Source organism: Nostoc sp. CALU 546, from assembly GCF_048836525.1.
Genome location: NZ_JAWJTF010000072.1, coordinates 1 through 49,320 on the forward strand (window position 1 = coordinate 1; position 49,320 = coordinate 49,320).

A 49,320-nucleotide genomic window follows, 5' to 3' on the forward strand; every position below is an offset into this window, starting at 1 on the left:
GGATTTACAATCCCTGGCTGGCGGGTGAACAACACCCAATCAGTACGCTATTTTTGGCTTAAGTTGACACCAGTGAGCACTGCTAAACCCTTACCCACGTATTTGTATCATTACTAAAGTGAAATGGTATTACTTCAATTTTATATTTACCAGAGCGATGCCCAATAGCCCGTCGTAGATATCGCTCTTTTTCAACTTAGTACAACTTTGCATTAATTCGTAGCGAATGGGCTAAAACAAACTTTGCGCTCCCATAACACCGAAAATCGGCTTAAACGGTGACTCTTGTACCGTCAAATTTGGTGAAGGTGAAACCATTGAATATTTCGTTGTAACCCAGTCTCTCATCCCTGAGCAGACTAATAGCAACCTTTTCTCCTAAAGCCAAAGAAGCTGAACCATCGGAACGCCAATGGATACCGCCGTGACCGCGACCAATCGCATAATTAGTTGCCAGTTTATTCAACTCTCCACCTACAGTTAGTGGTGACCCACTGTAAGGAATTACTTTTGTCGGGTCTTTGGGATCGGGCACTACTGGCGAGGGGATAACAAAGTTTTCATCAAAGAATGCTTTCAACAGTGTGATATTGACGCCAGCAGTAGCAGCCGCACCACCTGTATAAGAGGAATGGATTGGCGCTGCTTCTGGATATGCTTGGGGCAATAGATAGGTGCCGAAGGTGCTAAAGGTCTGAGCCAAAGCTTTGGAATTCAAGACCTCAGAATTAATTGGATACTGAGTTTTATTCACAATGTTGTTGTAGATTAGCCCACCATAAGCTTCTGGGCGGAGAATGCGATGTACATAATACTTCTGCCAGTATGACGCTCTAATGGCACGCGAAGTACCCAAGTTAAGCAAGGCTTGTAAATGTCCCACTGCAAAGGTTGCAGCTGAACCACTTTGAGTTCTCGATCTGACGTAGGGATTGCCTGGATTCAAAGGAGTACCGATGCTACCAAGAATCAACGAGGCTCCCACGTATGTAGGGCCGCCAATATGGGCATACTCACCTAAATCCCGAACCGTGACTATATAACGGTTTTTGGGGTCGTATTGAATGGTCTTCCCGGAACTACCTCCATTTTGAACAGTCAACCATTCCTGGAAATTGATTAGAAAGTCATTACCAGGAAGAGCAGTACGAATCAATGGCGAAACAGACTGAGTTCCCCAAGGAATAGTTAGCAACAAAAATTGTGATAGATAGGGCCCATTTAGCACCCCTGGTGGAGTCACATATCTTGTACTTGAACCGGAACCGACGTAGTTGACACTACCACGAAATAAAGTTTGAGGCGTGACACGACCATTTTGTTTTGGCCCTCGAAACACCGAAAGCCTGTTGAGGTCTTCGACGGCTGCCAAAACTTTTGGGTTATCAGTATTGTTTTGGAGCTTGGAAAGAGGTACATCTCGGAGTAAAGCTTGCCAGTAGAGTTCAACTGCTTCAGCAGCGCGATCTGCACTAGCCAGAGCTGGTGGGGGTGGCACAGCTATTTGCGCTGCATTGATCCCTTCTAGACTAATTGCTAGGGGCCCTTGAGGATTGACCAGCTTTCTGGTGCCGCCCAAGATGATATTTTCATAATCATTTGGGTTTTGTGTTGTCAGTGCTTTGGTCAAAGAGTTGTAAGCTTCTAGCTTGACTTCGCCTAGCTGGTTATGCGGTAGTCCCCTGCTGTCAGAGCCGATTTTGTTGGGATAACGCTCGTCATCGCCGTTGGTCGGATGGGGCGGAATCGGAATATTTCGTTCAAGTGCCGCTGCTTCAAGACGTACTCGATAGGCTTTATCAACAAACCTCCTGTAGTCGAACGGTCGATTATACCGCCTGTTAATATCTGTGGCTTGTACAATATCTCCTCCCTTCTTTAAGGAGAAAGGTGAACCTAAAACTCCTGCAACAACGCTAGCGGCACTAAACAAACCAGCACGGCCGAGAAATGAGCGTCTGCTGGCGTGACTACCAAAAAAACGTTTGTTAGCTATAGGGGTTTGTTTCAGTTTATCTTCACTACTAGCCTGAGTATCTTGCTCGGAACCTTTATGAGAATTAGGATCTACTTGCATGAGATGTTCTCCACTGGTAAAAAATAAGACAATAGTTTAGTCATGAGTGAATTCATGAGCATTGCAAAGCTAAAACAACTAGCCACGCACAAAATACCTGTCTCCAGAAAAACAAGTTAATATCGCCGGATTTAAGATGAAATCTGGGATTACTTTACTGGAAGGTAACTTGCACAGAAGGTGATTTTCCTGAAAGTCATGTAGTTATTCAGTGCTGATATGATGCTTCCATCACACGGCTGTTATAAATTTGTGGTTGTAATCAGTCTGATAGGATGTTGCCGGGTTAAACCACAGCTATAACTACCACCTAATTCTGGTCAATCCATAAAATACTGTAAGTCTATCGACTTAACGTATTTTGTAGATATTAAATCAGACTGTCTCACAATCGGTGATGAAAATCAAGAGGTTTTTACAATAAATTTAGCAGGAGCGTCAAAACCGAAGCTACAAGGATAAATAAAAGACTATGCAAGTATCAAATACTGAGCTAAAAAATCTTTGAACAGAACAATAGACATAGTAAAACTAGTGGTCTATCGCATTAATTTTGCGGGGCTGCTAGATGCCGGACTTCTTGAAGAAGTAAGGGATCTGAACACCACTAACCTCTCAAAACTTTTATTTATTTAGTTACACTAATAATTAGGTATACATATTTTCATAAAGACTGTATAATATTTTAAATACGCTAAATCGACCGACAAACTGTAATATATCATCTAACTGACGTAGATACCTGCCAGTCAATTATTTAACTGCACTAATCAACACATCTCGCTTTTGTCTTATTGCAATAGTAAGAGTTGTGCAATCTCAAATAGTCTGCATGTCACGATAATTACAAGGAAAAGATTTTATGAGCAACATACAACTGTACTTCGCCAAAGCCTCTACCTTCTCTCAACGGACTCGTGTAGTCTTACTGGAAAAAGGTATTGACTTCACCCCGATAGAAATTGACTTACAGAAAAAACCAGATGGGTACACGCAGATTTCCCGCTATGGCAAAGTTCCGGCTATCAAACATGGGGATGTTGAAATTTACGAGTCCGCTATTATCAATGAATATCTAGATGAGGTTTTTCCCGAACCACCATTGTTACCCCGCGATCCCGCAGCTAAAGCGATCGCTCGGATTTGGATAGACTACGCCAATACTCGCCTTGTCCCAGCTTTTAACAAATTTCTGCGCGGTAAAGATAGCCAGGAACAGGAACAAGGACGAAAAGAGTTCACAGAAGTACTTCTATATATTGAACAAGAAGGATTAGGCAAAGGTGATTACTTGTTAGGAGATCAATTTAGCCTAGTTGATATCAGCTTCTATCCTTGGTTTGAACGTTTACCACTCTTAGAACACTTCCGCAAATTCACACTACCAACAGAAACACCTCGTTTGCAGACATGGTGGAATCTGGTAAGCGATCGCTCCTCAATTCAAGCAGTTGCAAATCCTGCGGACTTCTATTTGCAAAGATTCGCCAAAGTTCTCGGTGAACCTCTTCCTGTTGGTGCAGTTCAAAAATAGAACACAGGGATTGACAGAAATTAACCAAAATCCAAAATGGGATAACCTATGAGCTTAAATAACCAAGTTCTAGACAAACCAGTTTCCGCAGAACTGCCATACGTAAAGGCTAACCTCAGTTACCTGGTTCCAATGGCAGAAAAACCTGTTAACTATACTTACGAACCACCGCCAGGGATTCCCCGCACGAATGCAACTTATCAGACGCACAAACTGCCAATTTACAATGCTCGTTCTATCTCAGAGAATATCTCGTTAGATAGAGAAGGTTTTGCGTTTACTCGACATAATACTAATGTCCGCAACTTTTATGACGAGGACGAAGTACGCCGCGTCTACTATCCAGAAGCCGAGCAATTGTTAAAAGAAGTGACAGGTGCAACGAAGGTAGTAATATTCGATCACACCCTGCGTAACGCCAGTCAGTCCAAGCCAGGTGAGAATAATATTAAAGAACCTGCCAAGCGCGTACACAATGACTTCACCGCCAAATCTGGCTATACTCGCGCCCGTTTGGAACTAGCAGCGCAAGGCATAGATGACATTGATGCGCTACTAAAACAACGATTTGCCATCATCAATGTTTGGCGGGCAATCGCACAACCAATCCAAGAGTCACCATTAGCACTGTGTGACGCGCAAAGTATCGCACCCACAGACATTGTGGCTGGTGATTTAGTGTACCGCGATCGCGTCGGGGAAACTGATGGAATCACGTATAACTCCAAACATAAATGGTTCTACTTCCCGCAAATGCACAGAGACGAAGCACTATTTATCAAATGCTTCGACTCCGCAGAAGACGGACGCGCCCGTTTTGCCGGTCATACAGCCTTTGAAGACCCCACCAGCCCAGCCAACGCTCCCCCACGAGAAAGCATTGAATTACGAACATTCGTTTTTTACCCTGCATAGATAGTTAGAGAGACGCGATAAATCGCCGTCTCTACAGGGAATCTATCCGTCAATCAGTTCTTGACAGGCTACTACTCTCTGCATAAAACAAATTATCCTTGGAGACACAAATATCATGACTTCCCAACACTTTGACATCAAACCAATCGCCGGATGTATCGGTGCAAAAATCATTGGTGTGGACTTGAGCAATAACCTCAGCAATGAAATCATTAGCGATATCCGTAAAGCTTTAGTTAAACACAAAGTCATCTTCTTCCGAGATCAGAACCTTGACGCTCAAGGACAAGTAGCCTTCGCCCGACGCTTTGGGGAAGTCACCACAGCCCATCCCACCGTTCCCTCATTGCCAGAAAACCCAGAAGTTCTTGATCTCAATTACGGTAAGACTGTGAGCCGTGCCAACAATTGGCACACTGATGTGACATTTGTAGATCGTCCCCCTCTTGGTTCTATTTTGCGGGCCCTTGTCATCCCGCCATCAGGAGGTGATACGATTTGGGCAAACTCCGTGACTGCCTACGAAGATTTACCAACTCTCCTACGTAATCTTGCTGACCAACTCTGGGCAGTACACAGCAATGCCTACGATTATGCAGCAGCTACAATTGACTTACCAGAAGAGGTCTTAAAGCATCGGGCTGTTTTCACCTCGACTGTATACGAAACCCTGCATCCAGTTGTCCGCATCCATCCTGAATCTGGTGAACGTGGGTTATTTATTGGTGGGTTCGTGCGCCGTCTGCGTGGTTTATCACAGAATGAATCTGATGAAATCGTGAAATTGTTACAAGCTTACATCACACGTCCTGAGAACACAGTCCGGTGGCGTTGGAGAGTAGGCGATGTGGCTTTCTGGGATAATCGCGCTACTCAACATTATGCGATCGCAGACTACGGCAATCAACCTCGCCATGTTCAACGAGTCACACTTGTGGGTGATATTCCTGTTGGTATTGATGGTAAGCAGAGTGAGGCTATTAAGGGAGATTCTTCTGCATATAACCGACGTGAACCCGCTTTAGTTTAGAAAAGATCAATACCTTTTTTATCTTTGTACAGGCAGTCCGTTCAATTAAAGACTGGGCTGCTTTATCATATTGCTGTCCTCGTCTTTGTGGTTCAAGATTTTTTACTCCTAAGACATAAAGATAGTAAGTATTTGCTAAATAGCAGAAAAATCAGCACCAAACAAAACAGTGGTTTTAGCAATACAATCGGGTTGTCCTTTAGAAAACTTTTAGCAAATTGGGCATTCTGACGGTTCTTCTATCCGCTTTCGTTTTATCGTTTCACAATGTTACTGTGCGAGTTTTGTTTTCAGAACATCTCGTACTGGGTTTATTTCTACTGGGTGGATACGTTAAACCGGATTTGCAGAACTCATTATTGCTGATGTTCATGCGAATGCTACTAGTGGTTCCACTTATGGCATCTCTAGCATTCAAGTTGTATCCATCTGCTCTTAAAGAATTCCGAGACTTATTCAGGCGGGAACGCACTGATGTTTTGCTCCAAGCATTGGGCTGCGGAGTATTGATGTTTGTGTATATTGCATTACTCTACATGGCTATTGGCTTAATTCCTACTGGAATTGCCATGACCCTATTTTTTACTTATCCCGTGTTTACAGCGCTGCTTGCTTGGAGGTTTTTTGGCGAACGTCCTACACTTTTCCGTTGGCTAGTAATAGTAATTATTCTAGGGGGCAGCGTACTCACAATTCCTCAATCTTCTGCTGCTTACAGCAGTGACACCATTACTACTGGCATTTTCGCCAGCGTTGGTTCTGGAGTTGTTTATGCGTTTTATAAAGTCCTAGCCCAAAAATGTTTAGAAAAATTCCATCCAGTTCCCTTCACCTGGATTAGTTTTACCTGTACCCTACTGTTTTCTGCTGTAAGCTTACTTTTCTGGCCACTTCCCAGCACCCAACTTGATTGGACACCCCTGTGGATTGGCAGCATTTTTTCTGGTTTAGTTAGTTTCATCGGACATACTTTCAATAATGTGGGAATTCGCATGATTGGCGCAACTAAGGCTTCTATCATCGGCGCAAGCAGTCCAGCGTTAACAGCATTAGTCGCATGGGCAACAATTAGCGAAACTTTAAACCTAATTCAAAGCTTAGGGATTGGTATTGTCACATTAGGAATTGCACTGTTGAGTGGAGAAAGCTTTGTACATAGACGTAGCCCATAAAATTGCTCAAAAATAAGAGTTAATTAGTGATTAATTTGTAAAGTATTTAATTTTTGATTTCATGCAGAGGAAGACACTGAGGAAGAATTAAAAACTCATGGTGCCGATTTAATTGCCCATTGTCCAGATATATTCCCAAATTGCTTGTTCACAATTATGTTACATCCCAAAATTAGAAAAGCAAAAGAATCAGATGCACAAGTAATTTTTAAAATTATTAGAGAATTAGGTTGGTTTGCATGGGTAAATTCAACCTCCGACGAAAAAATTCTCACCCAAATTCAGCAGCACATTACTCAGTGTGAGCAAAATGATAGTCACTCTATTTATGTGGCTGAAAATGCTGAAAATAATATCATCGGATATATTACTGTTCATTGGCTACCTTGTCCATTTCTTCCCAAACTCCAAGGTTATATTTCTGAGTTATTCGTCCAAAAAGCTGCTCGTGGTCAAGGTATCGGCAAAACTTTGTTAGCAACCGTTGTATCAGAGGCAAAAATCCGAGAATGTTCAGTACTCATGTTGCTGAACCACAAAGAGCGAGAATCTTATCAACGGGAATTTTACCGTAAACAAGGTTGGATCGAACGTGAAACAGTTGCCAATTTTATCTATCCATTAAATGCGCGATCGCATTTTCACTAAAAAAATAGGATTCAGGACAGTGGATTCATTTAAAAGGTTGGCAAGTTAAAATTTAATTAATAACTGGTAATTATATTTGCTAATCCAACTATCCGAAAAGAAGAGAAATATGGCTGTTACAGCTTTATGCCATTGTATGTTGAGGAGGTAGAGTGACAAGATGCCAGATAAATGGAATCCAGAATTATATGAACAGTTTGAATCTCAAAGAAGTCGCCCATTCTATGATTTGGTAGACATGGTACATCGACAAGAAAACTTACGAGTTCTAGATTTAGGATCTGGAACGGGAAAGTTAACGAAATATCTGCATGATACACTAGCAGCACAAGAAACTCTGGGAATAGATGCTTCTGAAAATATGCTGCAAAAAGCACGTCAATATGAAGGTAACGGACTACGCTTTGAGCAAGGAAAAATAGAGGATAGCCCAGGAGAAGGAGAGTTTGATTTAGTCTTTTCTAATGCCGCTTTGCAATGGTTAATAGGACACGAAGCTTTATTTGAAAAATTACGCCACAAGTTACGTCCAGGTGGACAACTAGCTGTACAAATCCCGACGATGGACGATGAACTAGTACATAAGTTAGCACTTGAAACAGCCAAGGATTTTGGTCAAGAATTAGGGGGATATGTGCGGCGTTTGGAAGTACTTACTCCAGTAAATTATGCCAAACTACTGTATAATCTGGGGTTTATTAAACAGGAAGTAAAACTTCAGATTTATGGTCATGTTCTACCGTCACGAGAATCCGTAGTGGAATGGTATCGTGGTACGCTACTAACGGCATACGAGTCGCGGTTAGATACCCAGACTTATGAACGATTTGTAGAACGGTATAAGGAAAAGTTATTTGAAAAGTTGGAAGATGAGCAACCTTTCTTTTTCCCTTACAAACGCATTTTAATGTGGGGACGCATTTAATTAACTCGTAATTACGCTCTCTACGAGACGCTCTTGCTAGCTTGCTTAAGAAGAACATTATTAGCCGCCGCCCTAGCAGGAAAACTCACACTACAAACTCAAATTACCTCATCAAAAGTTATTGCCACAGTGATTGGTGGATTGCTCATGGGTTATGGTGCATTTACTGCCTTTGGGTGTAATGTCAGTGCTTTTTTCAGTGCTATAGCTTCCACTAGCCTACATGGTTGGGTTTGGATTATTTGCGCTTTGTTTGGAACCGCTGTTGGTATTAAACTGCGCCCTCTGTTCCATCTGCCAAGTTAAGAGACTTCTAAGAATACCTTCCAATACGGTTCGGTTAAGGCAAGAGACGCGATAAATCGCCGTCTCTACAAAGGACTGATTCTTGTAAAGACGGCGATTTATCGCGTCTTTGGATCTAGGGCGTGTCATCAAAAGACCTTATCCGAACCGTATTGCGCGTAGACGGACTTTCCTGCGAGACGCTATACGAACCTTTGTGTGCAAGATGAACCGCGATTTCTAAGAGACTGGTATATTTGCAAAGATGAGATGCTCCTCAGAAGGATAACTCAGCAGATGGGGACTTGACCCAGGAATGTTAATATACTAAAAGCCGATAGACTTATGACTGTTTATCAAAATATTTTTACTACAGTAATTCTTTATGTCTGAAAAATATCGCTTTGAAACATTGCAAGTCCATGCGGGACAAGAACCAGCTGTAGGAACTAATGCCCGCGCTGTACCGATTTATCAAACAACGTCATACGTTTTCGACGATGCGGATCATGGGGCGCGGTTGTTTGCTCTGCAAGAGTTTGGCAACATTTACACGCGGATCATGAATCCGACAACGGATGTATTTGAAAAGCGAATTGCTGCTTTAGAGGGGGGTGTAGCAGCGTTAGCTACCTCTAGCGGTCAGGCGGCGCAGTTCTTGGCTTTAAGTACGATCGCACAAGCTGGGGATAATATTGTTTCCACCAGTTTTTTATATGGGGGAACCTATAACCAATTTAAAGTTGCTTTACCACGTTTAGGGATAAATGTCAAATTTGTCGAAGGAGACGAGGTAGAAAAATTTCGTCAGGCGATCGACGATCGCACAAAAGCATTGTACGTGGAAACCATCGGCAATCCCCAATTCAATATTCCTGACTTTGCTGCCTTAGCCCAAATTGCTCATGAAAATGGGATTCCCCTGATTGTCGATAATACCTTTGGGGCTGGCGGATATCTGGCTCGACCAATTGAACACGGTGCAGATATCGTAGTCGAATCTGCAACTAAGTGGATTGGTGGTCACGGCACTTCTATCGGTGGCGTAATTGTCGATTCTGGTAAATTTGACTGGGGTAATGGCAAATTTCCCGTCTTTACTGAACCATCCCCCGGTTATCATGGGCTGATTTTTCAAGAAGTATTTGGTGTAGGTAGTCAATTTGGTAATATTGCCTTCATTATCCGTGCCAGAGTAGAAGGGTTAAGGGATTTTGGCCCCTCATTGAGTCCATTTAACGCCTTTCTGTTATTACAGGGATTAGAAACTTTGTCTTTACGTGTAGACCGCCATGTGAGCAACGCTTTAGAATTAGCCCAGTGGTTAGAAAAGCAACCACAAGTAGCATGGGTCAATTATCCAGGACTTCCCCATCACCCTTATCATGAACGAGCCAAAAAATATCTCAGACACGGATTTGGCGGTGTCTTAAATTTTGGTATCAAGGGCGGATTAGAAGCGGGTAAAACCTTTATTAATCATGTCAAATTAGCAAGTCATTTAGCAAACGTAGGCGATGCTAAAACCCTCGTGATTCATCCTGCTTCCACAACCCATCAACAGCTAAGTGATACGGAACAAATTTCCGCCGGTGTGACACCTGATTTGGTGCGTGTATCAGTGGGTATTGAACACATCGACGATATCAAAGAAGATTTTGAGCAAGCATTTCAATTCATTAGTCATTAGTCATTAGTCATTGGTCATTAGTCATTGGTCATTGGTCATTATTCTCTTATGCCTCGTCAGTTCCCCTATTCCCTATTCCCTATTCCCTATTCCCTATTCCCTATTCCCTGTTCTAGATGAATTATCAGCACTTCATTTCACCACAAACTCAGTATTATCATTTGCCGATGCCATTTGAGTTAGAAGGAGGTGAAGTTTTAACTGGGGTTCAGGTCGCTTATCGGACTTGGGGAAAGTTAAACTTAGCAGGCGATAATGGAGTGCTAATTTGTCATGCTTTAACTGGTTCGGCTGATGCAGATGACTGGTGGGAAGGTTTGTTAGGTTCAAAAAAAGCACTGGATAGCGATCGCAATTTTATTGTATGCAGCAATATTTTGGGAAGTTGTTATGGCACTACCGGAGCAACTAGCATCAATCCCCAAACAGGAATCCTTTACGGTGTATCATTTCCAGCGATTACGATTCGGGATATGGTTCACTTACAAGCTGCACTGATTAAATATTTGGGAATTAAATCTTTACAGCTAGTCATTGGCGGGTCACTCGGTGGGATGCAGGTATTAGAATGGGCGTTGTTATATCCAGAAATCGTGGAAGCGATCGCACCTATCGCTACTTCCGGTAGACATTCAGCTTGGTGTATTGGGTTAAGTGAAGCTCAAAGACAGGCTATCTATGCCGATCCCAATTGGCTTGGGGGTGACTACACACCAGAACAGCCACCAAACCAAGGATTAGCTGTAGCGCGGATGATGGCGATGAGTGCTTATCGTTCTTGGCAGACCTTTACAGATCGTTTTGGACGACAGTATGATGCTTCTGCTGACCAATTTGCGATCGCTAGCTACTTACAACATCATGGTCAAAAGCTAGTAGAGAGATTTGATCCCAATACTTACATCACTCTCACCCAAGCGATGGATAGTCATGATATCGCTCAAGGTCAAGACTATAAATCTGTTTTGCAAAGCATTAAACAACCTGCTTTAGTTGTTGCTATTGATTCTGACATTCTTTATCCACCAATAGAACAACAAGAATTAGCAGATTTAATTCCTAACGCTCAACTAGGTTTGCTGAAATCAATTTATGGTCACGATGCTTTTTTAATTGATATAGAAGCCCTGATTGAGCTATTAATTAACTTTCGATAAGCTTTAATACCCCTACACCAGAAGTGGTCAAAACCAGAATTTGTCACCAGATCAGTAGTAGCGCGTCTAGTCTAATTTGTTGGCTTAAATAATCAATGATCATAATTGAATTTTATTTTTCCCTCTGATGAACTCAACATTTTAAGACAGTCGCTACTAGCTATGGCGATTTCGAAAAAAACCAGGTAGTTCAGGATCAATATAAGCCCAAGGCACTGCGGAATCAGTCCAGATTTGATGCATCGGCTTAACCAACTGGGGATTGTCCAGACTTCCTGCTTTCAGCCAGACGAATTGGGGCTTTGCTGGCGCTCTCGTAAACAGGGGTGAACCGCATTCTGGGCAGAATTCACGAGTGATGCTGTTACCACTGTCTCCATTTTTCGTATAACTCTTAACTTGACCTGTTACTATATGCAGCGCGGCTGATTGTAGGCGAACTCCAATATTGAAAGCACTACCAGTGGTCTTTCTACAATCTCGACAATGGCAATAGTTCGCGGCTCCTAGTTCTCCCTGATACTCATATCGGACATAGCCGCAAAGACACCCTCCTGTGACGAGTTCAGTCATGGTTTTTTCTTTGTAGTACATCTGAAGTTAATGGGAAATATTTGGGTTAACTTCCAAAGGCATGATGAAAGGAGAAACACTTTCATAAGCTTTCGCTGCTTGCAATACTAGTAAATCTTGATATTTTGCAGCAACAATTTGTATACCTACAGGCAAACCATTTTTGGTGAAGCCACAAGGTACAGATGCAGCAGGTTGTTGTGTGAGATTAAAAGGATAAGAAAAAGGCGACCAATCTCGTTGCGGATTGTCAATATATGACAGGGGTCGATTTTGTCCAACAGGAAAAGCAACTACAGGTAAGGTGGGAGTAATCAGTAAATCATAGTTTTGGTGAAATCTTTGCATTTGCCTTGCCAATGCTTCACGAGCATCTTGGGCGCTGAGATATTCTGCTAAAGTGAGGCGATCGCCTATTTGAGCAATACTCCGCAAACCTTCTTCAATTACAGCTTGTTGTTCTGGACTAAAGCCACGTAATAACTTAGCTGCGCCAGCTTGCCAAAAAGTTTGAAAAATCGGGCGAGGATTTACAAAACCTGGATCGACTTCTTCAACAATCGCACCGAGGTTGGAAAAAACATCTACTGCGGCTTTAACTAAACCAGCTACCTCTGAATCAACTTCAGCGTAGCCAAAGTTAGGACTGTAAGCAATTCTCAATCTGGCTACACCTTTATCTAAATCAGAAGTATAGTCTTGTCGATCATCTGGTAAAGCATACCAATCACGCACATCAGGATGGGCAATAACATTTAATGCGACGGCTGCATCAGTGACAGTGCGAACCAAAACGCCAACATGAAACAAATTTCCTGTATGGGCTGATGGATAGCCAGCCACACGTCCAAAAGTCGGTTTGAAACCAAACACAGCTGTTAACGCCGCCGGTGTTCTGGATGATCCGCCGCCATCTGTACCGAGATGCAGTGTTCCCATTCCCAATGCAGCAGCGACAGCAGCCCCACCACTACTTCCTCCAGGAGTCAAGTTTAAATTCCAGGGATTGCGAGTGATACCAGTTGCTTGACTTTCGGTGACACCCTTCCAACCAAATTCAGAGGTTGTGGTTTTTCCTAATAAAACTGCTCCCTGTTCCCGTAAACGGGCTACCGCAGGTGCATCTTCTTCCCAAGGTTGATTGACGTTAATTGCTTTACTTCCTCGGCGCGTTGGCAAACCCTTGGTTAACAGTAAATCTTTAGCAGTAAAGGGTATTCCATCCACCAAGCCAAGGGGATTTCCATTTAGCCAACGCACTTCTGAGGCTTGGGCTTCAGCCAGCGCGGTTTTTTCATCTACGATCGCAAAGGCGTTAACTGAGTTATTGTAAGTATTGATTCGTTCTAGGGCTGCTTTGGTGACTGCAACTGGTGACAATTGGCGATCGCGATATAGCGATAACAGTTGAGAAGCAGAAAAATCAGCAATGTCTGACATATTTCGGTTTGAATAGATTTATTGAAACTACGGCTTAGTTAAGGAGTTTGGAGAAGGTTGCTAATTGTCAGATGTCACAAGTGCGATCGCAAAACCGTCATACCCTTTGTTGCCTACAGTCTGAATGGCTGTTGCACTCACACGCGGTTCAGATGCGAGTAATTCATTAAAACGACGTACTCCTTGAACACTAGGATCATCGCTGTTCGCCTCAATTACAGATCCATTGCGTACAACGTTATCAGCAATTATCAGGCTACCCTGGTGGGAAAGCTTTAACGCCCACGCAAAATATTCTGGGTTGCTGGGCTTGTCTGCGTCAATAAAAATCAAATCAAATGGATTGTATTTCTCGTTATCCAGTTGCGGCAGTGTATCTACTGCCCGGCCAACACGCACCTCGACAAGATGAGCTAGATTAGCGCGGGCAATATTCTCGCGGGCAATTTCGGCGTGCTTGGGATTTGACTCTAGGGTGATCAAATGACCGTCAGCAGGCAATGCTCTGGCTAACCAAATTGTACTGTAGCCGCCTAACGTACCAATCTCTAAAATAGTGCGTGCTTTATGGATTAAAGCTAATAGCATGAGCAGCTTACCTTGGTTCGGCGAAACATTATGTGGTGGTAAACCAGCCGCATCACTAGCCTGAAGCGCCTCATCCAATACGGGATCGGCAGGCACAAGCAAATCAGTGATGTAACGATCAACTTCTGTCCATAAATTTTGAGTCATAACTCTTTTTTCGGTAACAGTAACAACAGCACTTTTTATATGACCTAAATATTAATTAGGAAAATCACTCCGCTTGAGCAGAGAAAGCAGTGTAATCCCTTCTGCTAAGAGTTTATCAATAGCACCTTCCTCGCGGTCGATCACGCAGAGTACATAATCAATTTGAGCGCCAAGTTGACGCAGTTGATTGGCTGAGATAACGATTTGACCACCAGAAGTTACTACATCTTCTACAATCAGTACCTTCCGATTATTAATCTGTACACCTTCAGCTAATCGAGAAGTTCCATATTTTTTCGCCTCTTTTCTCACGAATACAGCAGGTAAACCGGAGTAATGTGATAAGAGTGTCACTATCGAAATGCCACCCAGTTCAAGACCTGCAAGTACTTCGATATCGCTTGGAATAAGAGTAAGCATCTGCTTAATAATAGCATTAAGTAAAATTGGATCTGCCTCGAATTGATACTTATCAAAGTATTCGTTTGATATTCGTCCAGAGCGAAGTTGAAACGACCCAACTAGATGTGAAACTGCATAAATTTGCTTTGCTATTTCGCTTCTAACTATTTCGGTTTCAGAGCGGTTTAGAAAATTTCCCATTAATTTAACCTTGCTAAAAAAAATTGCTTTATCCAATTCAATAACGTGATATTTAACGTTTTAAAAGCTGTATCAGTTAAACTTGCAGCAGCAAAAGTCCAGTTGTTAAAGCTTCATCCCATAAAGGCGATTTCTGTATTTCGGACACAGAAAGAGGTGGATTTATAGATTCGCCATCAGTCAAGAAAGATTGCTCTGATTGGAGAGATAATTGCCAATATCCTACATCGTGCCACCGACTAAATTTATACCCAACTCGACATAGTACACCTACAGTTGCAAACCCAACAGCTTCATGTACAGCTAAACTTGGTTGATTGGGTAGAGCGATGCCTACGGCGGGCTACGCCAACGCGGCCACAACGTTATAAAATCCTTGGAGTCGCAGCAATTTAAACAAAGAAGTATATAAGGCTTTAGCAATTCCTTTTCTGCGATAATTCGCACTGACGTACACAGAAGTTTCGACAGACCATTGATAAGCCGCACGGGTACGATAAGGACTAGCATAAGCGTAGCCGACAACCTCACCATTAATTTCGCAAACAAGCCAAGGCATCTGCTGTTGATAGCTGTTGATCCGCTTTTGAAACTCCGTTTCACTGGGCAGTTCTAGCTCAAAGGAAATTGTAGTTTCGCGGACAATTGGTGCATAAATTGCCAGCATTTGTGATGCGTCGTTTACAGTAGCTAGTCTGATTGTCGCTTTCACTGCAATACTTGTCTTCTAGCAAACCAACTGAACAATAAAGCTGTTCCTAGTCCCCAAGCACCGTTGACTAATAAAGCTGTAATCATCGCTGGTAGCTTCCAACCTCCGGCTATGGGTAAACCCTTCAATGGTGCAACTACAAACCAAGCCACCAATGTGGGTGCAACAGCGCCAAAAAGCAGCGCAGTTAACCAATAATTTCTATTAACTTGCCAGCGCAGTGTAATAGTAGCCCAAATTAAACCCCAAATTCCTCCCCAGAAAGCACCTGATAGAAATTGCGGTATACCAAAAGGCGGTGTTGGTGTGGTTTGATAAGGCGCACGGGGTGCAAAGTTAATTGCATGAAGCAACGCCAGCAAGCCTTGGTGAAATACCAGCACAGCCACAAATCCAGCAACGAAAGCTAGGACAAATCGAAATACATCTGCTTTTTGAGTCATCAGGTAGCTTGCTTCCTTGGAATGATTTGTGATAAGTTGCTATTTAGATAAGTACGATAACTCTATCAATTTACTGTACTTTTGGATAACTCAATCACCAAAATCAGCGTATTTAGTTAAAAGCTTCATACAGATAACAATCAAGCTTTCCATGCAAATCCAAACAGTTGGTATTTTAAGTCCAGGTGACATGGGGCAGGCGATCGCATCCATTCTCAATCAAAATGGATTGAAGACCATTGCGGCCCTAGACGATCGCAGTCCTAGAACTCGGCAATTAGCAGCCGCAGCTAATATCCAAGATGTGGGTTCCCTCACACAACTGGTAATTGAATCTGATCTGGTGTTATCAGTTTTAGTCCCCGCCGCCGCCGCAGAGGTGGCAAAGCAGGTAGCTGAGGTGATAAATAATGTGGGGAAACAGATTCTTTATGTTGATGGTAATGCGATGTCTGACGACAAGCCGCAAAGCGTCTACGCACCCCAAAAAGTAAAACGTATTGCCCAACTGATTGAATCATCTGGGGCAACTTTTGTAGATGCTTCCATCATTGGCCCACCTCCCAGAGTTCCCGGTCGCACGCGCATCTATGCGTCAGGAAAACACGCCAATGAATTGCAACAATTGCAGAATTATGGATTGGATATCCGAGTGATTGGCGATGAAGTTGGTCAAGCTTCTGGATTGAAAATGTCTTACGCCGCCCTCACCAAAGGACTGACAGCGATTAGTACAGAATTATTAATTGCTGCCCATCGTTTAGGTTTGGATGAGCAACTATGGAACGAAGTATCTAGTAGCCAACCAGAACTTGCTGCTATTCTCACCCGTTCTATTCCATCCATGACACCAAAAGCACATCGTTGGATAGGGGAAATGGAAGAGATTGCTGAAACCTTTCAAGAGTTAGGTCTGACTGAGCGGATTTTTTACGGCGCAGCTGATGTTTACCGCTTAGTGAAAGATACCTCTTTGGGCAAGGAGACACCAGAAGAACGTAACCGCGATCGCTCATTGAGCGAAATCATTACTATTCTTTCCGACGAAACTGCATCAAACTAAAGCTTGTAAATTAATCCGTGCTGTTGTTGACTTTGAATTTTTAGTAAATTCATGAACAAATTTAATTTAGTTATTTTTGATTGTGATGGTGTTTTGATAGATAGTGAGCGAATCGCAAATACTATTTTGTTGGAAATGCTCAAGGAAATAGGACTATTTTTAACTTTAGATGATGTGTTCGATATTTTTGTTGGCGCATCAATGACCCACTGTTTAGAAATAGTTAGAAATTTGCTTGGCAAATCTCTACCAGAGAATTTTGCTACTGAATTTGAGCAACGAACCATGCAAGCTTTCATGACTGATTTGCATCCAGTCCAGGGAATACATGATGTTTTGAGTAAGCTCAATCTTCCTTGTTGTGTTGCTTCAAATAGTAGCCCTAAGTGGATACAGAAAGCTTTATTTGTAACAGATTTGCTTCCTTACTTTTCAGATAAAATATTTAGTGCTTCAGAAGTTTCACGTAGTAAACCATATCCTGATGTATTTTTATATGCAGCCGATAAAATGGGATTTTCCCCAAAGGATTGTGTCGTTATTGAAGATACACCTACAGGTGTCACAGCTGGAGTTGATGCAGGTATGACAGTATTTGGTTATGCAGAACTGATTAACCCAGAAAAACTAAGAGCAGTTGGTGCATCTGTCGTATTTAATGACATGAAATTATTACCAAAACTGCTAGAGCAGCAAAATCAACCTTTTCTTAACAGTGGAAAGTAAAAGCACGATATCTAATCGTTATTGATGTTTTATTCGCACTATGAAAAGGAGTCAGAAGTCAGAATTCAGGAGTCAGAATACCCCATGTCTGAAGTCAGGGGTTTCAAGCAAGGAATACTTTTTTCTCCTCCACGACTGAAGTCGGGGGCTATCTTACCATGATTCATCCACCAGTCGCACAGAATTCAATTCTGAATTCTGGCTCCTGACTCCTGAATTCTTCTTCGGTAATGACAGACAGCAATGAATTCTGGCACAAACTAGATCGGCTAGTAGCCACTAGCAATCTTAAAATTGAGCGTCCAAGAGGAACCCCACACCCCAGATATCCATCCTTGATTTACCCTTTGGACTATGGATATTTGCAAGATACTCAAGCTGGAGATAGGTCTAATATTGATGTTTGGATCGGAAGTTTATCTGGTAAAAAAATAACTGCCATTATTTGTAGTGTGGATTTAGAAAAGCGTGATACAGAAATCAAGATACTTTTAGACTGCACATCTGGTGAGAGTCAAGGCATCTTGAATATCCACAATACAGGCTCTCAGTCAGCAATATTATTAATTCGCGCTGAGTCTAATTTGATTTGAGTCTGAAATTCAAACAATTAATATTTTCAACACAGGTAAATCATTATGAGCTTAGACCTACAACTATCAGGTAAAACAGCAATTGTTACAGGTGGAAGTGCAGGTATTGGATTAGCCACGGCTAAAGCTCTCTACACTGAAGGTGTGAATGTAGTGATTGCTGCTCGTAATCAAGAAAAGCTAGAGAAAGCAGTAGCCGATATCCAATCCTTACCGACTCCAGGCGCTAAAGTGATTTCTGTCAGTGCCGACCTCACTCAAGCAGAAAGTATTGATCAGGTTGTCTCTACAACCCTGGCACAATTTGGTCAGATTGATATCCTAATTAACAATGCTGGTTCAGCGCGTGCAGGATCTTTCTTAGAGTTGGGTGATGATGCTTTTTTAGATGCTTGGAATCTGAAATTGTTGGGCTACATCCGATTAGTTAGAGCCGTTGTCCCACATCAAAAAAATCGGCATGATGGGCGAATTGTCAACATTATTGGTGGTGCAGGACGCACACCTCGTCCGTCCTTCCTCCCAGGCGGTACAACCAATGCTGCCTTATTGAATTTCACGCGAGGAATTTCTAAAGAGTTAGCCCAACATAATATTCGCATTAACGCTATTTCACCCGGTCTAACTGGTACAGAGCGTGCCGAACGTTTAGCAGAGCAAAATGCTCAAATCCGTGGTGTGAGTGTAGAAGAAATCAAGGCAGAATCATTAAAAGCAATACCTCTAGGGAAAATCGTTAAGCCAGAAGAGATTGCTGCACTGGCTTTATTTTTAGTTTCTGATCTTGCCTCTTCCATTACTGGGGCGGAGATTCTGGTTGATGGCGGCAATACTCCTGGTGTTTAACTGATCGAGCCGTTCTAAATCATTTGTGAAAAACAAGATACCCGAATTCTTTAAGAAGTCGGGTATCTGAGCCGTAATTTACATCTTGCACCAGGCAATTCTCACGCCTGGTGCTTTTTATTTTTTATTCAATAACTTCATTTTATCATTTTAACAAAAAAGAGTATTTGCTCTTATTCTAGCCAGCCCATAATATGAAGTTCATAAGCTACTAAGCTTACCCGTTGAAGGACAAAATCACATCTGTAATTAATTGCGATCGCTTCAACCATCTTCTAAAAGAATTTTGTTAAATCGTTGCGGAGAAAAAATATGGCTTGGCTAATTGGTACATTATTTATTGGAATATCTGCGGCTTTTGCAACGACATTTGATGATAATTTATATTTGACAGCTTTCTTTGGCAAAGTGAATCATAATTTTCGTCCCAAGCATATTATTATTGGCGAATTTGTAGGATTTACTGCACTAGTGTTTGCTAGTCTTCCTGGTTTCTTTGGTGGTTTAGTTCTTCCAGAAGCATGGATTGGATTGCTAGGAATTCTCCCAATTATAATTGGTATTAGTCATCTAATGAGTAGAGGAGAGGAAGAAGAGACTTTACAAGCTGTATCAGTTAATTTTACTAATTCAGCCAAAACAAAACGCCAGAAAAAATCATTAGTAGCAACGCTAAAAGATCGTCAAACCTATCGGGTTTCTGCTGTTACCATTGCTAATGGTGGAAATAATATCGGTATCTATGTTCCGCTATTTGCTAGCAGTAACGTTCCTAGTCTGGCAGTCATTTTATGTGTTTGCTATTTAGCGATTGGAATGTGGTGCTTTGTCTCTTACAACCTAACCCGGAATCCTGTCATGGCTTCTGTTATGACTCGCTATGGTCGGAAAGTCTTTCCATTTGTATTAATATACTTAGGATTATCCATCATGTTTAAAAGTGGAACTTATCAACTTGTACCTAATCTAGCAATGCTTTTTAGATAGAAGCTTAAATCAAACACATGAAAATTCTCAAAATAGCTTTAATGACTTTAATTCTTTTAATTAACTTAGCAATTGCTACTCCCTCTTGGGCAGATGTAACATCACATTTAAGCGCAAATTCTGACTATTTCGTAGGGCAAAAAGTTATCTGGCTTTATAAAGCTCGTGCTGACTCAGAAAAAACCCAGAAAATTCCTGGCGAAGTTGTCAAATTAGGCTCTAAGCAAGTGCAAGTAAAAGTGCAGAAAAATAAAAATGAGTTCGTTAATCGTTGGGTAAATCGAGACAGACTAGAAGTTGATAAAAGTGACCATTTTTTCAAATAAAATAAATATATAATTTATTCCAAAACTAATTTTGAGCGCATATTTATAGTTTGCATGACTAACCTAAAACTAATCATCATTTTTATTTATGTTTATGCAAAATAATAGCATTTGATTTTGAAGATTAATTAGTATTAAATTAGAATCAACATTAAACAAAACAAAACCCGATACTAAATTCAAGGAAAGTAAACCAATGAAAAAAACAAACTCGAAAAAAGTAACTTCTTGGCTTTTAACTGCTGTATTTATGGCATTTATGACGGTATTTTCTCTTTTTGATCAGCCTTATGCTTTAGCTCAATCAGAAATACCACCAGTAACTACAGAATCCACGTCAACTCCAATAGTGTCTCCCTCTCCTGTCATACCTCCAACAATATTGCCAGTAAACACTGTAGCTGCAAATGTTCAACGTCTATTAACAACCAATGAATGTGTTGGATGCAACTTAGTAGAAGCGCAATTAGACAATGCAAATCTGCAAGCTGCTAACTTAGCGGGTGCAAATTTACAAGAAGCCGAATTAGAAAAGGCGAATCTGCAAGGAACAAACTTAACATCAGCTAATTTACAGGGAGTAGATTTAAGCAAAGCAAACCTAGCTGGAGCAAATTTGCAAGGTGCAAACTTATTTGATGCAGATTTAGAAGCAGCAAACTTGTTAGGGGCTGATTTGCAAGGAGCAAACTTACAAAAGGCAGATTTACAAAAAACAAATCTCACAAATGCCAACATCCAAGGTGCAAACTTACTAGGGGCTGATTTGGAAGATGCACTGATACCACCAGGATTGAATGGCACTAAGTTAAGCTGAAGGGTATGCAGCGTAAGGATTGCAGAGGAGCAGGGGCGCAGGGGGGAGTTTCTAAATATCCGAACGCAATGCTTAAAACTTCTTCTTTCTCCCCTGCACCTCCGCTCCTCTGCACCCTTGCTGCCTCAACGATTTTCCCTTTTCTTAGTGCCATTCCCACCAGGATTCACGAATCAGTATCAGTAATTTAAATTCGATTTGCAAATATTAAAAGCCTCAGATCCGAATGGCACTAAGAAAAGCCCAAAAGCTTGTGTCGTCTCGTTCCCAGCCTGGAGGCTGGGAATGTATTTAAAAGAGGCTCTGCCTCAATTCAAGCTACTGGAGGCGGAGCCTCCCAGAATGGATTCCCAGCCTGGAGGCTTGTTCCAGTCAGAACAAGGGCTGTATCTTTTCTTAGTGCCATTCGCCTCAGATCCCCGATTTTTTCAAAAAATCGGGGATATTTTTGTCCCATTTAAAATAAAATACGGTAAATCTATCAAGTTGCAGTATAATAATTTTGACTACGATCGCATCCTTCGAGATATTGCTGGTATTCGATTGCAACACGAAGGAAGTGAACGAGTGCAAACACAGCTATATATTGGGTACAACCCTGGAGATTTATATGAGCAACAAGCATATTGAAGTCAAACCGGTAGCTGGTTTCATCGGTGCAGAAATCAGTGGTGTAGACTTGTCGCGTCCTCTGCATGATGAAGCGGTTGCCGAAATTCGGGAAGCATGGTTGAAGTGGAAAGTTATCTTCTTTCGCGGTCAGAACATCGATCATGCTGCACAGATTGCGTTCACATCTCGTTTCGGCGAAGTGACTTATGCACATCCCCACGAGGATGAGCCAATCGAAGGCTTCTCACAAATACTGCCGATTGATCGCAGTCGCTACGAACGTCGCAATGGACTGCGCCGTTCCAGCTACGAAAGCCGTTGGCATACCGATGTGACAGCAGTTGTTAACCCACCAGCAGGGTCTATTTTACGTGCGGTGAATGTCCCCAACATTGGCGGTGATACACAGTGGACTAATCTAGTTGCAGCCTACGAGGGTCTATCAGAACCTCTAAGGAAGTTGGCAGATGGATTAAAAGCAGAACATCGGTTCAATGCTCGGTTACGGATACCAAGCAATAGCAAACTCGCCCAGCGCATTGCAGCTAATCCACTGGTTTCTGTTCACCCAGTCGTGCGGGTTCATCCAGAGACAGGCGAACGTGCATTGTTCGTCAATCCTGGCTTCACTTCCCACATTCTGGATGTGTCACCACAAGAAAGCGAATTATTACTTGAGTTGTTCTTCAACCAAATCACCAAACCTGCTTACACCACCCGCTTCCGTTGGAACAATGGTGATATCGCATTCTGGGACAACCGCGCCACTTCGCATTTAGCCCCACAAGATTTGGATCATATAGAAGTTGAGCGCGTACTCTATCGCACTACCATCACAGGTGATGTTCCAGTTGGGCCAGATGGTTTCCGTTCACAAGTGGTTGAAGGTGAGCCGTTAACCAGTGAATTACCGACTGTCCTCAAGCAGAAAGCTGAGAAACTAGAAGCCCAACCAGTGCTGGCGTAAGCTAGATAGTTTTAAACTAGGCTGTGAAATATCTACGCAGCCTGGTTTTTAAAAGTTGCATTAAGTGATATTGCAATTTTTCTAAAAACCTCACTGGCTGGAGAAGCTTGTTCACTAATTGCGATCGGATTTCCAGTATCTCCACCGCTACAAATGCGGGGATCAATGGGAATTTGTCCCAACAGAGGCGCAAGTAATTCTGCGGCCAGTTGTTCGCCGCCACCACTACCAAAAATCGGTGTGCGTGAACCACAATCACCGCAAATTAAATAACTCATATTTTCAATGATGCCAAGCACAGGAACACCCACTTGGCGAAACATATATATATTACGTCGTACATCTGCAACAGCCACTTGTTGAGGAGTTGTCACTAAAATGACTCCGCAAATTGGGCTTTCTTGGATAATTGTAATTTGAGCATCACCTGTACCGGGAGGTAAATCTATCAATAAATAATCTAATTCCCCCCATTCCACATCTTGCAGAAATTGCGTGATAATTTTGTGTAATACAGGCCCCCGCCATGCCAAAGGACGATTTGCTTCTGCAAGTAAACCCACTGACATTAGTTTGATTCCTTGAGCTTCTAGAGGTAAAAACTTATCACCTGTGGGAGTATTAATTACTTGAATATCAGCTTGTCCTAAACCTAACATTTGGGGAATATTGGGGCCATAAACATCAGCATCTAATAGTCCTACTTTTGCACCTTGTAATTTTAAAGCTGCGGCGATATTAACGGCAGTTGTGGATTTCCCCACACCACCTTTACCACTAGAAATGCCTAGAGTTGTTTTAACACCGGGAATTGTACAAATTTGAATATAAGTTTTTTTACACCAAGATAGAGATGACAATTTAGATTCAATCTCTGGCTGTAATTGGTGCTGATGATAACCAACATATAAACGCAAGTAAATATAGTCATCAACTATGCGTAAGTTTCGTACCATTCCCAAACTAACGATGTCATTTTTTAAAATAGGTTCAATAACCTGTTTGAGTAGTTGGACGACTTCTTGCTGATATAAATTAGTGTCTGGTTTTGCGTGATCTTCTGGATGCTGAAAGGGCGATTGGTGGTTAGACATGGTTAAGAGAAGCTTAGGGATTAGAAATTTGCTAGTTGCAATATAGTAAAAGCGATCGCTCTGATTTAGATCCTCTGCAAAACTTCTCTCACCCAAGCTTCTTCTTCGGGCGATTGCGCTATCTTTAAAGGTTGTGAATAATCAATTGCCAAGTCAAATCTAGCACGTTCGTAAACTTCATTTAATAAGCTTTGCAAGTCAACTATAGGTTCAGGTTCTCCCTCAGGCAAAGGTACAGGAAAAACAGGAATTGGGTTTTTTAAATCAAAAGTATATAAATCTGCATCAGGCCTGTTGTAGCTGCGACTAACCAAGATACTATAATCTGTGGCTGTTGCTCCTAAAACAGGCATTGACTCTCCTTGTCTTAAGAGATCAATTTCTACCAAATTGGTTGCAGAAGCTAAAATTTTTTGTCGTTTGTTTTCGTAAGCGGCTCTACCTTCTTTGGAGCGTTTATTTTTAGGGGAAAGTATTTCTATCACCGCAACTACTTCTTTACTTTGAGTTGCTCGCACCTCTAAAAATCTTTCAGTTACTTGTTCCGGTATGGGAACTTTCACTTTACTGGGTTCGGTAAGTTTTGCAGCCGTCAAAGTTGTGCTGGTATCTGTAGTGTTACGATTGGCAACGGCTACATCAGCAATTCCCACAAGTAAGATATCATCTACACTAGTGTAAACTCGCTCCTCTATGGAAACTCGATATTTAGGCACGATTTGAGGAGTTAGGTCATCAGCGATCGCTACAATCAAACGATTGTGAACTTGATGCCAAAGTTCAGGCTGTTCCAAATACGGGTTCATTCCAGGAAATGGATTTCCCATTGCGTTTTACCTTAGTTATTTACTGCTCCCTTGAGACTATTTTAGCTGTTTGAATCTTATGAATTGCCTGTTGCGCTTGGATGGACACTTCTTTGTCAGGATCATCTAAGGCTTGTTGCAGAGGGTTAATAATATCAGGGTGAGCTAAATTACCAAGTGCGATCGCAGCTTCTTTGCGGACATCTGCATATTCATCTGTTAATGCTTGAATTAATCTCGGTATAACTTGAATATCTGGAATTTTTTGCAAAGCTTGTGCTGCTGATTTCCGCACTTGCCAATGTTCATCATTTAAAGCTATTTCTAATGCTGAAATCGCTTGATTATTTGCATGAATCGCCAGAGATTTGGCTGCATTCCGGCGAACTTGCCAGTCACTATCATTTGTGAGTGCTTGACAAAGTATTGTAATCACTTCTGTATCTTGTAAATGTTCTAAAGTTAAAGCAGCAGCGCGACGTACACTTGCTTCCTCATCAAAGATTAAATTTAAAGCTTGCGGACATTTTTCTAGTTGATTGATATATCGCAGTGTCGTAACGGCTGCTTCTCTTAACTCAGGATTTTTTGATTCTAAAAAGGGTAAAATGTCGGGTAAAGATTGAATATCATGTATCTTCCGCAAAAGCACTAAAATATTTAATTGAAGATTTATATCATTACTTTGGAGTTTATCTAGTAAAAGTAACAATTCATCTTGTGTAACTAACTCGTTTAATGCTGATGCAGCTTCAGTGCGAATATCTGTATCTGCTGAACCGAGGCTTTCAATTAAGGCAGGGATGGCAACGGGATTAGCAATTTCCCAAAGAGCAGCGATCGCTATTTTTTGGACAGCAATATTTTCATCTTTCAAAGCGATAATTAAAGCGTCTATTGTTTCTTCATCGCCTAAATGTTGTAACGTTTTGACAGCTACTAAGCGATCATTTACATCAGGCGATCGCAGCATTTCTAGCCAATCTTTGAGGTCATCATTCATTATTTTTACCACAGAAGCACAGAGTTACAGAGAATCTTTAACGTAATAAAAAGGGAATTTGTACTGTAATTGCATTAGTAGGACATTCTTTTTCACAAGGTAGACAAAACCAGCACTCATCATATTTCATGTAAGCTTTGCCTGTCTCTGGATTCTTCGCCAACACATCTAAAGGACAAACCTCAATACAAGCTGTACATTTTTCTAAACATTTTGATTCATCAACGATGACAGGAACATCTATTCTTTGTGTAATTAAAGCCATACATTTATTACTCCCTAATTCAATTAATAAACTTTAAACTAAAAATTATAATCCTTCCGACGGATTAACTCCAGTAATCATTTTTTAAGTTATTTACTCTTGAGACTGTAATTTTTTATAAAATGTCACTGACTGCTTGATATTCGTATAACCAATTTTTTCATAAAACAAGTGAGCCTCTTTACGTTTAAAATTAGAACGGAGTATGACTCCTTCACAGCCAACCATATTAGCCCACTGTTCAACTTGTTGCATTAAAAGCCTTCCAATTCTATTATGTCGATAATTTTTATCTACCACTAAACCGAAAATGATTGCTTGAGTAGGAATAATTATTAATTCTGAAATATGAGCGTGTGCCCAACCAATTACATATTCATCTTCTAGAATGGCAACATACACAATATGAGCATCGTTATTTTTAATTTTAGTAAGGCGCTGTTCTATTTGTTGATTTGTCACAGAATACTCAAGTTGTTCGCAAAGACTAGCAATTCTCTCTACATCTTTAATCTCAGCTTGTCTAATTTTAATTGTCTGACCTATAGTCATTTGAATTGCCATAAGTTTAAATCACATTTATTCAGTTATTCAACGTTGTGCGGATAAAACGATAACCCAAATCAATTTCCATTAAATTACGAACATCACCATATTTATTTACCCATTCACCACTACTTAAATCTGCTGCCAATAACTGTAATCCTTTATTTATTAAATCTTGATTTCCTAACGCAAAAGATGATATTCCAGCACGTACTTCTGGTTGAAGATATAACTCTGGTCGTCTCCAGGCTGCTGCTGCGAATAAATCAGATAAATCGTATGGTAATAAAAGAGGTATGACTTCAACATGCTTTTGAGTATTACTCTGAATTAAGTTTATCTGTTCGTTAAGTGGTAAAAATCGTAAAGCATCTTCCCACAAAAACGGGAAATAATCATAAAGCCATATTTTCTCAGCAAACCTAATATCAAAACTGAGCAAAACTATTGTCCCATCTCTAATAACTCGTTGCATTTCTTGAAAGGCTTTTTCAAGATGAGTAAAGTGATGAATTGCTAGGATACTTATAACGCCATCAACAGACTTATCTGGTAAAGGTAAATTTTCTGCATAGCCAGTGAACCACTTAACTTGCGGATGTTCTACTGCTTGTTTTTGCATTACTAAAGAAGGTTCAATAGCATTAACAAGAAATCCTTTGTTAGCTAGGGCTAGACTGTAACCACCAGTACCGGCACCAATATCAGCGATAATGCTACCTTTGGGTAAATTGAGTAAATCAATTAGTTGATTGACAATGCGGATATCAGGAATGCGAGTTTTTGAATATTGTTTACCAATTGAGTTATAAATAGACATTGTTATTTTTATAACACATATTATTTTAAGTTGAATATTTACCATTAATATCAATATAACCTTCTGAAAGGTCACATCCCCATACAGTTGCAGCAGCTTCGCCAATATTGAGACTGACATGAATATTTACTTTTTCTTGGGACATAATTTTTTGTAGTTGCTCTAACTTTTCCTCAGAAAAAGTGTCAGGATAAACTTGGATATAATCAAATTTAATTACAACTTTTTCTTGATTTATCTCTTTATCATCTTCGCATTTGCCTATAGCCATAGCGACTCTTCCCCAGTTGGGATCGGCTCCATAAATAGCAGTTTTTACCAAAGGGGAATTAACAATTGCTTTGGCAACTCGTTTAGCTTGTGCATAGTCAATAGCAGTATCTACAGTAACTTCAATAACTTTAGTAGAACCTTCTGCATCTTGTGCGATTTTTAGCACTAATTCATGTGCGATTTCTTGCAAAGCTTGAGTAAATTCTTGTTGCGAAACTTCACCAGCTAAACCATTGGCAAGAATTACAGCAGAATCACTTGTAGAAGTATCAGTATCTACACTCAGGCAGTTAAATGTTTTATCTATAATAGGTCGGAAAATAGCAGGAAGTATATCTTTGGGAATGGCTGCATCGGTGAAGAAGAAAGCTAACAGCGTAGCCATATTAGGCTCAATCATGCCAACACCTTTAGCTATTCCGATTAACTTGGCATTGCCAATTTGTCGCGTAGCTAGTTTAGGTACGGTGTCAGTTGTCATAATGCCAACTGCTGCTTTTTCAAAATCGGCAGTAGTTAATTTTGTACCTATACCTGATAAACTACCTCGGATTTTTTCTATGGGGTAACGTCTTCCAATAACACCTGTAGATGCTATAACAATATCTTGAGCAGCTATCCCAGTTTCAGTTGCGACGAGTTGAATAATTTCTTCTGCATCAGCAACGCCAATAGCACCATTAGCAACATTGGCATTTTTAGATATGACTATAATGCCTTGCGCTTGAGCATCTGTTAAATTTCGGCGGCTGATAGTGACACTTGGCCCTGCAAATAGACTTTGAGTAAAGACTCCATCAGCAACACATGGAACTTCTGATTTAACCAAAACGAAATCATCAGTATTATCTTTAATACCTAAGTTGCTTACAAAACTGCTAAATCCTTTGGGTATTTCAAAATTAGTTAGTTGCATCTTTTTTTACTAAGTCAATGCTTTAAGCATCTGAATAAATTAATTGTTGAATATTTTACCTCACAGTTACATCATAAATGTCTTTGATTTTATCTACTTCTACTATGTAAGGATCTACAGGACGTTTAAACAATATCATTTGCTCTGATTCATCTTTTTTTAAGTTGACGTGACAAAACCATTCATCATCATTTTTTTCAGGATAATCTAAACGGTAATGATAAAGTCCCCAACGAGTTTCTTGACGATATAATGATGCTCTAGCTGCCATTTCTGCACAGTCTCGAATAAAATGAACTTCCAAAGAACGCATTAATTCATGGGGGTCACGAGCGCCCATTATATCTAATGTTTGTTGATATTGGACAAAATGTTTCAGACCAATCTCAATTTTATTGCCTGATTTTGGTGGTTGCAGATAATCATTAACTAACCGTCTTAATTTGTATTCAACTTGAGTATGAGGTACACCATTGGGACGTGTTAATGGTGCATAAATTCTGGCTTTTTCAGCTTCTAAAAAATCTGTCTCTGGTTCGATAAAATCTAAATCTTCAATATATTCAATGGCATGACTTCCGGCTATACGACCGAAAACAAATGCCCCAATCATATAATTATGAGGAACACTGGCCATGTCTCCGGCTGCATATAAACCTAGAACGGTTGTTTGAGCGTTTTCATTTACCCACACACCAGAGGCACTATGACCACTACATAAGCCAATTTCTGAAATGTGCATCTCTACGCCGTGAGTGCGATAATCTTCATTTCTACCTTGATGAAAGCGTTCTCTACTTGGTCGTTCATTTGCCCACAGTATAGATTCAATTTCAGCAATTGTATCTTCATCTAAATGGGTCATTTTTAGTTGGACTGGCCCTTTTCCAGAGTTTAATTCTTTCCAAATTTCCAACATCATTTGACCACTCCAATAGTCGCAGCTAATGAAGCGATTTCCTTCGGCGTTGGCTGTATGTGCGCCAAAAGGCCCAGCAACGTAGGCACAGGCGGGGCCGTTGTAATCTTTGATTAAAGGATTAACTTGAAAGCATTCAATATTACTAAGTTCTGCACCTGCATGATAAGCCATTGAATAGCCATCCCCGGCATTAGTAGGATTTTCATAAGTGCCGTAGAGATAACCGGAAGCGGGTAATCCTAATCTGCCGCAAGCACCTGTACATAAAATGACTGCTTTAGCTTGAATGACAATATAATCGCCGTTTCTGACATCAAATCCGACTGCACCAATAGCACGTCCTTCTTTAACTAAGACGCGGGTTGCCATGACGCGATTTGTAACTTTGACTTTGTGGCGTTTGACTTGGCGAGTGAGAATTGTTTTGAGGTCTTTTCCTTCTGGCATGGGTAAGACATATTTACCCACACGATGCACTTGTTTTAAGTCATAGTTGCCTTGGGCATCTTTTTGAAATTTCACACCCCAACTTTCTAGTTCTTGGATGACTTCGTAACCTAATTTGCCTGTTTGATATACGGCTTTTTGGTTTACAATCCCATCGTTAGCAAGAGTGATTTCGCGCACGTATTGTTCTGGGGTAGAATGACCGGGAATGACTGCGGTATTCACGCCATCCATACCCATTGCGATCGCACCACTCCGTCGGATGTTAGCCTTTTCTAAGATCAGCACCTCTGCATCTGGATTCGCTTGTTTGGCTTTAATTCCAGCCATTGTCCCGGCTGTACCGCCACCAATGACAAGTACATCAGTTTTTATTTGTTGGGTATTGATGTCCATAAGCTTTTAGAAGTGGGGAGTGGTGGAGATGTAGCTTTAGCTTCTCTTGCAGAGACGCTAGCGCAAACCCGCAGGTGGGAGATGATGGGGATGGGACTTCCTAAATTACGAATTACGTTAGCGCAGCGTTAGCGACGCAGGAGCGTCATTACGAATTACCATTCCAAACGATATCTTTGACTTGGATTTGCTTGGGAACTAGCTTGATTTTATGAAAAGTATCAGCAATGTTTTGTTGCTGAGTGATGACTTCATCTGTGAGCGGTAAAACGCCATACTCCCGGCGTTTTTCAGCAATTTCCAATGCTGCTGCTTTAATACCTAATTCTGGTTCTAGAAACTTGGCAACTTCCTCTGGATTATCTGCTGCCCATTTATCTGTTTTGCTGATTTCATCTAAAAGGGTTTTCAACAAATCTGGGTGAGAATTGACAAACTCTTGACGAGCAAGATAGTAACCCCGATTTGGTGCTAAATTTGTCGCATCTGTTAATATCCTGACATCTAGATCGTGTTCAACTGCTGCTAGGTAAGGATCCCAAATTGCCCAAGCATCAACGTTACCGCCTTCAAAGGCTGCACGGGCATCTGCTGGTGTCAGATGTGCTGGTTGGATGTCACTATAGTTTAATCCGGCAGCTTCTATAGCTTTGACAACAAGATAGTTAGTGTTTGACCCTTTAGCAAAGGCTACTCTTTTCCCCTTAAGTTCAGCAACGGTTTTAATTGGTGAATTTTTTGGTACAACAATTGCTTCGGCTTTGGGACTCCAAGGATCGTAAGCAACATAAAGCAAGGGAGTACCTGCGGCTTGGGCAAATATTGGTGGTGATTCTCCTGTGTAGCCAAAGTCAATACTACCTACATTCATGGCTTCTAGCATAGGTGGGCCGGCGGGAAATTCCGCCCATGTCACTGAAGCACCAGCAGCAGTTAAAGTTTGCGCTAAACTGCCTCGGTTCTTGAGAGCGTTGAGAATAGTAGCCGCTTTTTGATAGCCGATACGAACTACCACACCTTGAGTTGCTGTCTGCGTTGCGGCAGAGTTACTTGTGTTGTTGGGAGAACAAGCCGAGATCACAAGAGTTAAACTTAATCCGACAGCAAAGAATAAGGCAAATGTGCCAATTCTGGATATTTCATAATTCTGAAGAAAACTGCTGACAATCTTCATCAGTCGATGTGGTAAATACTTACTAAGCATACGTACATTAAACTACAAGCAATAACAATACTACGATAAATTGGGCAATTTACCGTATTTTACTGATAGAATACTCACATAGACAAGCCGCAAATGCAAGATCCGAAAAATGTATGCCTATTACGAATTAGCGCATAAAATTTTAGCGGTTTTTAAACGCATAGGCGCTTTGCCTTCCCGCAGGGTTGGTACGCCAAGGAAAGCGCAGAGATACGCAGAGGATTTTTAAGAGGCGTGGGGTTTGATGCGTTGTAGGAAATCGACGTTTAAATCTAGCTTATTTCCTAGCCATAAAGAATGTGCTGTATGATCTGTGACATCATCACCCGTCTCAGGGTGGACGAGAATATCTAACCCTTCACGGTTGAGCATTAACCAGGAGACGACTGGCGTAAATTGGTTTGGTGAAAAGGCAACTTGATACATTGCTTGTGGATGCGGGCCAATGGGTTGATCGTGCCAGCGTCCAAGTTTTACTTCAAATCTAGCTCCTAATCCTTCTCGGATACGGGCAGCAGTCTCACGAGTCTTGGTATCGTAGTAGACATGAGCATGAAAACCAGTAATGATGCTATTTTCTTTCATTACCGTTCTTGTTGAGTTGGTCGAATGAGAATTTCATTGACATTAACGTGGGGTGGTTGAGTTACAGCATAAGCGATCGCTCTGGCAATATCCTCACTTTGTAGTGGTGTAATTGCTTTGATCCGGTCTTCAACATTTTTTTTAGCTACAGGATCGGTGACATGATTATTGATTTCTGTCTCCACCAAACCAGGCTCAATAATAGTGACACGGATATTATCTTGTAAAACTTCTTGCCGTAGGGATTCGGAAATGGCATTCACACCCCATTTAGTGGCGTTGTATATCCCCACACCTGCACGGGCTATCCGGCCTGCTACTGATGAGATATTAACGATATGACCGCTACCTTGGGCTTTGAAAATTGGTAAGACTGCATGGGTAGCATAAAGCAATCCGAAGACATTGACATCAAACATCCGTCGCCACTCGGAAGTATTACCGCCATGAATATTACCTGTCAGGGCTACACCTGCGTTATTAACTAAAATATCCACTCGCCCTAACTCTGCGTTGGCTTTGTGAATTAGGTTGTTGGCTTGGGTTTCGTCGGTGATATCAGTAATAATAGGTAACGCTTCTCCCCCACTGGTAGCAATTTTTTTGGATAATGCTTCCAAGCGATCGCCTCTTCTGGCTGCAATTACCACTTTTGCCCCTTCTGCGGCTAAGGCTATAGCCGTAGCTTCGCCAATTCCCGCAGAAGCTCCTGTAATAATTGCTACTTTATTATCTAATTTCCCTGCCATAACTCAACCCTTTGCTACCATTCCGTATTAAAAGTAATTTCCAGGGACATTGGGTATAGAATCAACCCTAGCCCCTATTTCCTAGTTTCTATCGAACTGCGATAAGCTAAAACACATCTAATTTGCATATTAAAATTTTATCAATGTCTTGTGGGGTGAGCATCTTACCCGCCCTGATAATGCAAGTTAAATGCTGATTAGCTTACCAAGGGTGAGCTTTCCTGCGGAACGCTACGCGAACGCTAACGCCGGATTTTGATAATAAACAGGTTCATTCCCTGACTTCCATTTGATATTACAACCAATACTAGGCTTTTGTTCCCAAGTCACAGCCTGACCTCTCAAGACAGTTTCAATTGCAGCCCGCAAGTCTTTTCCAGTCACAGGTATTTCGCTTTGTGGGCGGCTATCATCTAGCTGTCCCCGATAAACCAGTCTGCGAGTAGCATCAAAGAGAAAAAAGTCAGGAGTACAAGCAGCAAAAAAGTTTTTCGCGGTTTTCTGAGTCTCATCAAACAGGAGTGGATAAGCTAAATCTAACTCTTGTGCAAAGGCTTTCAAAGATTCCGGTGCATCGTCAGGATGGGTAGTAATATCATTAGCACTAATTGCCACAATACCCAGATTCCTATCTGTATTTTGTATATAGTCCTGACCCAGTTTTGCTAATTCAAATTTGATGTGCTGTACGTATGGACAATGGCGACTCAAAAATATCACTAGCAAGGCTTTTTCGCTAGCAAAATCAGAGAGTGAAATCGTTCTACCCGAAACTACATCTGGTAAATAAAAATCAGGTGCTAAAACACCTAAAGGTAGCATTGTTGAAAAAGTCTTTGCCATAAAATAAAAATCCTTTAATTATTCAAAACAACAGTAAAAGCAGCGCGTTGATTGTACATTGTAATTATGAATTACTAATTATTTCTGACTAATCATGGTTTTAGGTGTGATAGCTGCATATTGCTCAGGTGTCAGCATTGCTTCTTTTACATCTATGGATTTAGGAATTACTTTCTCTTGGGTAAATAAATCCGCGATTTGCTGTTGACCTGCCATAATTTCTGGAGTAATTGCTCTTAAACCGTAAGTTCGTCGTTGCCTATCTACGCAAATTCGTTCAGAAAGATTGCCGATTGCCTATCTACGCAAATTCGTTCAGAAATCAAAGCGGATTCCTATAGGACTCATATTTGATTTTTGAACAAAACTCAGTACACCTTTATTCCTTCTTTCCAGTCCCCAGTCCCTAATCCCCAGTCCCTTACCTCTACGAGTGATTCAGAAATCAAAGACGCTCGTTCGCGTAGCGTGTCGTAGACAAGACTCGCTACCGCTTCGCTATCGGATTGCTATATATCACTTTGATGGAAATGGTTAAAATTCTTCATTTGTGCTGAAGGAGATTTTTTAGTAGGACGTTCAAGTGCAATTGTCATAATTACGTCTCCATAGTTAAGATGGCCGTCAACTTTGAGCAAAATCAAGCTTTACAACCAAGCAAAAATCAAAATTTTCAACTCGATATCAACTGGAGTTGTATTACTGTATTCGCGTTCTCACTGATTACTCTGTGTGTATAGTACTTATGCCAAAAGCTACAAATACTATTTATCTACCGATTTATCGTAGATTCACTTGATATTATTGCATAGTCATAGCTACAATACAAGTGCTTAGGAGCTAAAGTATATGTAACTCAAAATTTAAGATAAACTAACTCTTAGTAAAACTAAATGTATTCTGACCATAGACTGGTTCCCAGCCTGGAGGCGGAGCCTCTCAAAATACATTCCCAGTCTTAAGACTGGGAACGATGCTACACAAGCCTTTTGGCTTTTCTTTTTAGTGCCATTCGTCTCAGGATATATTAAGTCTGCTAACTTTATGTTTAACTAAATTTAAGTATTTCTAAATTATCTGAATAATTGCGAAGAAAATAGCAAAGTCAGTGAACTTTTCATCCAAAAATTGGCTCAAGTCTCCTCAAGGAAAATATTGATGCAAAAAAGTAATAAAAAAAGCTCTGAAGTAAGCAAACTATTGTTTACTTCTTGGGATATTCCACCTGCTTTAAAATCTCCAAATGTTTGTTGTTTCGTAATTGGAGAGAGTGTATCTTTTTTTGGCTCTTGGATGACTCAAATCGCTCTTGTATGGATGGTTTATCAAATCACTAATTCAGTCATGTTAGTTGGCATAGTTGGATTCACCAATCAATTTATGGGGTTAATTATTACGCCATTGGTAGGTGTGTATTTAGATCGCTGGAATTTACGTTATGTATTATTAACCACTCAATTAGTATCCATTTTACTATCTTCTACTCTTACTATTCTCACTATTAACAGTCATATTACCGTTACGTGGATTATCATCATCGGTATTATGCAAGGAACTGTCAAAGCGTTTGATCTGCCAGCACGGTTGGTAACTATTCCTAGATTGGTGGATAACAAAGCAGATACTTACAGTGCCATTTCTATCCATTCATTCTTAATTAATACAGCAAAGTTTGTCAGTCCCATGCTAGGAGGATTCTTACTTGCCAGATTTGGGGCAGCTTCATGTTTTTTAGTCGATAGTATCAGCTATATACCATTTGCTTTTGCTATATTAACTGTACAAATTAAATCAGTTTCTAATAAATATTTACTAAAAAACACAAACATTTTCCAAAATTTAAAAGAAGGTTTTACTTTTGCTTATGATTTTCTCCCCATTAGGTATGTTTTAACCTTACAAATTCTGATTTGTTTCATGGTAATGACCCACGTTAACCTCATACCTGTTTTCGTCAGGGAAATATTAAATGGTAATGCAGAAACTATGGGATTTTTAATGACTGCTTCCGCACTGGGTTCGATAATTGCTGGACTTTATCTAATTTTAAGGAAACAAGCCACAGGATTAGTAAACGTCATAGCGTATTCTGCTATGGTTTTAGGTTTAGGTTTAATACTGTTTTCTCGCTCTAATAATCTACAGACTTGCCTAGTATTAATTTTCATTGTCGGGATGACAAATACGCTTACCTTGGCAGCTATTAGTAACTTTGTGCAATTAATTTTGGTGGATGAAACTAAAAGGGGTAGAGTCACAAGTATATTTACAACAGGCTTTTTGGGAATATTACCTTTTGGGAATTTATTTTTTGGAGGATTAGCAAGTAAAATAGGAGTTGATAATGCTTTATTTTTCGGTGGTATTTGTTGTTTAATAGGAGCTATCTTTTTTGTAAAAAAATTACCAAACATAAAAAAATTAATATCTCAAGTTTATGTAGAATTGGATTTAATTACTCAGCCCAATAGAGATTAAAATAATTCGTAATTCGTAATGACGCTCCTGCGTCGCTAACGTAATTCGTAATTAAAAATAAAGTAAATCATGCTATTTAACTAATTTAGGTTTTACCTCTGTGTTCTCCCTTCAGATACTCTTCCCTTTGGCACACTCCACTTACCTTGCTTCTCTGGAGGAGTACCAGAACATCTTTTTCTTTGGAGATTGGAGACGCGATCGCAGTTTTTACAACGGAGGAAACCTCCGCAATAGACTGCTCTCTTCTCCTAGCACCTATTCTCGCCATTGACGCTATAAATCATTGTACCCAGAGACAAGCGTGATACTTTCAGCCTAGCCTTGCCAAGATTCTCCACTAATGTTGAATTTGAATGGAGTCAGGAGTCAGAATTCAGAATTCAGAATGAATTCTGTATGACTGGCGGATAGCGTAGCGTTAACGGGTCTGAATCACCGACAGATTTATTCTAACTCCTGAATTCTGACTTCTGAATTCTTCTTCAACGATTTGAATAAAAATAATATTTGTTTTTATTAATCAACTTACTTTACAGTAAATATCAACCACTAGATGAACAATTTCTATAAAGCTAAAAGTCGAGATTGTGAATTTGAATAGCGAAGTACTCATGAAAAAATGAATTTCTCATAAATTAACTAACGACTCAGTAAAAATCCTTAGTTATGGTACAAAAAACTAAGTGAATATCTCTCTTGTTGACCACAATTACCACCCTTGGTAGTTGTGGTTTTGTTGAGATATCCACTTAAAAGTAGAGTATTAATGACTCATTTGCAATAATTGATGTGCATGAGCGCCTTCATTATTCATAACTTGTTCTAGTACTGCTTCCCTAATATTTACAAATACTTCACTAGCTCTGTCTCGTGGACGCGACAATCTTACAGGTAAATCTAACGCAACTCGTCCTTCTTCAATTACTATCACTCTGTCTGCTAACGCCACAGCTTCTTCTACATCATGTGTGACTAAAAATGCCGTAAAACCTCTCTGTTGCCACAAATCTTCAATTAAATATTGCATTTCTAGGCGAGTTAACGCATCCAATGCTCCTAAAGGCTCATCAAGTAGTAATAGTTGTGGTTGACTCACCAAGGCTCTGGCTAATGCTACTCGTTGTCGTTGCCCTCCAGATAAGACGTAAGGCCATTCACCAGCTCTATCTTTGAGTCCTACTTGTTCTAATACCCACGCAGCTTTTGCACGCCAATTTTCTTGCAAACCCAGACCCACATTATCTATTACACGTTTCCAAGGTAGTAAGCGGGGGTCTTGAAACATCACTCTTACAGAATGACTGAGCTTACGTAGCGGTTCTCCATCTAGCAATATGCCGCCTGTCGTGGGTTTATCTAACCCTGATACAAGGCGTAGTAAAGTACTTTTACCGCAACCACTGCGCCCTACAATAGCAATAAACTCTCCTGGTGCTACTTCTAGATTTAATGAGTTTAAGACAGTTTTATTTCCAAAAACTTTGCTTAAACCCAAAATTGTAAGTTGTGAACCTTGTATATTTGAAACCATTTTGATTTTTCCTTTTTTTAGAGATCATTGAGCGATTCAGTTATTGAGTATTTGGATTTTTTACCCAGCAGATGTGTAATTAGGATTCCATGATAAAAACTTGTTTTCTAGAGCTTTAGCGATAGAGTTTGCTAGTTTACCTAGTAATGCATAGATAACAATACTTAACACCACAACATCCGTTTGCATAAACTCACGGGCGTTCATTGCCATATAACCAATGCCGGAATCGGCTGCAATTTGTTCAGCAACAATCAACGATAGCCACATAATACCCAAGGAAAATCTGACACCAATTAAAATCGAAGATAAAGCTCCTGGAAAAACGATTTGCCACAAGAGTTGAGATGTTTTTAAACCATAAACTCTGCCCATTTCAATAAGTTCAGGATCTACACTACGAATTCCATGATAGGTATTAAGATAAATTGGGAAAAATACACCTATAGAAACTAAAAACAATCTAGCTTGATCACCAATCCCAAACCATAAAATTACTAGGGGAATTAATGCCAAGTTGGGAATAGTACGCAGCATTTGCAAGGAACTATCTAACAATTGTTCTCCAATGCGAGAAAACCCAGTAAGTAATCCTAAAATAAAGCCAATTCCGCCGCCAACTACAAAACCAGATATAGCGCGTGCAGCACTGATTCCCATATGTTGGAAAAGCTCTCCAGTTGAGGCTAACTTAAATGCTGTAAAAACTACGCTACTTGGTGCTGGAAGAATTCTGCTGGAGAGTAAGCCAGTTCTGGAAGCAATTTCCCAGAGCAGGAGTACGGTAAAAGGAACTATCCAAGGGATGATTTTATCAGAGAATTTGTTGTTGAGTAGGGTTTCTAGGGATTTTTCGCTGCTTTTAGTCTTTTTCAGAGTAATAGTCATAAGCTACCAATTGGTTGTTTTATGAAGTTCTCATTAACGCCTATTTCGTCAACAGGACTGAATAGGTTTGATGTTATGTATGTTTGTTTTACTGAGACAGGGAAAGAAAGGAGAACAAAATCGAAAAATTACCTTGCCGTTTGAGTATTTCTTTTTAAATTACTATATATCGAGAGAATTACCGTAGATTAAAGACAATCTTACACGAAATTATGTAAAAAGCAACCCCAACTAAGCTTTTGGCACGAACCCAGTATTAGCGAGTCTACCTATTTTCTATATCGAAGAGGTTTCCAATTCAAAAAATCTCCAATTTGTAGGGATTTAGGACTGATAGTGCGTCATAGACTATCAGTCCTGAAATAACGGTGGGTTAGCGACATAATAACCAACCCCACATCTATTAATAATCCCTAAAACCTGTAGACAGTACGAATCCATGCAAATAAACTATCAGGATTATTGGCATTTGAATCTGGTGCAGTCACCCAGATAAAACCAGGCGTAATGTCAATCCTATCAGTGATTTTATATTGATAGAATCCTTCAATATGCAAGGAAGTATCTTTATCTGCTTGTCCTAAGCCTGCCCCCAAGTCTACATTACTGCTGAGACGGGTAAGTTTTGGTGCCATACCCACAAACAATCCTCCTAAACTTCCTTTCTTCCCAAGATCCGGGAAAGCCAGTCCTACCGCCCAATCCATAGCATTACCATCGCCACGCCCTAAATAGCGGTGTGCGCCATAACTTACCCAACCATTGATAGCAAACTTGGGACTAAATTGATAGAAAGCTTGTACACCATAAAGATTCGCAACTGTCCCCGTTCCCGCTACGGTGCTATTGACCAAGTTACTTCCTGCTGCTGGGCCAAAGTTAGTTCCACTTAAACCTCTGGCGTTAGGTGGACTATAAGTATTGACGTAAGTTAGAGCCGCGCGAAAATTCTTCTGAGGACTGGTATATAGTATCTGTCCTAAAGCTAAATATCGGCCTGTAAAGAAGCCATTGTTGTCTCCAGGGTTACTAGCGTTAGGTGCGCTATAAGCTACTCCCAGTTGGAACTGTTCATTTAATCTGTGGAGTACCGCTATTCCGCCACCACTATCTCCATATTGATAGACTAAAGCTCGTCGTGAGAATCGGGAAATCCCATTAGAACCAGTTGCTAAATTACTTTCAAAGTATGGGTTAATCGGAACAGTAAAACCTAGCTCATTAGCTCCATCGGATAAAGCATAAATGTTGAGTTGGGTGTTTGAAGCCAGTGGAAACCGATAACGCAGACCACTAAGAGAAAAATCGTTGCGTGGTCTTGTAATATTAGCGTTATCAGCCGTTCTGCCATCAAAAGTACCTAATAATCCAGCTCTTGTTTGTCCCAATGATTCAATACTTCCACCCCCCATTGTTATGCCTAGTGAATCTTTACCTGTAAAGCTGGCATTCAATCGCAAAGTTACTGCATCTTGCAGTGTTACTACGCGGGGGGCTGGCCTTCCAGTTACAACATTATTACCGGCTAGAAGTGAGCCAAGGACAAACTGTACTCGACCTGTGAGTTTAACTGTAGGTGAAAATTGTTGTGATTCGATGACTCCTAGCTTTGCCTCTGCTGCATCAACTCGTCCTTGCAGTGCAGTCAATTCTGTGGAAAATTCCTCTCTTAGCTTCTTGATTGTGTCTAAGTCTTCTTGTTTAACTAAGTCGGCTGTAGAACTGGCGATTATTTGATTGATTCGGTCTAAAGCAGTATTTAGACCAGCCGCAAATTCATAGCGTGTCAGGGCGCGATCGCCTTTGAATGTCCCATCTGTATAACCTGCGATCGCACCATAGCGTTCCACTAAAGATTGCAATGCTTGAAATGCCCAATCTGTAGGCTGAACATCTGATAATTCAGAAACAGAATTAACTTGCGCTAGGGGGTCATCTTGCTCTGTGAAAGTCTCCTGAGAAAGTAGGCTTGGTTCTTGGAATAGTAAATAGTCTGGCGTTTCAGTTACTTCTGGGTTGGCAGTTTGATTCGATTCAGGCTGAGTTGCAATACTTGGCGAAAGTTCCTCAACCCCTGATTTTAGCTCGGATAAGTCCGGTGCTTCAGCAGCAAGTGCGGCTGGAGAAAGGATTAAAAATACATTAAAAAGACCTGGGATAACTAGCCCATAATTCCACAAAACTTTAAACATCGGCTATTGGGTTATGCACAGAAAATTAACAAATCTTTGCTTGCTAGCACCCGACAGGATTTTCACATCCAGATTACACACAAAGGAAGAGATGCAAAAGTGGGATGCTCTCTTGAGAAGAAAGAATTTGAATTAGCCTAATTTGTGGCTTTTAGTAAACCACTAAAACTTTATCGAGATTTAGTAGTTTTATTGTTCACATTGGATATTTGCATAAAAAAATAAAAAAAACAAGCATCTTAAGATACATTTTTCAAAAAGAAAAATATTAGCAAACTTGTATTAAGTAGTACTTGCCTTTTTCTCGTAAGTGTGAAAAACTCTGTTAAATACACAAACTACGGCAAATCGATCAAGTTTTAGTATTTTGCAAAGAATAGACTACAGCATTTCAACGAACTTTGGGGGTTTGAGTCCCCAGCAAGATAGGCAGCACGTTTTGTGTCGGGGTTAAATCCCCGTTACAAAACATAATTGCGAATTGTTTTAATCGTGTACCTGATGCAAGTAATAGTGAAACGCCCTATCAATGTTCTAAGTGGTTCAAACAAACTTGGTAAGAACCTCAGCATTCTCATACTACAAGTCCTCCTTTATAGATTTGTTCTGTCAACAGAGACTAGTAGTTCGCCAACCCAAAATTGCTGGGTGGAGGTCGGCAGAGGAGCAGGGGAGCAGAGGAGAGGCAAATACCAAGTTCTTTCCCCTCTGCCCCTCTGCTAACCACCATGCAAAGTTTCCTTGGCAGACTACTAGTACAGCACGGCGTAAATAAGCCACCCATTTGAAATATCTGAAACCCTTGCAAACTGCTGTAATTACGAATTACGTTAGCGCAGCGTTAGCGACGCAGGAGCGTCATTACGAATTCCGCCTTGCGGTACTAGGGAAATATTCAGAATAATATTCCCAATGCCTAATCCCCAATCCCTGAATAGAAATTCAGTAAACCAAAAAACCAACTGTATGACCCAACTGAAAACACTTCCTACCTACGACCCAACATTATTTGAGGGTGCTGCTGAGGTTTACGCTCAATACAGAACTAAATATCCATCGGCTGTATTCGACAAACTAACGGAAATTTTTCATCTTAATGGTCAGGGACGACTGCTTGATTTGGGTACTGGGCCAGGTTTAATTGCCATTCCCCTCAGCACTAAATTTCAGGACGTAGTTGCGATCGATCCCGATCCGGAAATGCTCAAGGAAGCGCAACGGCAAGCAGCAGTTGTAGGGGCAAATAATATTACTTGGCTAGAACAAGGCGCAGAACTGATTAACCCTAGTTTAGGGGTATTTAAATTAGCTACCATTGGCAGAGCCTTTCACTGGATGGAACGGGAACTCGTACTAGAACGCCTTTATGAATTGTTGGCAGATGATGGTGCGATCGCACTGCTCAATACAGGTGATAATCCTTGGATAAGTTCTCTACCCTGGAAACAGGCTGCCATAGAAGTAGTAAAAAAATGGTTAGGTGAAGAACGGCGAACTGGACAACGAGGACAGGGTATTCGTAAATCAGTTGATCCTCCCCACGAAGTTGTAATTGCCAATTCAAAATTTGCTCGCCAAGAAGTGTATGAAGTGCCATTTGAAAAATCTTGGACAGTCTCTAGCTATCTTGGCTACTTATACACCACAGCCTTCTCTTTGAAAATTTTCTATGGCGATAAAGCCGAAGAATTTGAAGCAGATATCAAAGAAGCATTACTAGCAGTTGAGCCTTCTGGACACTTTACAGAAGAACTCACAGCAACAATTGAAGTCGTTTGGAAGCATTAATTTGGATGCTATTTAGCTATACACAAAAAAGCAGATGAGTAAAACACGCAAGTTTCGTTTAGGTGCATTCATTCAAGCCACTGGACATCATGTTTCTGCATGGCGACATCCAGATGCACAGATAGACGCTGGATTCAATTTTGAGCATTACAAAGAAATTACCCAGACTGCCCAACGTGGCTTGTTCGATGCAGTTTTTCTGGCGGACAGTCCAGGAGTTTGGGGTGGCGAACCAGAAACTCAAAAACGCAATGGTAAACTTGTCCATTTCGAGCCAGTGACACTCTTTTCGGCCTTGTCCTCTGTAACTCAAAACATTGGCTTCATTTCCACCGCCTCGACTACCTACGAAGAACCATACACCCTGGCACGTAAGTTTGCTTCTTTGGATCACTTGAGTAAAGGCCGGGCGGGGTGGAATGTAGTCACCACAGGTAACGAGAATGCTGCACTAAATTTCGGTCTTGAGCATCACCCGGAACATAGCCAGCGTTATGAACGTGCGGAAGAGTTTGTGAAAGTGGTCAAAGGACTGTGGGATAGTTGGGAAGATGATGCTTTCATTCGTGACAGAGAATCTGGTATCTATTTCGAGCCGGACAAACTGCACATACTCAACCACAAGGGTAAACATTTTTCTGTCAAAGGCCCCTTGAACGTCGGTCGTCCGCCCCAAGGCTACCCAGTGATTGTACAAGCTGGAGCATCGGAAGCCGGACGGGACTTAGCTGCGCGTACTGCTGAGGTAATCTTCACCGCCAATCAAACCCTAGCCGATGCCCAGGAATTTTATGCTGATGTCAAAGGCCGATTGGCGCAATATGGACGCTCTCCAGAGGATCTGAAAATCATGCCTGGAGCTTTCCCCATTATTGGGCGTACTGAAGAAGAAGCTCAAGAGAAATACGAATTTCTGCAATCGTTGATTCATCCTGATGTAGCTTGGGGTATTTTAAAGAACTATTACAAGGGTGTGGATCTGTCGAAATATTCTTTAGATGATGTAGCTCCCGAACTACCCAGCGACACCAATAATAATAAGAGTCGTCTGAAATTAGTCAGGGATTTAGCTACTCGTGGGACTCTGACACTGCGTCAGTTGTATCTGTCTCTGGCTACTGCACGAGGACATCGCACTATACTTGGTACTCCTGAAAGTATTGCCGATCAACTAGAGGAATGGTTCAACAACGGTGCAGCAGATGGTTTTAATATCATGCCGCCCATTTTGCCTACAGGGTTGGATGACTTCGTTAACTTGGTCGTTCCCATCTTGCAGAAACGCGGACTGTTCCGTACTGAATATGAAGGTAGTACTTTGCGGGAAAACTTAGGGCTGCGTCGTCCGGGTAATCAATTCGTTGTCAAACAAGCGAATGAGAGATTGGTTTTGGCATAAATAAATAGGATTCGTTCGTAGTAAGAACTTTAGTTCTCTCTTGCAGACACTAGTAGTCTGCCAACCCAAAATTGTTAGGTGAGGGCTGGGAAAAGGGGAAAGGTTAAAGGTTAAAGGTTAAAGGAATAAACATATTTTCCCTTTCCCCCTTGCCCTTTACCTCGCCAAGGAAACTTGGCGAACCACTAGGTGAACTTAGGACTAAAGTCCTTACTACAAGCAAAAAGAGTAGTGAGTTTCGAGTGCTGTAGATGCTCTTGTGGTGAGTCAGTGCGCGATAAATATCAACTAACTCTCGTCTGTATTTGTTGTACTCAGCACTCATAACTCATTTCTCAGCACTACTTCTGTCATTTATTCAAGGAAAAAAACATGACTGAATATAGCAGATTAAAAACTTCTCGTTCCGCCGCAATCAAAGCAAAGCTTGATTATCCGATAATTGACACCGATGTTCATACCAATGATTTCACTCCAGCGCTTGAGGATTACATTGCTAAATACGGTGGCTCGAAACTTGTAGATGAATTACGCAAGGCGGAAGCTTCTCGTCTCAATTCTAAGAGCAATGGTAAAGACTGGTATCAACAAACTCCAGAAGAACGCCAGTACAACCGCACAATTCGATCGCCTTGGTGGGCAAGAGTAACCCGCAATACTTTGGATCTTGCTACTTACACTCTTCCTGAACTCTTCTATGAGCGTCAAGCGGAGCAAGGATCAGATTATTCGGTGTTGTTTCCTAACAATGTTCTTGCACCAGCTGGAGCAAGTAAAGAGAACCGTCAAGCACTGCAACGGGCAGTTAATCACTATCATGCTGACTTATATCGGAAATATAGCGATCGCCTGACACCTGTCGCTGGTATCCCGATGGGTAATCCTCAAGAAGCCGTTGAGGAGTTGGAGTTTGCCGTAAAAACACTAGGGCTAAAAGTAGCAAATATCCCTGGTGGTGTGAAACGGCCAATTAAAGCGATCGCTGATAAATATCCAGCAGATCAATACCCTGAAATCGCCAAGTATGCTTCTTACATTGACTTTTACGGATTGGATAGTGAATATGACTACGATCCATTCTGGGCAAAAGCAGTTGAATTAGGTGTACCCATTACTACCCATTACGGCAGTCAAGGTTGGACTGGACGCTCCTCCATCAGTAACTACATGAACAACCACATCGGTCACTTTGCCGATGGCTCACAAGCATTCGCCAAAGCACTGTTCTTTGGTGGCGTTACCAAACGTTTCCCAGAGTTGCGTGTAGCTATGCTTGAAGGCGGTGCAGATTGGGGCGCACACGTCTACATTCATTTAGTAGATCGTTTCTCCAAGCGCAGTCTAAAAGGACTACAAAACTACAACCCAGATAACGCCAATTCTGATGAATTGTTCGTATTGTTCGAGCGTTTTGGTAGCGAATTCCTGCAAGAACATCCTCTGAGTAAAGAGGAACTGAAAAAGAGTGTCTTGGGTTCTTCTTTCAACCGTCATAGCCGTTCACCCGTTGGTAGTGAATTGGAAGACTTTGCCGCAGCCGGGATTGAGACAATTGAAGACATCCGCGATCGCTGGGTAAACAGTTTCTTCTTTGGTTCCGAGTCTGACGATCGCACCATCGCAGCAGCATTCAACGACAAAGCCAATCCCTTGGGTGTGAAAATCAACGCCATTTATTCCTCAGATGTTGGTCATTGGGACGTACCAGATTTGACCGATCCACTAGCGGAAAGCTGGGATTTGGTACAAGAAGGTGTGATTTCTGAAGCGGACTTTAAGGCTTATGTATTCAATAATCCTTACAAGTTCTATACCCAAGCCAACCCTGACTTCTTCAAGGGTACAGCAGTTGAATCGAAAGTACCTACTACCCAAGTAGATAAGAGCCTTGTAGTAGCTTAAATCTTTGTCAAGGCATTGAGATGTTACGAGATACCCGACTTCTTAAAGAAGTCGGGTATCTGACCACCAAACATACAGAGGAATTATAGCTATGCCTATCGAACACCGTTCCGCTTCACTGCCTTATCTTTTCTCGCCTGTTTCTGAAGATACCAAGAAACCCGCACCCCTTGTATTGTTTTTGCATGGCGCACGCGATCGCGGTACAGATATAAATGTACTACTAAAATGGGGTTTACCTCGTTTTGTAGATGAATCTAGCCCCTTACCTTATGTCTTTGCAGCCCCCCAACTTCCTGAAGGACAAACCTGGGTAGATCGAGAATCTGACGTAATTGCTTTGTTGGATAATCTCATTACCTCCCAACCCATAGATCCGTCCCGTGTGATTTTATCTGGATTCAGCTTAGGTACAGCTGGGGCATGGCATATCGCTGCTTCTCATCCTACTCGCTTCGCTGGTTTGGTAGCGGTGTCTGGTCGTGTACCTACGACATTAGAACCAAGCCAACTAGCTGCCCTAAAAAATATTCCTATCCAAATATTCCAAGGCGCAAAAGACGAAAAGCTCTCTGTTGAAAATACACAGTCTATTGTCGATACCTTACGTGGTGTCGGGGGAACCGTAGATTTTACTGTACTACCTGAAGGCGATCATTTTATTGCCGATGAAGTCTACAGTGACTCGAAATTGCAACAATGGCTAATTTCACAAAGTCGTCGTACTTCTGTAGCTGTCTGAAGAATACAAAAAAGAAAAACTTCTCTTGGGTTAAAGCTGACGCAAAGACTCGGTGACATGGGAACGCAGAGAATTTTTCTTCTTTCTTTGCGTCCTTTGCGCCTTTGCGGTTCGTTTTCTTATCAAAATTTAACGACATAAAAAACGTTTCCATGACCTTACCAACTAACAAACTTGGTCAAACTGGATTGACTGTTTCTCGCCTCTGTCTCGGTACAATGACCTTCGGTTTGCAGACAGATGAAGAAACCTCAAGGCGAATCCTTGACACCGCCGCCGATGCGGGAATTAACTTTCTCGATACAGCCGATGTGTATCCTCTTGGGGGTGGGCTAGCTACGGCTGGAAGTACCGAAGAAATCATTGGGCGCTGGCTCAAAGGCAAACGCGAACATTTTATTTTGGCTACCAAAGCTGTAGGTAAAGTTGGCCCTGCACCTTGGGATCAGGGTGCTTCGCGCAAACACATTTTGGATGCGATCGATGCTTCCCTCAAACGACTGGGAACTGATTATGTTGACCTGTACCAATTGCACTCTGATGATGCTTCAACTCCTCTCGATGAAACCTTAGAAGCATTAGATACAGTAGTTCGTGCTGGTAAGGTACGCTACATTGGGGTTTCTAACTTCTTAGCTTACCGACTTGCCCGCGCCTTGGGTCGCGCCGAAGTGCGAAATTTAACTCGCTTCGTCTCGATTCAACCCCGCTATAATTTGTTGTTCCGCGAAATTGAGCGAGAACTTTTGCCCTTGGCGAAAGAAGAAGGATTAGGTGTAATTCCTTACAATCCCTTAGCAGGTGGTCTACTCACTGGCAAACACAATCTGACTCAAGGCCCCACCGCAGGGACTCGTTTTACTCTGGGTGCTGCCGCAGAACGTTATCAAGAACGATACTGGCGCGATCGCGAGTTCAATACTGTGGAAGAATTACGCACAGTGGCGGAATTTGCTGGATTGTCGCTCACTACCTTAGCTGTAGCTTGGGTGCTGGCTAATCCGATTATTACTGCCCCTATTATTGGTGCTAGTCGTCCAGAACAACTTGCTGACACCCTCAAAGCTGTAGAACTAAAACTCGACGACAATTTGAAACAAAAACTCGACGACATCACCGCTGAATATCGCAGGGGAGATTCTCTGCGTTAGTTTTGCTTTCTTTTAACCTTTCCAACCAATCCAAACTATTTTATCTATCAAACAACTATGATTAAACGCCGTCGTTTTCTAAATGTTGCTACATCTAGTCTGGGCGGTTTTTCTATGGCATATTTGTTGGGAAGTTGTAACCAACAAGGCCAACAGAATGTAGCAAGTACTAGTGGCAATTCAATTTCTCTTGGGATAAAAACGAAAGTTCTCCGCATGGGTTATCAGAGTGCAGGGGATCTTTTCAGAAATCGGCAAGTTTTAGAGAAACGCTTGGAGCCACTGGGAATCAAGGTGGAATGGGCGCAATTTGTCCAAGGGCCACAACTCATGGAAGGTATGGCCGCGAAAAGAGTTGATGTGGGATCAGTAGGAGAAACGCCGCCAATATTTGCCCAAGTCGCTGGTTCAGACCTTGTTTATGTCGTCGGTACACAAAGAACCGCAAGAACAGGAACAAGTAGTGTAATTGCTGTACCTCCAGAGTCTCCCCTTCAGAAATTTGAGGATATCAAGGGGCAAGAAGTTTATTTTCAAAAAGGCTCGGCATCGCACTATTTTATTCTTAGAGCTTTGCAGTCAATCGGCTTGACCATCAAGGATATTAAAATCAAAAGTATGGCGACCATCGAGGCGCGGGGTGCGTTTCTCGAAGGGAGAATTCCCGTTTGGATGACTGGAGATCCCCACTATGCGATCGCTCAAAAGATGGGTCGAATTCGTGTCCTCAGAGATTCTGTTGGGCTAGATTCTCCTGGGGGCTACTATATTGCTGATAGGAAGTTTGCCGAAGAAAACCCTGGCTTGCTCAAAATTATCATTGAAGAACTTCATGCCCTTGATAAGTGGGCAGAGGCGAATCGAAATGAAGTGAAAAAGTTGATGATCGCCACACAAAAGCTCGATGAGGATGTGGCCGACAAGGTAATGTCTCGTCGCACTTTCGCAGGACGCAGAGGCCTAAGTCCTGAACTGATAGCGGAACAACAGCGTGTAGCAGATTTATTCTTTAAAGAGGGTGTCATACCGAAGAAAATCAACATTCAAGATGCGTTACTTCCGCCTGATTTATATGCTGCGATCACACCGCCAGAAATTATGGTCTAGTACGAATGGCACTAAGAAAAGCCCAAAGACTTATTGTATTCTCGTTCCCAGCCTGGAGGCTGGGAACAAGTTCCGAGAGGCTCTGCCTAGGCTGTTGACTCTGTACCCTTTAGCCCGTAAGACTTCATGCAAAAAATGTGTCGCCTGTTTTTGACCTAAACTGCCTGAAACAGGCAGTTTAGGTCAAACAAAAAATAACACGAATAATTTTCCCAAAAATTCCCGAAAAATGCACAAAGTCAACAGCCTAGGCAGAGCCTCTAATCAGGCATTCCTATGCAGAGCATAGGAACGAGAGAACAATGAGAAATTTATCTTTTTTTGACTTGTGTGTACACCGTAGCCTTGGTAAGGGGAGGAGTTGGGGGCGGGGTGTTAGGGACTTTTGCAAGAG

The 49,320-nt window shown here is 41.4% G+C and carries 48 protein-coding genes; 25 read left to right on the forward strand and 23 right to left on the reverse strand.

Going from position 1 to position 49,320, the window contains the following annotated elements; all coding sequences use genetic code 11:
• Window positions 1–271: 271 nt before the first annotated feature.
• Window positions 272–2,077, reverse strand: coding sequence for a vanadium-dependent haloperoxidase (locus tag RRG12_RS28155; protein ID WP_069069707.1), 1,806 nt, complete (start codon window positions 2,075–2,077; stop codon window positions 272–274).
• 862 nt (window positions 2,078–2,939) lie between these two features.
• Here RRG12_RS28155 and RRG12_RS28160 point away from each other — a divergent pair.
• The 9 genes from RRG12_RS28160 to metX all read left to right on the forward strand — a co-directional run bounded on the left by RRG12_RS28160 (window position 2,940) and on the right by metX (window position 11,433).
• Window positions 2,940–3,611 carry a glutathione S-transferase family protein gene (locus RRG12_RS28160; RefSeq protein WP_420761447.1) on the forward strand — a complete coding sequence of 224 codons (672 nt, stop codon included), beginning with the start codon at window positions 2,940–2,942 and terminating at the stop codon, window positions 3,609–3,611.
• 48 nt (window positions 3,612–3,659) lie between these two features.
• Window positions 3,660–4,526, forward strand: a complete 867-nt coding sequence (locus tag RRG12_RS28165; protein WP_420761448.1) for a CmcJ/NvfI family oxidoreductase — start codon at window positions 3,660–3,662, stop codon at window positions 4,524–4,526.
• Window positions 4,527–4,641: 115 nt separating this feature from the next.
• Window positions 4,642–5,556, forward strand: coding sequence for a TauD/TfdA dioxygenase family protein (locus tag RRG12_RS28170; protein WP_420761449.1), 915 nt, complete (start codon window positions 4,642–4,644; stop codon window positions 5,554–5,556).
• A gap of 218 nt (window positions 5,557–5,774) precedes the next feature.
• Window positions 5,775–6,728 (forward strand): DMT family transporter, encoded by a 954-nt coding sequence (locus tag RRG12_RS28175; protein WP_420761450.1) that lies wholly within the window; start codon window positions 5,775–5,777, stop codon window positions 6,726–6,728.
• A gap of 156 nt (window positions 6,729–6,884) precedes the next feature.
• The gene (locus RRG12_RS28180) at window positions 6,885–7,376 is read left to right on the forward strand and encodes a GNAT family N-acetyltransferase (RefSeq protein ID WP_420761451.1); all 492 of its coding nucleotides are present in this window, start codon (window positions 6,885–6,887) and stop codon (window positions 7,374–7,376) included.
• A gap of 160 nt (window positions 7,377–7,536) precedes the next feature.
• The gene (locus RRG12_RS28185; protein ID WP_420761452.1) at window positions 7,537–8,301 is read left to right on the forward strand and encodes a methyltransferase domain-containing protein; all 765 of its coding nucleotides are present in this window, start codon (window positions 7,537–7,539) and stop codon (window positions 8,299–8,301) included.
• 33 nt (window positions 8,302–8,334) lie between these two features.
• Entirely contained in the window at window positions 8,335–8,607 is a 273-nt protein-coding gene (locus RRG12_RS28190; protein ID WP_256090832.1) for a YeeE/YedE thiosulfate transporter family protein, read from the forward strand.
• Window positions 8,608–8,971: 364 nt separating this feature from the next.
• On the forward strand, window positions 8,972–10,276 hold the full coding sequence (locus RRG12_RS28195) for an O-acetylhomoserine aminocarboxypropyltransferase/cysteine synthase family protein (RefSeq protein WP_420761453.1): 1,305 nt from the start codon (window positions 8,972–8,974) through the stop codon (window positions 10,274–10,276).
• A gap of 116 nt (window positions 10,277–10,392) precedes the next feature.
• The gene (metX, locus tag RRG12_RS28200; protein ID WP_420761454.1) at window positions 10,393–11,433 is read left to right on the forward strand and encodes a homoserine O-acetyltransferase MetX; all 1,041 of its coding nucleotides are present in this window, start codon (window positions 10,393–10,395) and stop codon (window positions 11,431–11,433) included.
• Between the two features lie 156 nt (window positions 11,434–11,589).
• Here the strand turns inward: metX and RRG12_RS28205 are convergent, their stop codons facing one another.
• The 6 genes from RRG12_RS28205 to RRG12_RS28230 form a co-directional block, all read right to left on the reverse strand.
• On the reverse strand, window positions 11,590–12,006 hold the full coding sequence (locus RRG12_RS28205) for a GFA family protein (RefSeq protein ID WP_420761455.1): 417 nt from the start codon (window positions 12,004–12,006) through the stop codon (window positions 11,590–11,592).
• Window positions 12,007–12,033: 27 nt separating this feature from the next.
• Complete coding sequence (locus tag RRG12_RS28210) at window positions 12,034–13,446, reverse strand: amidase (protein WP_420761456.1); 1,413 nt, start codon at window positions 13,444–13,446, stop codon at window positions 12,034–12,036.
• 60 nt (window positions 13,447–13,506) lie between these two features.
• The gene (locus RRG12_RS28215; protein WP_420761457.1) at window positions 13,507–14,181 is read right to left on the reverse strand and encodes an O-methyltransferase; all 675 of its coding nucleotides are present in this window, start codon (window positions 14,179–14,181) and stop codon (window positions 13,507–13,509) included.
• Between the two features lie 51 nt (window positions 14,182–14,232).
• Complete coding sequence (pyrE, locus tag RRG12_RS28220) at window positions 14,233–14,784, reverse strand: orotate phosphoribosyltransferase (protein ID WP_420761458.1); 552 nt, start codon at window positions 14,782–14,784, stop codon at window positions 14,233–14,235.
• A 343-nt stretch (window positions 14,785–15,127) separates the two neighbouring features.
• On the reverse strand, window positions 15,128–15,496 hold the full coding sequence (locus tag RRG12_RS28225) for a GNAT family N-acetyltransferase (RefSeq protein ID WP_420761459.1): 369 nt from the start codon (window positions 15,494–15,496) through the stop codon (window positions 15,128–15,130).
• Window positions 15,493–15,939, reverse strand: a complete 447-nt coding sequence (locus tag RRG12_RS28230) for a hypothetical protein (protein ID WP_420761460.1) — start codon at window positions 15,937–15,939, stop codon at window positions 15,493–15,495. The genes RRG12_RS28225 and RRG12_RS28230 overlap by 4 nt, the downstream gene beginning before the upstream one ends.
• Before the next feature lie 151 nt (window positions 15,940–16,090).
• Here RRG12_RS28230 and RRG12_RS28235 point away from each other — a divergent pair, with 151 nt between their 5' ends.
• The 9 genes from RRG12_RS28235 (at window position 16,091) to RRG12_RS28275 (ending at window position 22,876) form a co-directional block, all read left to right on the forward strand.
• Window positions 16,091–17,002 (forward strand): DUF1932 domain-containing protein, encoded by a 912-nt coding sequence (locus RRG12_RS28235; RefSeq protein WP_420761461.1) that lies wholly within the window; start codon window positions 16,091–16,093, stop codon window positions 17,000–17,002.
• A 51-nt stretch (window positions 17,003–17,053) separates the two neighbouring features.
• A complete protein-coding gene (locus tag RRG12_RS28240; RefSeq protein WP_420761462.1) occupies window positions 17,054–17,728 on the forward strand; it encodes an HAD family hydrolase in 675 nt (224 codons plus the stop codon).
• Between the two features lie 230 nt (window positions 17,729–17,958).
• Entirely contained in the window at window positions 17,959–18,321 is a 363-nt protein-coding gene (locus tag RRG12_RS28245; protein WP_069068776.1) for a hypothetical protein, read from the forward strand.
• Window positions 18,322–18,366: 45 nt separating this feature from the next.
• Window positions 18,367–19,167 carry an SDR family oxidoreductase gene (locus tag RRG12_RS28250; RefSeq protein ID WP_069068775.1) on the forward strand — a complete coding sequence of 267 codons (801 nt, stop codon included), beginning with the start codon at window positions 18,367–18,369 and terminating at the stop codon, window positions 19,165–19,167.
• Between the two features lie 312 nt (window positions 19,168–19,479).
• A complete protein-coding gene (locus RRG12_RS28255; protein ID WP_420761463.1) occupies window positions 19,480–20,154 on the forward strand; it encodes a cadmium resistance transporter in 675 nt (224 codons plus the stop codon).
• A gap of 17 nt (window positions 20,155–20,171) precedes the next feature.
• Window positions 20,172–20,480, forward strand: a complete 309-nt coding sequence (locus RRG12_RS28260; protein ID WP_420761464.1) for a hypothetical protein — start codon at window positions 20,172–20,174, stop codon at window positions 20,478–20,480.
• Window positions 20,481–20,676: 196 nt separating this feature from the next.
• Window positions 20,677–21,297 carry a pentapeptide repeat-containing protein gene (locus RRG12_RS28265; protein WP_420761465.1) on the forward strand — a complete coding sequence of 207 codons (621 nt, stop codon included), beginning with the start codon at window positions 20,677–20,679 and terminating at the stop codon, window positions 21,295–21,297.
• Window positions 21,298–21,639: 342 nt separating this feature from the next.
• Complete coding sequence (locus RRG12_RS28270; protein ID WP_420761466.1) at window positions 21,640–21,927, forward strand: hypothetical protein; 288 nt, start codon at window positions 21,640–21,642, stop codon at window positions 21,925–21,927.
• Entirely contained in the window at window positions 21,908–22,876 is a 969-nt protein-coding gene (locus tag RRG12_RS28275) for a TauD/TfdA dioxygenase family protein (RefSeq protein ID WP_420761467.1), read from the forward strand. Before RRG12_RS28270 ends, RRG12_RS28275 begins: the two co-directional genes overlap by 20 nt.
• A gap of 32 nt (window positions 22,877–22,908) precedes the next feature.
• On the opposite strand, the gene RRG12_RS28280 is transcribed toward RRG12_RS28275, so the two are convergent.
• The 13 genes from RRG12_RS28280 to RRG12_RS28340 all read right to left on the reverse strand — a co-directional run bounded on the left by RRG12_RS28280 (window position 22,909) and on the right by RRG12_RS28340 (window position 33,961).
• On the reverse strand, window positions 22,909–23,970 hold the full coding sequence (locus RRG12_RS28280; protein ID WP_420761468.1) for a P-loop NTPase: 1,062 nt from the start codon (window positions 23,968–23,970) through the stop codon (window positions 22,909–22,911).
• A gap of 65 nt (window positions 23,971–24,035) precedes the next feature.
• The gene (locus RRG12_RS28285; protein WP_420761469.1) at window positions 24,036–24,797 is read right to left on the reverse strand and encodes a DUF4058 family protein; all 762 of its coding nucleotides are present in this window, start codon (window positions 24,795–24,797) and stop codon (window positions 24,036–24,038) included.
• 19 nt (window positions 24,798–24,816) lie between these two features.
• Complete coding sequence (locus tag RRG12_RS28290; RefSeq protein ID WP_420761470.1) at window positions 24,817–25,779, reverse strand: HEAT repeat domain-containing protein; 963 nt, start codon at window positions 25,777–25,779, stop codon at window positions 24,817–24,819.
• Between the two features lie 37 nt (window positions 25,780–25,816).
• Window positions 25,817–26,044 (reverse strand): 4Fe-4S dicluster domain-containing protein, encoded by a 228-nt coding sequence (locus tag RRG12_RS28295; protein ID WP_069068766.1) that lies wholly within the window; start codon window positions 26,042–26,044, stop codon window positions 25,817–25,819.
• Between the two features lie 93 nt (window positions 26,045–26,137).
• Window positions 26,138–26,608: a GNAT family N-acetyltransferase gene (locus RRG12_RS28300; RefSeq protein ID WP_420761471.1), complete on the reverse strand. Its 471-nt coding sequence runs from the start codon at window positions 26,606–26,608 to the stop codon at window positions 26,138–26,140.
• 19 nt (window positions 26,609–26,627) lie between these two features.
• A complete protein-coding gene (locus RRG12_RS28305; RefSeq protein WP_420761472.1) occupies window positions 26,628–27,410 on the reverse strand; it encodes a class I SAM-dependent methyltransferase in 783 nt (260 codons plus the stop codon).
• Between the two features lie 25 nt (window positions 27,411–27,435).
• Complete coding sequence (gene argJ, locus RRG12_RS28310) at window positions 27,436–28,599, reverse strand: bifunctional glutamate N-acetyltransferase/amino-acid acetyltransferase ArgJ (RefSeq protein WP_420761473.1); 1,164 nt, start codon at window positions 28,597–28,599, stop codon at window positions 27,436–27,438.
• Between the two features lie 55 nt (window positions 28,600–28,654).
• Complete coding sequence (locus tag RRG12_RS28315) at window positions 28,655–30,364, reverse strand: fumarate reductase/succinate dehydrogenase flavoprotein subunit (protein WP_420761474.1); 1,710 nt, start codon at window positions 30,362–30,364, stop codon at window positions 28,655–28,657.
• A gap of 148 nt (window positions 30,365–30,512) precedes the next feature.
• Complete coding sequence (locus RRG12_RS28320; protein ID WP_420761475.1) at window positions 30,513–31,568, reverse strand: sulfonate ABC transporter substrate-binding protein; 1,056 nt, start codon at window positions 31,566–31,568, stop codon at window positions 30,513–30,515.
• A 225-nt stretch (window positions 31,569–31,793) separates the two neighbouring features.
• A complete protein-coding gene (locus tag RRG12_RS28325) occupies window positions 31,794–32,153 on the reverse strand; it encodes a DOPA 4,5-dioxygenase family protein (protein WP_069068762.1) in 360 nt (119 codons plus the stop codon).
• Complete coding sequence (locus tag RRG12_RS28330; protein WP_069068761.1) at window positions 32,153–32,902, reverse strand: SDR family NAD(P)-dependent oxidoreductase; 750 nt, start codon at window positions 32,900–32,902, stop codon at window positions 32,153–32,155. The genes RRG12_RS28325 and RRG12_RS28330 overlap by 1 nt, the downstream gene beginning before the upstream one ends.
• Before the next feature lie 231 nt (window positions 32,903–33,133).
• Window positions 33,134–33,745: a thioredoxin family protein gene (locus RRG12_RS28335; protein ID WP_420761476.1), complete on the reverse strand. Its 612-nt coding sequence runs from the start codon at window positions 33,743–33,745 to the stop codon at window positions 33,134–33,136.
• A 78-nt stretch (window positions 33,746–33,823) separates the two neighbouring features.
• The gene (locus RRG12_RS28340; protein WP_420761477.1) at window positions 33,824–33,961 is read right to left on the reverse strand and encodes a hypothetical protein; all 138 of its coding nucleotides are present in this window, start codon (window positions 33,959–33,961) and stop codon (window positions 33,824–33,826) included.
• A 942-nt stretch (window positions 33,962–34,903) separates the two neighbouring features.
• Between RRG12_RS28340 and RRG12_RS28345 the strand changes: the two genes are divergently transcribed.
• On the forward strand, window positions 34,904–36,223 hold the full coding sequence (locus RRG12_RS28345; RefSeq protein ID WP_420761478.1) for an MFS transporter: 1,320 nt from the start codon (window positions 34,904–34,906) through the stop codon (window positions 36,221–36,223).
• Between the two features lie 766 nt (window positions 36,224–36,989).
• On the opposite strand, the gene RRG12_RS28350 is transcribed toward RRG12_RS28345, so the two are convergent.
• The 3 genes from RRG12_RS28350 to RRG12_RS28360 form a co-directional block, all read right to left on the reverse strand.
• Entirely contained in the window at window positions 36,990–37,757 is a 768-nt protein-coding gene (locus RRG12_RS28350) for an ATP-binding cassette domain-containing protein (RefSeq protein ID WP_420761479.1), read from the reverse strand.
• A gap of 60 nt (window positions 37,758–37,817) precedes the next feature.
• The gene (locus tag RRG12_RS28355) at window positions 37,818–38,645 is read right to left on the reverse strand and encodes an ABC transporter permease subunit (protein WP_069068756.1); all 828 of its coding nucleotides are present in this window, start codon (window positions 38,643–38,645) and stop codon (window positions 37,818–37,820) included.
• A 413-nt stretch (window positions 38,646–39,058) separates the two neighbouring features.
• Window positions 39,059–40,837, reverse strand: coding sequence for an iron uptake porin (locus RRG12_RS28360; protein WP_420761480.1), 1,779 nt, complete (start codon window positions 40,835–40,837; stop codon window positions 39,059–39,061).
• A 966-nt stretch (window positions 40,838–41,803) separates the two neighbouring features.
• Between RRG12_RS28360 and RRG12_RS28365 the strand changes: the two genes are divergently transcribed.
• The 6 genes from RRG12_RS28365 to RRG12_RS28390 all read left to right on the forward strand — a co-directional run bounded on the left by RRG12_RS28365 (window position 41,804) and on the right by RRG12_RS28390 (window position 48,926).
• Complete coding sequence (locus RRG12_RS28365; RefSeq protein WP_069068754.1) at window positions 41,804–42,625, forward strand: class I SAM-dependent methyltransferase; 822 nt, start codon at window positions 41,804–41,806, stop codon at window positions 42,623–42,625.
• A 34-nt stretch (window positions 42,626–42,659) separates the two neighbouring features.
• Window positions 42,660–44,024: an LLM class flavin-dependent oxidoreductase gene (locus RRG12_RS28370; RefSeq protein WP_069068753.1), complete on the forward strand. Its 1,365-nt coding sequence runs from the start codon at window positions 42,660–42,662 to the stop codon at window positions 44,022–44,024.
• 372 nt (window positions 44,025–44,396) lie between these two features.
• The gene (locus RRG12_RS28375) at window positions 44,397–45,926 is read left to right on the forward strand and encodes an amidohydrolase family protein (protein ID WP_420761481.1); all 1,530 of its coding nucleotides are present in this window, start codon (window positions 44,397–44,399) and stop codon (window positions 45,924–45,926) included.
• A 91-nt stretch (window positions 45,927–46,017) separates the two neighbouring features.
• Window positions 46,018–46,668: a dienelactone hydrolase family protein gene (locus RRG12_RS28380; protein ID WP_420761482.1), complete on the forward strand. Its 651-nt coding sequence runs from the start codon at window positions 46,018–46,020 to the stop codon at window positions 46,666–46,668.
• A gap of 152 nt (window positions 46,669–46,820) precedes the next feature.
• Window positions 46,821–47,819: an aldo/keto reductase gene (locus RRG12_RS28385; protein WP_420761483.1), complete on the forward strand. Its 999-nt coding sequence runs from the start codon at window positions 46,821–46,823 to the stop codon at window positions 47,817–47,819.
• Window positions 47,820–47,876: 57 nt separating this feature from the next.
• Window positions 47,877–48,926 carry an aliphatic sulfonate ABC transporter substrate-binding protein gene (locus tag RRG12_RS28390; RefSeq protein WP_069068749.1) on the forward strand — a complete coding sequence of 350 codons (1,050 nt, stop codon included), beginning with the start codon at window positions 47,877–47,879 and terminating at the stop codon, window positions 48,924–48,926.
• Window positions 48,927–49,320: the final 394 nt, after the last annotated feature.

What these genes read in the sequence shown, in the direction of transcription:
- RRG12_RS28155 (WP_069069707.1), bottom strand. Translation starts at nt 2,077, where the DNA reads ATGCAAGTAGATCCTAATTCTCATAAAGGTTCCGAGCAAGATACTCAG.
- RRG12_RS28160 (WP_420761447.1), top strand. Translation starts at nt 2,940, where the DNA reads ATGAGCAACATACAACTGTACTTCGCCAAAGCCTCTACCTTCTCTCAA.
- RRG12_RS28165 (WP_420761448.1), top strand. Translation starts at nt 3,660, where the DNA reads ATGAGCTTAAATAACCAAGTTCTAGACAAACCAGTTTCCGCAGAACTG.
- RRG12_RS28170 (WP_420761449.1), top strand. Translation starts at nt 4,642, where the DNA reads ATGACTTCCCAACACTTTGACATCAAACCAATCGCCGGATGTATCGGT.
- RRG12_RS28180 (WP_420761451.1), top strand. Translation starts at nt 6,885, where the DNA reads ATGTTACATCCCAAAATTAGAAAAGCAAAAGAATCAGATGCACAAGTA.
- RRG12_RS28185 (WP_420761452.1), top strand. Translation starts at nt 7,537, where the DNA reads ATGCCAGATAAATGGAATCCAGAATTATATGAACAGTTTGAATCTCAA.
- RRG12_RS28195 (WP_420761453.1), top strand. Translation starts at nt 8,972, where the DNA reads ATGTCTGAAAAATATCGCTTTGAAACATTGCAAGTCCATGCGGGACAA.
- metX (WP_420761454.1), top strand. Translation starts at nt 10,393, where the DNA reads ATGAATTATCAGCACTTCATTTCACCACAAACTCAGTATTATCATTTG.
- RRG12_RS28205 (WP_420761455.1), bottom strand. Translation starts at nt 12,006, where the DNA reads ATGACTGAACTCGTCACAGGAGGGTGTCTTTGCGGCTATGTCCGATAT.
- RRG12_RS28210 (WP_420761456.1), bottom strand. Translation starts at nt 13,446, where the DNA reads ATGTCAGACATTGCTGATTTTTCTGCTTCTCAACTGTTATCGCTATAT.
- RRG12_RS28215 (WP_420761457.1), bottom strand. Translation starts at nt 14,181, where the DNA reads ATGACTCAAAATTTATGGACAGAAGTTGATCGTTACATCACTGATTTG.
- pyrE (WP_420761458.1), bottom strand. Translation starts at nt 14,784, where the DNA reads ATGGGAAATTTTCTAAACCGCTCTGAAACCGAAATAGTTAGAAGCGAA.
- RRG12_RS28230 (WP_420761460.1), bottom strand. Translation starts at nt 15,939, where the DNA reads ATGACTCAAAAAGCAGATGTATTTCGATTTGTCCTAGCTTTCGTTGCT.
- RRG12_RS28235 (WP_420761461.1), top strand. Translation starts at nt 16,091, where the DNA reads ATGCAAATCCAAACAGTTGGTATTTTAAGTCCAGGTGACATGGGGCAG.
- RRG12_RS28240 (WP_420761462.1), top strand. Translation starts at nt 17,054, where the DNA reads ATGAACAAATTTAATTTAGTTATTTTTGATTGTGATGGTGTTTTGATA.
- RRG12_RS28245 (WP_069068776.1), top strand. Translation starts at nt 17,959, where the DNA reads ATGACAGACAGCAATGAATTCTGGCACAAACTAGATCGGCTAGTAGCC.
- RRG12_RS28250 (WP_069068775.1), top strand. Translation starts at nt 18,367, where the DNA reads ATGAGCTTAGACCTACAACTATCAGGTAAAACAGCAATTGTTACAGGT.
- RRG12_RS28255 (WP_420761463.1), top strand. Translation starts at nt 19,480, where the DNA reads ATGGCTTGGCTAATTGGTACATTATTTATTGGAATATCTGCGGCTTTT.
- RRG12_RS28260 (WP_420761464.1), top strand. Translation starts at nt 20,172, where the DNA reads ATGAAAATTCTCAAAATAGCTTTAATGACTTTAATTCTTTTAATTAAC.
- RRG12_RS28265 (WP_420761465.1), top strand. Translation starts at nt 20,677, where the DNA reads ATGAAAAAAACAAACTCGAAAAAAGTAACTTCTTGGCTTTTAACTGCT.
- RRG12_RS28270 (WP_420761466.1), top strand. Translation starts at nt 21,640, where the DNA reads ATGGATTCCCAGCCTGGAGGCTTGTTCCAGTCAGAACAAGGGCTGTAT.
- RRG12_RS28275 (WP_420761467.1), top strand. Translation starts at nt 21,908, where the DNA reads ATGAGCAACAAGCATATTGAAGTCAAACCGGTAGCTGGTTTCATCGGT.
- RRG12_RS28280 (WP_420761468.1), bottom strand. Translation starts at nt 23,970, where the DNA reads ATGTCTAACCACCAATCGCCCTTTCAGCATCCAGAAGATCACGCAAAA.
- RRG12_RS28285 (WP_420761469.1), bottom strand. Translation starts at nt 24,797, where the DNA reads ATGGGAAATCCATTTCCTGGAATGAACCCGTATTTGGAACAGCCTGAA.
- RRG12_RS28290 (WP_420761470.1), bottom strand. Translation starts at nt 25,779, where the DNA reads ATGAATGATGACCTCAAAGATTGGCTAGAAATGCTGCGATCGCCTGAT.
- RRG12_RS28295 (WP_069068766.1), bottom strand. Translation starts at nt 26,044, where the DNA reads ATGGCTTTAATTACACAAAGAATAGATGTTCCTGTCATCGTTGATGAA.
- RRG12_RS28300 (WP_420761471.1), bottom strand. Translation starts at nt 26,608, where the DNA reads ATGGCAATTCAAATGACTATAGGTCAGACAATTAAAATTAGACAAGCT.
- RRG12_RS28305 (WP_420761472.1), bottom strand. Translation starts at nt 27,410, where the DNA reads ATGTCTATTTATAACTCAATTGGTAAACAATATTCAAAAACTCGCATT.
- argJ (WP_420761473.1), bottom strand. Translation starts at nt 28,599, where the DNA reads ATGCAACTAACTAATTTTGAAATACCCAAAGGATTTAGCAGTTTTGTA.
- RRG12_RS28315 (WP_420761474.1), bottom strand. Translation starts at nt 30,364, where the DNA reads ATGGACATCAATACCCAACAAATAAAAACTGATGTACTTGTCATTGGT.
- RRG12_RS28320 (WP_420761475.1), bottom strand. Translation starts at nt 31,568, where the DNA reads ATGCTTAGTAAGTATTTACCACATCGACTGATGAAGATTGTCAGCAGT.
- RRG12_RS28325 (WP_069068762.1), bottom strand. Translation starts at nt 32,153, where the DNA reads ATGAAAGAAAATAGCATCATTACTGGTTTTCATGCTCATGTCTACTAC.
- RRG12_RS28330 (WP_069068761.1), bottom strand. Translation starts at nt 32,902, where the DNA reads ATGGCAGGGAAATTAGATAATAAAGTAGCAATTATTACAGGAGCTTCT.
- RRG12_RS28335 (WP_420761476.1), bottom strand. Translation starts at nt 33,745, where the DNA reads ATGGCAAAGACTTTTTCAACAATGCTACCTTTAGGTGTTTTAGCACCT.
- RRG12_RS28340 (WP_420761477.1), bottom strand. Translation starts at nt 33,961, where the DNA reads ATGGCAGGTCAACAGCAAATCGCGGATTTATTTACCCAAGAGAAAGTA.
- RRG12_RS28345 (WP_420761478.1), top strand. Translation starts at nt 34,904, where the DNA reads ATGCAAAAAAGTAATAAAAAAAGCTCTGAAGTAAGCAAACTATTGTTT.
- RRG12_RS28350 (WP_420761479.1), bottom strand. Translation starts at nt 37,757, where the DNA reads ATGGTTTCAAATATACAAGGTTCACAACTTACAATTTTGGGTTTAAGC.
- RRG12_RS28355 (WP_069068756.1), bottom strand. Translation starts at nt 38,645, where the DNA reads ATGACTATTACTCTGAAAAAGACTAAAAGCAGCGAAAAATCCCTAGAA.
- RRG12_RS28360 (WP_420761480.1), bottom strand. Translation starts at nt 40,837, where the DNA reads ATGTTTAAAGTTTTGTGGAATTATGGGCTAGTTATCCCAGGTCTTTTT.
- RRG12_RS28365 (WP_069068754.1), top strand. Translation starts at nt 41,804, where the DNA reads ATGACCCAACTGAAAACACTTCCTACCTACGACCCAACATTATTTGAG.
- RRG12_RS28370 (WP_069068753.1), top strand. Translation starts at nt 42,660, where the DNA reads ATGAGTAAAACACGCAAGTTTCGTTTAGGTGCATTCATTCAAGCCACT.
- RRG12_RS28375 (WP_420761481.1), top strand. Translation starts at nt 44,397, where the DNA reads ATGACTGAATATAGCAGATTAAAAACTTCTCGTTCCGCCGCAATCAAA.
- RRG12_RS28380 (WP_420761482.1), top strand. Translation starts at nt 46,018, where the DNA reads ATGCCTATCGAACACCGTTCCGCTTCACTGCCTTATCTTTTCTCGCCT.
- RRG12_RS28385 (WP_420761483.1), top strand. Translation starts at nt 46,821, where the DNA reads ATGACCTTACCAACTAACAAACTTGGTCAAACTGGATTGACTGTTTCT.
- RRG12_RS28390 (WP_069068749.1), top strand. Translation starts at nt 47,877, where the DNA reads ATGATTAAACGCCGTCGTTTTCTAAATGTTGCTACATCTAGTCTGGGC.